Origin of the sequence: Flectobacillus sp. BAB-3569, from assembly GCF_002270355.1 — a bacterium.
Lineage (GTDB): Bacteria > Bacteroidota > Bacteroidia > Cytophagales > Spirosomataceae > Flectobacillus > Flectobacillus roseus.
The window spans coordinates 461,371-505,406 of sequence record NZ_NJFZ01000006.1; the positions used below are offsets into that span (position 1 = coordinate 461,371).

Here is a 44,036-nt window from a genome sequence, read left to right on the forward strand (position 1 = left end):
TTATGATGGTAAAACAGCCAGACTAATGTTGGCAACTTCCAAAGATTTGCGCAAATGGACTAAGCATGGACTCGTTTTCAAAGCTCCCAAACATCATAATACATGGTCAAAGTCGGGTGCAATTGTGGTGGATAAAGTAGGTGACAAAATGATTGCTAAGAAAATTAATGGAAAGTATTGGATGTATTGGGGCGATACCGATTTGTTTATGGCAACGTCAACAGACTTACTTAATTGGACGCCAGTCGAAGATGCAAAAGGGCAATTAGTATCTGTACTGAAACCAAGAAAAGGCTATTTTGATAGCAAATTGGTAGAGCCAGGACCTTATGCTTTGTTTACTACAAGAGGTATTGTTCTACTTTATAATAGCGCCAACAATGGTCAAACTGGGGATAAATCTTTGCCAGATATGACTTATAGCGCAGGTCAGGCTTTATTTGATGCTAGTAATCCTACGGCATTGAAAGACCGCGCTAAAAAATATTTCATGACTCCGAATAAGCCTTATGAAATAACGGGGCAGGTAAATAATGTATGTTTTGTGGAAGGCATGGCCTTTTTTAAAAATCAGTGGTTTTTGTATTATGGCACCGCCGATTCAAAAATTGCAGTTGCTACTAGCAAAGGAATCTCGGATTTCTGAAACAAAGTAAGATACCTTTCTTTAAACTAAGGAGTAAAAAGAAGTTATGGGTTAATAGTAATCTACTGTTTAATCACTAAACCACTTAATTCGGTATGATTTGTATTTAAAAATGAGAAAAAATCCCCAGTACAATATCCCAAATCCCCAATCAGAAAACTCCTTCCTGCTTTATTTGCATACAACTCTCGTTATTCTTCATTAACTTGTAGTGTAATTTAAGCCCAATCACGACTATGATTTCTTCTAAGATTCGTTTGTTCGTTTATCTTTCTGTTTTTTGGATGAGTATTGGTGCAGGCTATTCGCAAGTATGGCATCCTGTAAGTTCTAATGTTACCTTCAAAATCAAAATGCTTGGCGCTGAAGTAATTGGAAAACTGTCAGGGTTTCAGGGTACTATCCATTTTGACCCCGAACATCTGGCTCAATCTGTTATCTATGGCTCGGTAGAAGCTCAAACTATTGATACCGACAATAGTTTGAGAAATAGGCATTTGAAAGAAAAAGAAGGTTTTTTTGAAGTAGCTAAATACCCGACTATTACGATGAAGTCACTCAAAATAGAAGCTAATGGAGAGAGTTTTGTAGGTACTTTTGCTTTGACGATGAAAGGGATTACTAAAAATATCCGACTTCCATTTTCTTTTATCAATGAAGGAGAAAACGCTATCTTTAAAGGCTCAACTACCATTAATCGTAGAGATTGGCAAGTAGGCGGCGGAACGATTGGTATGAGCGACAATGTAGAAGTTTCGATTGTATTGAATGTGAAGAAGTAATTTTGAGGGTCAAAGGCAACAGGCACAAAGGCACAAAGTGTATTTCAGGAAAGAGTTGTATAAACACTTTGTGCCTGTTGCCTTATTGCCTTATCCCTTTTTAAAGATAAATTGATTAATTAGACGACCTATAGGGTCACTGAACTATTAAAAATGTTACCACAAACAAACGTAGAAGTTCTTACGCAGCTTACCGACTTGCTTGGTCAGATGAGTGATGAACAATATAAAAAACCTCTCAAACAACTTCATGATAACTCTATTGGGCAGCATGTGCGTCATATAGTAGAGTTTTATCAGTGCTTGCTCAAAGGCTATATTTCAGGAACGGTCAATTATGATAACCGTGAAAGAAAATCTCAAATCGAGACGGATAGATACTTTACCTTGCAGGTGCTAGGGGCTATTATTGGCAAACTTACTTTCTGGGATGAAGACAAAGTGTTGTCGTTGGCAACTAGCTATGACGGGGAGGAACTTTTGGAGATACCCACCAGTTTTAATCGTGAGTTGGTATATCTTATCGAGCATACCATTCATCATTTGGCGATTATCAAAATTGGTTTAAATGAGGCTTTTCCAATGATCGAAATTCCTGAAAACTTTGGTGTTGCCTATTCAACTATCCGTTTTAAAGAAAAATAAGTTTCAGAGGCTCTATGCTTTTGGTTTGCTTATCACCAATAGCCTATTGCCCAAAGTTGCTATTACAACCATGTGCGTTTTGACATTTGTGCCGAAAGGGGAACAAAATTTTATCTTGACTAACAATCGTGACGAGGCAACTGCCCGTCCTAAAGCTATACCGCCACAAGCATATCAAATCGGAAATACGGACGTCTTTATGCCTAAAGATGCTCTTGCAGGTGGTACGTGGATTGCTACTTCCGACAATTTTACTTTATGTTTATTGAATGGTGCGTTCGAAAATCATAAGCACCAACCTCCTTACCGACAAAGTAGAGGAACCATTATTCCTGCCTTTTTCGAAAAACAAAATCTTAATGCTTTTTTAGAAGATTTCCTTTTTGAAGGTATCGAAAACTTTACGTTGATAGTGATAGAACATCAAAGTAAACTTGTCCTTACCGAAATCAGATGGGATGGAGAAAGATTATTTGTTGCTGAAAAAGATGCACAAATGTCTCATATATGGTCGTCGGCAACGCTATACAATGCGCAAGTTCGCCATGAAAGAGAACAATGGTTTGAGCAATTATTACATCAATATCCCGCAGGGATAAGTGCAGACGTGCTATTAGATTTTCATCAAAATGGGGGTAATGGCGATATTCAAAATGATATGCGCATGAACCGCAATAATACACTGATGACCCAATGTATTATGCAAATCGTCAGACAAGAAAATGGAGTAGAGTACCAATATGTAGATTTTGTGTAAATACTCTTCTCTCAGGTATAAAGAAGTTATCAGTAAACAGTGTATTTGTTATTAGAATGGCTTCATCGTCAAGGGTATATAGTAGTTGGGTTGCAGATGTATTGTTGATTTAATTTTAAGTATTAACGTAAAATAAAATTGTATTAATACACTGTAAGCTTTAGATGTTAAGCCACAAAGCTCGTTTGAATTTGTTGAGACTATTTTAGCCGAAAGCCCATTGCTGAAAGTCGAAAGCCCAAAAGTTGCATTTTATTTTGCTTACCAACTTACCAAGACTGAAACGATATTTTTGGGGAGTGATTATAAGAATAATCACTCATTCACTCATTCTCAATTCACTCAATAGATAACTCCCTCCTCATCACTTCCCGAAGTGTTGTTTGATAACTTTCCATAACACCTTGGTCGGAACGGGTTTGATTCCTAGTTTTTGTTGTTGGATAGAAATATTCGCAATGATGCGCCAATGATAGGCCAAATCCTTGTAAGCCTTCAAAAGTTTATATTCTGGGTCGTAGATATGCCCAGGTTCGGCACTTACGCCGTTAAGTTCCATTACTCGAATATATTGCCCTTTGTACAAATCCTGAATCGAGCGCACACGCATGTCGAATCTGCCGTAATGAAAGCCCTCGATAGGTTTGGCAATTTTATTAAAAACTTCATGTAATTGTTCATTGATTAATTCATTGCCATTCAGGAATTTAGTGCCTCTGCAGTGGTTTCCAATAGGTTCTAATAAAATTCGCTCATGACGCTGTGGAATTTTATAAAAATCCATACCCAAACGCTTTTTCATATTTTCCAACTGAAAACGTGCACGAGTACTTTGTTGCATCAAGGTTTCGATACTTGATGTTCCGTCCCCAATCACCGACAAAAATTCTTTTTTTACCACAGAACTCACATAACCCTGTTCCTCGTTTGGAAGGCGATAATACAACACCCCCAGCTCAATATCATAGTCGATATATTCTTGAATGATAAAGTCGATAGGATGGCTGTCAAAATAGCTTTTGAGCGCTTTTTCATCCGTAATTTTCTCTACTTCTGTACCTCTTTCACCTACATTGGGCTTACAAATAAGCGGGTATTCCAGCGTTTTGATTTGTTCTAACACAAATTCAAAAGAACAACCTTGCGTAATAAAAACCGTTTGAGGAAGATATTGCGCAGGAATTTGCTTTAGAATATCTATTTTGGATTCACCAAAAAAACCACCATAATCAATGCATGGATCGGCATTGGTAAAAAGGTCAAGGATTTTGTTCGAAAAGCCTGATAAAGCCAATAGGGGATAAGTGGTAGATAAAAAGCCCACCATGTCCAATATTCGTAAGTAAAGAGTTTTATAAGCCATAATGGCCATTGTGTTTTTTTAGAAGTCATTTTTTGTATAGTGAACAGTTGCTAGGGCACAAAGTGTTTTTTTATAGTGAACAGTTGTTCAGGCACAAAGGCACAGAGTGTTTTTTTTAGTGAACAGTTGTTTGGGCACAAAGGCACAGAGTGTTTTTTTTTAGTGAACAGTTGTTCAGGCATAGAGGCACAGAGTGTTTTTTGTCTAGTGAATAGTTACAAAGGGTATAGGTGTAATGTGCTGATAATTAGTATTTTATTTTCATGATTCACAACTCACAATTCACAATTCATCATTCACCATTAACAATTCACAGCTCACTCAACAATTTTCCTCCTTGTGCTACAGCCATAATGATAAAAATATATGCCATCCATTTCTGGACGGTTTCTTGTTGAATTTTAGCAAAAATTTGATCTTTGTATTTTAAGGCCAGTTGACTGTAAAAGTAATTAAGCAAAAAAGCGCCGAATGAAGCTCCCATTGCAAAGGCAATTTTATCAGAATATGTCTGAACTTTTAGCCAAGAAAAAGTTTGATAATTAATCAATACAATCATCCAAAACGGCAAAAGTTGTGGATTGAAAATGGATAGCATCAAACCTTTCCAAAAATGAGCTTTTGAGGGACTGGTTCCCATATCTTCAGTATGTGCTTGCTGTTTGCTGATCCATGTAAAATACGCCAATATTAACAGTAAGGGTACTACTCCCCATTGAAGATAGGTCAATAACCACGGATAAAACTGAAAAATCACCAATCCTTCTGCCGCCAACAAACTATAAACAAACTCAGGAATACAGCCACCTACATTCATTTTTAGCGCACCTTTGGGGTTATTGTGCAAACTTAATTGTACCACCGACATATTGAGCGGTCCAGGCTGAAGCGAACCCATAAAGCTAATAATCGTGGTACAGAGAAATATGAGCATCGTTAGTTAATGGTGAATTTTGAATGAGTGAATTATGAATAATTTTTTTCCGTAGGTACGCAATGCCTTGTTTGTCAAACCTTTGATTAATGGTGAATTTTGAATGAGTGAATTGTGAATATTTTTTTATTTGTAGAGACTCAAGGCATTGCGTCTCTATACCTCATTGCCTAATCCCTGTCCCCTCATCACCTACCACTTTGTGCCTTTGTGCCTGTTGCCTTTGTCCCTCAACTCTCCCCTTTTTCCCTAATCCCTATCCCCTCTAAAAAACAAATCTACAGCAAAAGCATAGTTTAAGAAAGTCGGCGAGCGACCAAAATGATTTTTACTGTAAATTGCATTATGTTATTGCAAGAAAACACCCTAGATTTCCAAGAGGAAAACACCGTCTTTGCCGATGTAATCGTGCCTGTAGCGGTGCCAAATTTGTTTACATACCGTGTCCCTCGCGATTTTGCCCTGCATATTCGGGTGGGAGCAAGGGTTATTGTGCAATTTGGAAAATCTAAAGTAGTAACTGCTGTTATTGCTCGTTTACATCATCAGCCACCCCAAAAATATCAAGCCAAATACATTCTCGAATTATTGGACGATGCTCCACTGGTTACACCACAGCAAATTGAGCTATTTCATTGGATAGCAGATTATTACATGTGTCATGTGGGCGAGGTACTCAATGTGGCGTTACCATCTGGACTCAAAATATCAAGCTTGTCGAAAGTACAATTCAATCCAGAATTTGACCGTCCAGAACTCCTCACTGAGCGAGAGGTAGTAATTATAGAAGAACTCAAAAAGCATCAATCGCTTACATACGATGAATTAGCACGTTTTGCAGATGTCAAAAATGTCTACCATCTCATTAAAGCATTGGTACAAAAGCAAGCGATCATTGTTTTTGAAGAAGTTAAGGAAAAATATACGCCCAAAATTATTCGCAAAGTACGTCTTAACCATTTTTATGAGGAGGCAGGCTATTTGACAGCTTTGCTGGGTGAACTTGAAAAAGCGCCCAAACAGTTAGAAGTAATTTTACAATACTTGCGATATGTGCCTGTATTGCGCACACCTGCACTTAATGCGAAGGGTTTGGAGAAAAGTACCCTAACCAAAGCCGAGATTTCCGATAGTTCTTTGAATACCTTATTGAAAAATGGAATTCTCGAACAGTTCGACGTGATTGTAAGCCGATTTGAGGAGGATGTAGACTTTGTGGAAGCTCCAACGCCTGAATTGTCTGAAGCACAAAAGCGAGCATTGACCGAAATCATGCAGTCTTTTGAAGAAAAAGATACCGTTTTGCTACATGGAATTACGGGTAGTGGTAAAACGGAGGTGTATATCAACCTAATCGAGCAAGTATTGGCTGGTGGTTCGCAAGTACTGTATCTGTTGCCTGAAATTGCACTTACCACCCAAATTGTGGTGCGTTTGCGCAAAGTATTTGGGGATAAAATGGGGATATATCACTCTAAGTTTTCGGATAATGAGCGAGTAGAAGTCTGGAAAGGAGTTATTTCTGGTAAATTTCAGTTTGTGATTGGCGTACGCTCTGCGGTGTTTTTACCCTTTGATAACTTAGGTCTCATCATTGTAGATGAAGAACACGAAACTTCTTACAAGCAATTTGACCCCGCCCCACGTTATCATGCTCGTGATGTGGCGGTGGTGATAGCGCATAAGCAAAAAGCCAAAGTGTTGCTAGGTTCGGCTACGCCTGCCATCGAAACTTATTACAATGCCTTGACAGGTCGCTATGGTTTGGTAACGATGAAACAACGTTTTGGCGATGCCCAATTGCCAGATATTCGTCTAATTGATGTGAAATCTGCTCGCAAGAATAAGCAAGCCAAAGGCGATTTTTCGACGATGATGCTCGATGCCATTCGACTAAATTTTGAGCAAAAAGAACAAACCATTTTGTTTCAAAACCGTCGTGGGTACTCACCTTATATTCAGTGTGATGACTGCGATACAATTGTGTCTTGTCCCAACTGCGATGTGAGCTTGACCTATCATTATCGTGAGCAAGAATTACGCTGTCATTATTGTGGTTATCATGAGTCGATGCATCGCACTTGTCAGGCTTGTGGTTCTGTCAAATTGCGAACGAGAGGTTATGGTACTGAAAAAATCGAAGAAGAATTACAACTACTTTTCCCCGAAGCCAAAATCGCCCGTATGGATTTGGATACCACACGTACCAAAACGGCATTTCAAACTTTGATTAATGAAGTAGAAAAAGGAGCAGTAGATATTTTGGTAGGTACGCAGATGGTATCGAAAGGATTGGATTTTGAAAAAGTGAGTTTAGTCTGCATTTTCGATGCCGACAAAATGATTAATTTTCCTGACTTTAGAGCTACCGAAAAAGCTTTTCAGATGCTAACCCAAGTAGCAGGGCGTGCAGGACGCAGGTCGATACGTGGCAATGTATTGATACAAACCAACAATACAAAACAGCCAATTTTACAACAAATCATCGATGGTGATTATGAAGGCATGTATACGCAAGAGATTGCAGAGCGTGAAGCTTTCCGTTATCCGCCTTTTACCAGATTGATTAAGATTATTGTTAAACATACCGACGATGCCGCTGCCGACAAAGCAGCCAAGGATTTAAGCATAAAGCTTATCGAAAAACTTAGCGCAGCACGAGTTTTAGGACCAGAAAGACCGCTTGTAGAACGAGTTCGTAATCAGTTTATTTATGAAATTATGATTAAACTTGAAAAGAACCTGCCACTCAAAGCAGTCAAAAATTATATTTCTGAACAAATCGAAACCATCTCAGTTGGAAAAGAATATAAAGGCTGTAGTATTATTGTTGATGTGGATTGTGGGTAGGCTTTGAGCTTTTGGTTATCAGCTTTCAGGAAAGATACACAATCAATGATGAATCTTTCCTGAACCTTCCAACAAATGAAATCCAAATAAGATATAAAGTTCGTATATCGCTAGGCGGATACCTGCTACTTAAACTTTGCTTCCTATATCATTATGAAAAATATCTTATTGCTTGTGATGGCTATTTCTTTGTTGGGCGGAATGGTCGTATTATCTTACTTTTTTACTCCCTTGGCTTGGGGTGCAGGACTTCTTTGGCTTTGCCTTACCTTACTTTGGCTTTGGAGTTTACGCATCAAAGACTCCAGTATTATTGATTCCTTTTGGGGAATGGGCTTTGTGATGTTGGCATGGCTTTGGTATGGGCTTTTATCTGATACCAATCCGAGAGCTTTGGTGTTATGTGTCTTGGTCTCGATTTGGGGAATACGATTGTCAGCACATATAGCAGTTCGTAATCATGGGAAAGGCGAAGATTATCGCTATCAAGCTTTCCGCGAAGCGCATGGAGATAAATATTGGTGGAGATCATATTTCAGAGTATATCTACTACAAGGAGTATTGCTTTGGTTGATTTCTTTACCGCTATTTTTTACCCAACATACAGCCTTTACAGGTTGGACGTGGGTCGATGCCTTGGGCGGCATCATCTGGTTGGTAGGTTTTGTATTCGAAGCCTTTGGCGACTGGCAATTAGCGCAATTCAAAGCTAACCCTCACAACAAAGGCAAAGTATTTGACAGTGGTTTGTGGCAATACACCCGTCATCCCAACTATTTTGGCGATGCGGTATTATGGTGGGGATATTTCTGTTTTGCCATTGCAGCAGGAGCAAGCTGGACGGTCTTAAGCCCTCTATTAATGACCTTCCTTTTGATGAAAGTCTCAGGCGTAGCTTTACTCGAAGAAAGACTCGTAGAAACCAAACCCCAATACCTCGACTATATGAGCCAAACTCCAGCGTTTTTTCCTAAGTTTTGGAGATAGAGGTGATAAATAAGAAGGGTGGGGGTCGGCTTCCCATTTTTAGTACATTTTGAAAATATAGGTAATCTTTATGATTTGATCATGCTTTTAACCCTTCTTGAGCTGAGTATATCATTACACAACGAAGCTCAAGAAGGGTGTTTTGTTTTTTTATAATCTATAGACTCATGCTACCCCAAGAGACATGTGGACTAACGAAATAATCTTCTCTCTTCTTTAGGGAACTTCCTCTAAAGAATCAAATGCACAGATCTAACACAGGTATACTGTAAGTTCTGCACTGTTAATGGAGTAAAGTAAAGCATATTATTTCTTTAAACTTTAAACCTGTTTTTTTTAGGAAAGCTTAAATATCGTAACGATAAGTATTTGTGAAGATACCGAGGATGTGGGATAAATTGCTATATTTGAATAGGCAGATTTTTCTTTCAAGTACATTTAAAAACTTCACAAACTATGACAAAATCTACTACGCTACACATTCTTACATTTTTGGGATTGGCCTCTGGTCTAACAATTGCTTTTAGCAAACTTCCGCCGATTATATTATATGCTATCGACTTCAGAGAAATGCTGTGTGGTATGGGTCCTTTGCTGGGAGGATTAGTTTGTTATCAGATATATGGTATATCTACTTCCTATTCAGTTGCAGGAACACAGCCTATCAAAATTTGGGCTATGGTAGGATTAGTTTCCTTAACTTTTCTACTAACGAATACTGGTACTTCATCGAGTACTAGCTTACCCTTTATGCTTTCTCAAATGTTGTACTGCTTTGGAGAAGAATACGGTTGGAGACATTATCTACAAACTGTTACTAACCCACTCCATAAATGGCTTCAGCCATTTGTCATCGGATTAATTTGGTTTGTTTGGCATTTTGCTTGGTTACCTGAGCCATTAAAAGCATTGCTAGGTCAAAACTTCAATGCACCATTACCTATCGGCATTATTACAGGCATTGTTTCGCTAGCCTTGTTTTCAATGTTTTTGGGATGGACTATCCAAAAAACAGGTGCAGTTCTAGTACCAACATTAATACATTTTGCTACGAAATCAAATTCTGGTACTCTCTTGGCAACCATAATTGTTGTTGTCCTTGGCATTATTACTTGGGATACTTTTAGCTTGGGAAAGGCGATGCGAAAATAATTCTTATCAAATGCCAATTCTACATTAATCTTTAAGCTACTTTTTGTAACCCTATAAAATGAAAAACGAACCTCATTGTATCAATAAAAACGACTTACTGGAACGAACCAAGCAAGATATTGCCCAATTTGGACTTCAAGTAATATCGGTTACATCTACTGACTATCTGCCATCTTTTTCTTTCAGTATTGGCTTGACCCAAACATACCAACATCCAGAAATTATTTGCTTTGGACTGCCTAGCAGTTTAGGTCATGAAATAATAAATGACATTGCTTCTATGCTTAAAAATGGAACAATATTCGAAGAAGGGGAAATTTATACAGATATCTTTCAAGATAGTAGAGCTACTTTTTTATCGGTTGATGAAAGTAATTTGGAATACTATTTTGGCGCAGGACTAAACTATTATCAGGATAAACCTTTTGAAGCTTTGCAGCTCGTTTGGACTGACCGAAATGATTTATTTCCTTGGGAGGATAATTTTGAAGAGGAGTTTTTGTATCAACAGCCTTTACTCGACAGAAATACAGCATTCAAGTTTAATGAGCCGCCGCATTTGAGCATTTTTACGACTCGTCAGTGGCTTGAAGAACATAAGCCAATTCTAAGGGTTGTGCATGATCATGATGGAGATTGGCAGTTTTTGACAGGAGACCAAATACCCGAAGATATACGAGTCGTATCTCTTTCTGAAATAGTTCGCAGTGACCATACCTTAAATGAGGTCTTCGACCTAGAATACGGCGAAGATGCCGAAAGAGCATCCGTTGGTGAAGCATGGGAAAGAAATTCACTAGAAGAATATGAGGAGGAGTAGAGGATTAGGTTAAAGATAAAGAACGTATTATTACTAAATTTCTAAACCTTGGTAAAAAGAACCTTCTTCAAAAAATAAATTGTTCTACATCACTTCACCCATTTTCAAAACTCATGATTCTGGTTTAGATTTAGGGAAAATTCACACTATCAACAAATTGTGGTGCTTTTCACCCCACTTACTTCCAAACTATCATGAGAAAACTTTTCCTATTGCTGGCGATACTGCTTGGTATTGCTCCTGCTTTTTCACAAGAAATCCCTAAAATTTTACCGCTGAAAGAACGTGCTGTATTACAGGATGAATTGCTTGATGAGCGTTTCAAAAGCGTATTGCCTAATCTGATGCGCAAAAATGGAATCGATATGTGGGTTATTATTGCCCGAGAATACAACGAAGACCCTGTTATCAAAACTATGTTGCCGTCCACTTGGCTCAATGCTCGTCGCCGTACTATTTTGGTTATCTACGACAAAGGCGAGTCGCAAGGACTTGAGGCTTTGGCTGTGGCTCGTTACAATGTCGGTACTATTTTCAAATCGGCTTGGCAACCTGAGAAAGAACCTAATCAGTGGAAACGTCTGGTTCAAATTATTGAAGAAAGAAAACCTAAAAAAATTGCCTTGGATGTATCTGAGCAATACGCTCATGCCGATGGTTTGAGTCATTCGGAGCATGAATCTTTGATGAGCAATATGCCCGCCGAGTACAAAGGTAAAGTTACTTCTGCCGAGCGCCTTTGCGTGGGCTGGCTCGAAACTCGTACACCGCGCGAAATTGCCCTTTATGAAATGCTAGACCGAATTACTCATCAAATCATTGCGGAGGCATTTTCTGAAAAAGTTGTTATCCCTGGAGTAACTACTACCGACGATGTGGTGTGGTATTTGCGTGAGCGTGTAGCAGAACTAAAACTTGATACTTGGTTTCACCCAACGGTAGACATCCAACGCCCCGACCCAGATAAAGTCAACTGGCCGTATGACCGTCGCCCCGACGTAGAAGTGATTATGCCAGGTGATTTATTGCATTGCGATTTTGGGATTACGTACTTGCGTCTCAATACCGACGTACAAGAAATGGCGTATGTCTTGCGCCCCGACGAAAAACAAGTACCCGATTATTTGAACAAAGCCTTTTCTGCGGGTAATAGATTGCAGGATATCATGACGGGTTTTTTTAAGGTAGGAATGACTGGCAATCAGATTTTGGCGCTATCGCTTCGCAAAGCCGAACAAGATGGAGTTGTTGCTCAGATTTACTCGCATCCAGTGGGGTATCACGGACATGCGGCTGGTCCTGCCATCGGTATGTGGGATATGCAAGGGGGTGTGCCCGGTTCGGGCGAGTACTCAATTAATGAAAATACGGCCTACGCTATCGAACTAAATGCCAAGGTGAAAATTCCTGAGTGGGGCAATAAAGAGGTACGTGTGATGTTGGAAGAACAGGGGCTTTTTATTAATGGGAAAGTACACTATATTGATGGTCGCCAAAAAAACATACTCACTATTCCGAGGCGACAAAAAATAGATCATTTAGGTCAATAATGAATTTTAGAAAAGGGTTTGAAGTTGATTTTTCAAATCCTTTTTTTGTAAAAAAATGAATCTTATTAAATGGTGTAATCGGAAGGATATGTATCTTTGAATCAAATTTACCTTGATTAAAGTGAATATTTTGCATTTGTGTATTTTGGTGTCAGTTTTTTGTGCCAAGGTAGATGAAGAAAGTCCTTGTGTTTTCGGAAAAACTCTGTAACTTACTTTCGATTCCGAGCTTATTTTACTCTAAGTATTAGCTGATGTTTTTACGATTAATACTGTTAACTGTCTTTTTAAATCCTTACCTCATTTTTTCACAACAAAAAAAGCTAGATAGCTTACTTTTGGTGTGGAAGAGGGACTCTGTTAGTATAGCTCAAGCTCCTGATTCAAATGATGTCAAATTATTGAATTCGATAGGCTATGAATACATGCAGAGGGCATCGGCTAATACCATAAAACTTTCAAATACGGCCTTTATTCTTGCTGAAAAAATCAAATATGATAAAGGACAAACAACAGCTCTTGCCAATCTTGCTCGATATTATTATGTCAAATGTGATTATGAGCTTTCGTTAAGATATCTTCTAAAATCTTCTGCTATCAGCGACTATATTCAGGATTTGGATGGTAAAGCTGGCATGGCCAATCTGCTGGCGCTTATTTATCTTGCTCAAAAGAAACATCTTCCGGCCAAGAAAGAACTATTTACCGCTATTAGTTTGAATAAAAAGCTTAATAACTCCCAACGGTTAGCATCAAACTACTTCAATCTGGCTCTGGCAAGTAAAGAGCTCAAACAGCCAGATAGTACCTATTACTATATTCAGTTATCCAAAAAACTTGCTGTTAAAAATAATGATGATCATCTTATTGCGATGTGTAACAATCGTTTAGGGGAATTCCATTGTTCTAAAGGTCGTTCAGAAGAGGCTGTTTTTTATTATACTTCAGTCATTAAGAATCCAAAGTACCAGAATGATTGGGAGAATAGCTTTGCCTACACAGGGTTAGCTAAATGTTCCTATTCAAAAAAGAAATTCAACGATGCCGTTTCATATGCCCATAAAGGTTTAGAACTGGCCCAAAAAACCAATACGCTTTGGGATATCCACATGGCGCTAAAGGTACTTCATGAAGCTTATCACGCTGCAGGAAAAGATGCTTTAGCTTACAAATATCAAACTTTGGAAAAGCAGTATAGTGACAGTCTTTCTAATGAAAAAACAGAAATTGAGTTAACAAGCTTATCCCTCAAGCGCAAGCAGGCCGAAAATGATGCTTTGATGCGTAGAAATCAGGTAGTACAGCAAAAGGCTGCAAATAGCCAAATGCTGATGATATTAATTGCTTCGGTTTCGGCATCTTTATTTATTATTTTAGGATTGAATATCTGGAATACGCGTAAAAAACAGCGTTTATATGATGATATTCAGGAAAAATCTGAACAAATTTTAGCCCAAAGCCACTTGATTGAAAAACAAAATGAAGAGCTTTTGGAATCAAACAGAACTAAGAATAAGCTCTTTTCTATCATAGGTCATGATTTGCGCTCGCCTTTTGCTACCATCTTGGGCAGTTTTAAAATGTTTAAAGCTGGGTATTTGGGTGAAGCTGAAAAAGAAATGATTTTAGATAAAATCTATGAACAGGTAAGTGCTACTTCCGAAATGATTGACCACTTGTTAACTTGGGCTAATAGTCAAAAAGAAGGTCTAAAAACCCAAAAGCAAGAGTTCTGTTTGAGCCAAAAAATGGAACAGATTATGGAGGTGTTTACTAATACTGCCGAAAGCAAACAAATCTCGCTTACACATGAGTATGCCGAGCCTGTGTATATATTTGCCGACCCCGACCAAGTTCATATCCTTTTTCAGAATCTTATAGCCAATGCTATCAAATTTACCAAGCCCCAAGGAAAGGTAGAAATATCATATCAAACAAGCTCAACCCATTTGTTGGTAATTGTGAAAGATAATGGCATTGGAATGTCACCAGAAAAACTCTCTCAATTATTCACGATGACTGGCAAAGGGATATCGACCTATGGAACCAACTATGAAAAGGGACTAGGAATAGGGCTGAGTCTAGTCAAACAATTTGCTGACCTTAATGGTGCTAGTATTTCGGTAAAAAGTGAAGAAAATAAAGGTACAGAATTTATCATATCATTTAACATACCCATTTCTATGGAGAAAACTGTTTAATTCAAAGCTTCTTTCAGGTATACTAATTGCTCCTGCAAAAAGCTTCGTTTTTCTTCAAAAAATACCTTCCATTCCATTTTTTCGAAGATTTGTATAGCCGTAAAAAGAATATTTAGGGCTTTTGTATCGTATTCTGGATTACTAAAATAAACAAAAGTCCCATCCAAAAACGTTTGACAAGAAGCTCGGTCTTCCTCTTCCCAATAGGATTGCCAGCGTTCCACTTCGAGTAAGTGTTGAAGAGCCGATTTAAGTTCTTTCTCGATTGGAATAAAATCTTCAAATTGCTGGGTGATTTCTTCAAATGGGGTATTTACATGAGTAAACTGCAAGGCAATATATATTTTTTGAACTAACTCATAATTTTGCTCATGTAGGTGCTTAGTTTCTGTGAGTAATGATAATGCTGTTTCGTATTGTTGTCCATGACCCTGAGCCGTAGCACGTTGAAAACTGAGCACCGAAACCTTTTGTTCATGCTCAAACAAGGTTTTTGTACCCGTCTCTAAGGCTTTTTGTAAATCTTCGAGGAGCTTATTAATCTCCGATTTCGCAACTCTTTTATTGTCATATTCGATAAAATCTGGTAGTTCAGTCGATGCCGTAAGTTGATGAAGCTTGTTAATATCATTGTTCAGAATCGTTATGGCTTCCAACTTGTTGAATATTGCAGCTGAAAATAGGCTTTCTGGTTCAATTTCGGCATTTTTAAAAGATTCTTCTAATGGCGCAGGGTGACGCCAATCAAAATATCCTTTGTATTCGGGCGCATAGCTGTTATGTGTTTTTTCTTTCTGTAGGTTATCCACAAATTGTTCATAACTCACCAACTCTGTAGCTTTATCGTATTGCACCAATGCAAATAATTGTGCTGTTTGATGTTGCAAAATATCCTGTGGGTTTTGTAATAAATGAATCGCTAAATCACGATGCACTTGTTGCTGCTGGATATTGAGTTTGTGAAGATGTTGTACTCTTTCATTCATGCTCGGGTGAGTTGCCCATTGGTCTTCAACCACGAGCTTGGATTGGTTAATTTTATCAAACTTTTCCAAAGTAACTTGCGGTAACTCTTGGAAAATAGGTACCTCATTGGCTTCGGAAATTGATTTCATAACCCAGCTCTGTTGTGGATAAATATTGTTAGTAATCTGCGCTTTACTGATATTTCTTTCATAATAATTTAAAACAGTATAATAGGCAGTATTTGACAAATCAATTCTTAAAAGGGCATTTGCCAGTGCATCAGACCCTGCCACATGGGCAGCGATGGCATCGGCATGAAACTCCATTTCTCTCGAAAGTTTGAGGTAATTAAGATTAATTAGTTTGTAGAAAAACTGAAGGATTTTCTGGATACCGATAATGATATAAATTGCCACACGCACTCCCAATTTAATAAACCAATGGATGTTTGCCCATTGATCAATCAAAGATCCAAACGAATCATTTTGAAATAAAAGGTTGTGAATTACCTGATTGGCATAATACACATAGCTACCGATTTTCATAGACTTTTGAGAAAAGTGCCCAAATTCGTGAGCTAGCACTGCTTTTAGCTCATCTTGGGTCAGGCTATTCATCAGTCCAATACCTATTTGAAGGTTCTTTTTAATCGGCAAAAACATACTCAGAAAGTTTGAGTCATAAAACACAGAAGCATTGACATCGGCAGTGAGATATACTTTTTTAGGAAAACTTGTTCCTACTTTTTGAACAATTTCATCTAGTAGGGCAAATAACTGAGGTTGTTCATTTCTAGTAATTTCTGTATATCTGTCTAGATTAGTAGTGTTTCGGATAAAGATAAATTTTATAAGAAAAATCAAAACTACTACACCAATACTCATCAATCCAATACCTATGAATGCCCCCCAAATGTGAATTCGAGAAACCATAAGAATCATAAAACTCAAACCAGCGACACCTAGAATTGCAGTAAGTCCTAGTGCTAGTATCAATAATAAAATGTAAATGCCAATAAATACAATTATTGAAATAGTTGCTGCAATAGCGGCATCTTTGAAGGTTTTTGATGGAGGAACAACGATTGTACGCATGGTGAAACTATTGAGTTGGGACTAGATTTAGAGAAAAATGATCATGTTAAAGTTTGTAAAATTTAAACGTAATGTTATTTTTATTCTTGAAAAAGTTTAAAAAAAGTATAGCAAATAAGCAAAAATATTTTTGATAAATAGCGCTAAATGCCTCTTAATCAGAATCCCTAAATATTTCTGTGCAAATTGTTGCTGAAGTTTTTTATTTTCCATAAAATTGGAAGAATAAACTAACTTTTCATACAAAATGAATTATTTTTCTGCACTTAAGTTCAAGATATTGCTAATTGCTTTAATCTTCAGTTTTAATGGCCTTATGGCTCAGAAATCTCCGATTAAATTCGGAGATATTCCCACATCAGACCTCGAAGCCAAAGTTTACGCTATCGACTCATCTGCCTCAGCAGTGATTCTTTGTGACTATGCAACCTTGACTTATGCCTACTATTCTTCTGGTCTAAAGACCATGTTTACCCATCATCGTCGTATCAAGATATTAAAAAAATCTGGCTATGATTGGGCTACCTTCGAAACGATGACGAGAGGAGGAAATCAAGAATCTATTTCAGGGATCAAAGGAGCAACTTACCGTTTGGTTGGAGGTAAAGTACAGGTTGATAAATTAGAAAAATCAGCCATTTTTGAGAACAAATCTGACAAAAACTTTACTTCTCACAAGTTTACACTTCCCAACGTTCAGGAAGGAAGCGTGGTGGAGTTTACGTATCAGATACAATCCAATTACGATACCGAGATTCCAACGTGGCGTTTTCAGCACTCTATTCCTACCCTCTGGAGTGAGTATTGGGTAAATGCTCCCAATTTTTACGTGTTTAGATTGCACACGCAAGGGTATGAGCCTTTTGTTATTTCAAAGCAAGACCAATCGAGCATCATGCTTGAAGGGTCTAGTTATGCAAGTACGGAATATCATTTAGCCGTAAAAGATGCTCCTGCTATCAAAGAAGAGCCCTACACAACTACCATAGAAGACTTTACAGCTAAGATACAGTTCGAAATCGCGGCGTATGTACCACCTAATGGCATTAGTAAAAACTTTTCATTGACTTGGGAAAATTTGGATGCAGCATTATTGGGCTATGACTCGTTTGGTAAACTTGCCAAACCTGATGGCGCCGTCAGAGATATTGTACCTTTCCTAAAACGGACAGATTCAGATACTTTAGCGCATTTAAACAAAGTGCTTGATTACGTTCAAAAAGCAGTACTCTGGAATGGGGATGCAAGTATGTATGGCTCGAATACTCGTAAAAAGGTATTGGAAAGTAAGCTAGGAAACTCCGCAGACTTAAATCTTTTGCTAGTAGCTATTTTGAAAGAACTCAAATATGAAGCCCAACCCCTGATTTTGAGTACCCGTAATCATGGTATGGTCAATGAGACACAGGTGTTAGAAAAGCGCTTTAATTATGTGGTAGCTGGCGTTTTGATGCCTAATCAGCAATGGTTGTTATTGGATGCCACCGACCCTATGTGTAAAGCAGGTAGCGTGCCATTTCGTTGTCTTAATCAGCAAGGAAGAATCGTAGCTTCGGGTACTGGAGAATGGGTTGAAATTACCCCGAAAGAAAAATATACTGCCGCTCAAAGCGTATCGGTCACCGTAAAAGCCAATGGCGATGCTGAGATAAAGGGAGATTTACTTTTTCAAGGGTATGCAGCTATGGCTATGCGCAAAGTCTATCAGAAGGAAGGTGAAAAAGCTTTAGGTGAATATCTGAAAAAGGAATACCCCAACCTTCAAATCAAATCCTTTAAAGTGACTGGTCAGAGCAAATATGAAGATGCTTTTACTATTTCTGTTGATGCCGAAGTATCAGAAGCTGTTAATATCCTTGGGGAGCGTATGTATATCAAACCTAGCTTTGGCTTAATCGATACCGAAAACCCTTTTCACAATAAAGACCGCAAGTTTCCTGTCAACTTTGGGTATTTGCAAGACGATCTTTCTACCATTATGATCAATTTTCCTGAAGGGTATGTGGTAGAAGAATTGCCCAAATCAGTAAAAGCTGTTACGCCTGATAAGATGGTAAATTATACTTATCAACTATTTGCTAATGGCAATCAGATTGCATTTATGAATAAGTTATTTGTCAAGAAAACCTATTTCTATGCAGAAGAATATCACGATTTAAGACAAGTATTTGATTTGATAGAACAACGTAACCTCCAACAGATTGTGTTGAAGAAGAAGTAGGTCTGATAATAGATACATCGACCCTACAACTTTGAGAATATCATAGCCATGATTTACCAATTTTTCTATAAGAAAGATTGTTAAATCATGTGTTTTAAGCGCTTCGGTTTTCTGCTTTTCTCAAAATATCTTTTCTGAATTGCTCAATTCAAAATCGATTCTATCCGAGCATATTCTTTCCCAAATAAACCTTAAAACAATGAAAAAAATAACCTTTTTACTACTAATGCTTTCAATGGCTTTTATAGCCAATGCCCAACAAGAACTACCTAAATTCCCCGATGTAAAAGTAGAGGATTTGAAGAAAAAAGAGTATGTCAAGGATTCTTCTGCCGAGGCTTATATCATGATGAATTATGGGAATGGATGGGTGTATAAAAACTCGGAAGGTGGCTATGAGATTGCCTATCAATACTTTACTAGAATTAAAGTATTGAAAAAAAGCGCTTTTGAGCGGGCTACAAAAACACTTTTCCTCTACAAAGATGATACTCAACAGAATATAGAGACCGTCGAAAATGTCAAAGGACGAACTTACAATTTTATCAATGATGGAATAACCATTGAAGAACTCGACCCCAAGGACGTATTTAAAGGAAAATATGACAAATCTTATGATAAGGTAAGTTTTACTTTACCCAAAGTAAAAGAAGGCTCCATCATTGAATATTCTTATGTGGTTCGGTCGCCGTATCCTTTCAAACCTAAGGATTGGTATTTTCAGTATAATATCCCTTGTGAGCGAAGTGAATATACCTTTAGTTCTCCAACCAATTTGGCCTATCGTATTTTGATGCAGGCTTGTGAAGGCAAACTTTCATTTGATAAATGTGCAACCGCCGACGAGTATCGCACTTGCCAATGGTTGATGTTGAATGTTCCCGCCCTCAATCGTGAAAAGTATGTTGCCAACTTGGATGATTATACTCGAAAAATCCACTTTGAGCTGGCTGAATACATTGTGGATGGCATGAGTAAACCTAAAAACCTTTCCATAGATTGGCCTGCTTTTGACAAGCAATTATTAATTGACGAGGATTTGGGGGGAAGAATTGGTAAAATCTCAGCTTTTGATGCCACGGCTCAAAGTCTCAAAACCCAAAAAACAGATACGCTTGAATTGGCAAAGGAGGTTTACAAATATGTACAAAGCAATTTTACTTGGGATGGCAATAAATACCTATTTACTCAAAACACCTTAAAGGAGATATTCAACCGTAAAACAGGCTCGGGTACTGAGCTGAATTTATTACTTATTTCGCTACTGCGTCAGGTCGGAATAGAGGCCAATCCTGTAGTAATTAGTACCCGTGAGCATGGTCGAATATGGAAAGATTATCCTATGATTAGCAGATTCAATTATACTTTAGCGCATGTCAATATCAAAGGGAAGGACGTCTTGTTAGATGTAACTGATAAAAACCTTCGCTGGGGATTATTACCAAGTTTTTGTATGGTGGGCGAAGGTCGTTTATTAATTAGTAATAAATCTCAATGGCTTCCTATTCGTACACCTGAGAAAAGTGGAGAAATGATTAATATGGAATTTACATTCGGAGAAAAAGAATCAGAACTTGAGAGCCAAATTACTTATGCTGGGGTAGGGTACCAAGCCATCGACTACCGCACCGAATACAATACTTTAGGCAAGGAGAAGTTTGCAGAAAAATTTCGTAAAAAACTTTCTACTATCGACAAAGCTTTGGTAGAATTTGAGGGCTTTTCAAGTACAGATACGGATGTTCAGCCTGTAATAGCTGTGACAGGGAAAAATCCAGAGGGATATAGTGTTGTAAATGGTAAAATCTATCTTAAAACAATTCCTTATGATGGTACTACCGAGCATCCTTTTGTTAGTGCCGAAAGAGCTTTTCCTATTGATTTTACCTATCCTACCGAAGAGACTATTACTTGCAAATATACCATTCCAGATAATTATGCGGTGGTCGAACTTCCCAAAGCGATTCGAGTGACACTTCCAGAAGATGGTGGTAGATTTAACTTTTCGGTTGCTCAATATCAAGGCGGTAAAGTCATAATCGTAACCAGCCAAATACAGCTCAAAAAATCGATTTATGGTGTAGACGAATATCAAGCCATCCGTACTGTTTATGACCATATTGTGGCCAAACACAATGAAATGATCGTTCTTCAAAAAAAATAATACTATGATGCTAACTACACGATTACTAAAAGTTTTCTTACTACTATGCTTTGTTTATCCTATTACTGCTCAAACAGTGGTTTGGAATGTACAAGGTATTCCAGAAAAATTAAAGGAAAAAGCTCATGCTGTAATTCGTACAGATGAGAATGTTTTGTTGGTGAAAAATGAAGGTTTTTTAACTCGAAAAAAACATACAGTTATCACCATTCTCGACGAAGAGGGACTTAAATACGGGCATCTTTATATTGACTATAATAAACTTTCGAAAGTTACCGACCTCGAAGGCGTACTTTACGATGCTGCTGGCAATAAGCTTCGTAAGCTCAAAAAAGAGGAAATAAACGATATTGGCAATGTATCCGAAACTAATCTATTTGACGATTATCGCTATAAATCGGTACAATTCAACTATGCGAATTTTCCATTTACGGTAGAGTATTCCTACGAAGTGTCCGATAAGAGAATGGCCTTCTATGAATCATGGTTTCCTGGAGATGATACCGACGATGTGTCAGTACAAGCCAGTAGCTTACAAATAGAGATGCCTGCCAATATGCAATTACGATATAAGGAAATCAATGGCGTGGCATCGGTCGAAAAATCTCAGAATGGCGCTAATACGGTGTATAAATGGAAGGTAAGCAATCTCCCGATTAAGGCTCATGAGCCTTACGCTCCAGCTTGGTCTGAGCGTGGCCCGGGTGTTTGGACGGCTCCTGCTACTTTTGAAATGGATGGTTATAAGGGTGATTTTTCTACTTGGCAAAAAGTTGGAGAGTTTGATAATTTGCTCAACAAAGGAAGAGAAACCCTACCTCCTAGAGTAGTGAATGAAATCCAGACACTTGTCAAAGGAGAAACTACACAAGAAGCAAAAGTCAAAAAGGTATATGAATACCTTCAACAACATACCCGATATATTAGTATCCAGTTGGGTATTGGGGGCTTGCAACCATTTGAGGCTTCTTTAGTGGCCGAAAAAGGATATGGAGACTGTAAGGCACTAAGTTTTTTTACAAAAGCTATGTTGAAAACTATTGGTGTCGAGTCGCATTATGCGTCAATTAAAGCAGGGGAGGCCACAGCGGATATTCTGACAGACTTCCCAGCGCAACAGTTTAACCATGTGATTTTGTGTGTGCCAATGCCCAAGGATACCATTTGGCTAGAGTGTACCTCGCAAACAAATCCTTTTGGATACTTATCCAATTTTACGGCTAATCGACATACGCTTTTGGCAACACCGAGTGGAGGCGTATTGGTCAAAACTCCGGCGTTATCTGCCAAAGACAACCAAGTGAGTCGAAAAGTTAAAATGGAATTGGGAGCTGATGGTTCGGCAAAGGCAAAGATTGACGCCCATTTCAAAGGGATTTTTTATGATGATATGATAGGGCTGATTCATGAAAATAATCAAGAAAAAACCACCATCTCTTTACTAAAAAACTTCTATTTGGGCAATGCTCAATTAAGCAAAATTGCTTTGCAAGAAAATAGAGATAAAATCCCGAGTGTTCAAGTTGCTTTTGATGCCGATTTAAAAAAACTAACCTCTCCAAGTGGGTCGAGGCTATTTGTGACTCCTGATATTTTCTTCAAAGAAGATGGTGTACCATCATCAGGCTCCGAGCCTCGTACCATGGATGTCGAGTTATTTAATAATATATCTTATAACGACGAGATTGAAATTCAGCTCCCTACTTACCAAGCAGTGGAGGCATTGCCAACCGATGTAAGCTTCACATCAAAATTTGGAACCTTCCAAGTAAAGTACCAATTACAGGGCAACAAATTATTATTGACTCGCAAGTTTACACGCAATAATGGAAAATATAAGGCCAATGACTTTGCAGAATTGATTGATTTCTATAAAAAAATCTCAAAAGCAGACCGAGCACAAATGGTTTTGAAGTTGTAAAAACCCTTTAATAATCCCTTAATGACCAACTCCGTAAGTTTTTCAAGAACTTACGGAGTTTTTGTTTTGGTCAAGCAAGTACAAAAAGCGTAAAACTTGTAACTTTGCGCTCTCAAATACAAATACGGAAAAACAACAACTCATAATATCATTGCTCAGGTATCAAAACACTTTCCTAATACTTGAGTAAACAAGATTGCACTAGCAAGGTATTATCTAATTTTATACACAATGAAAATTTCACTTAATTGGCTTAAACAGTTCATCGAAATTAATGAATCTCCCGAAGAGCTAGACCAAATGTTGACAGGTACTGGTTTGGAGGTAGAGGGTATCGAGCGTCACGATTCTATCCCAGGTGGGTTACAAGGCTTTGTTGTTGGCGAAGTACTTACTTGCGAACGATTTATGGTGAAAGAAAAACAGTTGAGCCTTACTACAGTAGATATTGGTCAAGAAACTCCCTCTCAAATTGTTTGTGGTGCCGCCAATGTTGATGCTGGTCAAAAAGTGATTGTAGCAACCGTTGGAACAACTCTTTACGACAAAGAAGGTAAGCCAGTGTTTGCTATTTCGAGCAAGAAAACTTACGGACATTTATCTGAAGGGATGATTTGTGCTGAAGACGAAATCGGTATTGGTTCTTCGCATGATGGTATTTTGGTATTGGATACAGATTTGCCAAATGGTACGCCTGCCACCAAATACTTCAACCTTGAAGCAGATTATATGATTGAAATCGGTTTGACACCAAACCGTGCCGATGCTGCATCTCACTGGGGAGTAGCTCGTGATATTAAAGCTGCTACGGGTCGTGAAATCACTTTGCCATCTATTGAGGCTTTTAAAGTAGATAATAACAATTTTCCGATCGAACTTATCGTAGAAGATGCGCAGGCTTGTCCACGTTTCTGTGGGGTAACTATCGATGGCGTTACCGTAAAACCTTCACCAGAATGGTTACAAAATGCCTTGATTACCATTGGTTTGCGTCCTATCAATAATATCGTTGATATTACCAATTTCATTTGTCATGGCTTGGGTCAACCAATGCACGCTTATGATTGGAGTGCTATCAAAGGTCAAAAAGTAGTGGTGAAAACTCTACCAGCAGGTACTAAGTTTACCACACTTGATGAAGTTGAACGTACTTTAGGCGAAACAGATTTGATGGTTTGTAACGCTGAAGAGCCAATGGGTATCGCAGGCGTATTCGGAGGAGCAACTTCGGGTATCAAAGACGAAACAACTCGTGTATATTTGGAGGTAGCGTATTTTGATCCTGCTTCTGTTCGTAAAACAGCACAACGTCATGGTTTGAAAACGGATGCTTCTTTCCGTTTTGAACGTGGTACAGATCCAAATGCTAAATTATATGCTTTGAAATACGCTGCCTTGTTGATTCAAGAATTAGCAGGCGGTGTCATTGCTTCCGAAGTTTCGGATTTCTATCCAAATCCAATTCAAGATTTTGTAGTACCTGTAACATACAGAAATATTGATAGATTGATTGGTAAGCAATTAGGAAAAGAGCTTATCAAGTCTATTTTGGTATCGTTGGATATTCAAATTACAGAAGAAACCGAAGCTGGTTTTACTGCGATTGTTCCTCCATATCGTGTAGATGTTACGCGTGAGGCTGATATTATTGAAGAAATCTTACGTGTGTATGGTTTCAACAATATTGAACTTTCAGAAAACTTAGGAACTGACTATCTTTCTGATTTCCCAGCGAAAGATCGTGATAAATTGCAATGGAAAATTGCAACAAGTTTGGCTGGAAGTGGTTTTTCTGAAATTATCACTAACTCATTGACAAAGCCTTCTTACGCTGCTTTGATTCAGAGTGATTTACAAGGTGAAAATGTTGAAATTCTAAACAAGTTATCAGAAGATTTGGCGGTAATGCGTCAATCAATGGTTTTCTCTGGCTTGGAAGTATTGGCTCACAATATCAATCGTCGCCAGAAGGATTTGAAATTGTTTGATTTCGGAAAAACTTATCACAAAGTCAACGAGAAATATGTTGAAAAACGCCACTTGGCGATTTACTTAACAGGTAATATTTCGGCAGAAACTTGGCAGGCAAAATCTGAAAAGATTTCATTCCACACTTTGGCGAATGTAGTTACTAAGTTGTTGAAAAGCTTAGGTTTCAAAGATTTCCAAACAAGACCAATCGAAGGTTCTGCTACTTTTGAATATGGTTTGACGTACGTAATCAACAAGAAAGAATGTGTTAGTCTGGGCTTAGTAAAAGCAAAATTGGCGAAGGCTGCCGACGTAAAACAATCGGTATTCTATGCTGATTTGGATTGGGATTACTTGTTCAAACAATACAAAGAAAACGTAGTATTTACCGAATTGTCTAAATTCCCTGAAGTTCGTCGTGACCTTTCATTGGTATTGGACAAAGAAGTTACTTTTGACCAAATCCAGAAATTGGCAAAACAATACGAGAAAAACTTGTTGCGCCAAATCAACGTATTTGATGTATATCAAGGCGAAAACTTGGGTGAAGGCAAAAAGTCTTACTCAGTAAGCTTTATCCTGCAAGACAACGAGCAAACGTTGACAGATAAAGTAATTGACAAAACAATGGAGCGTTTAATGGCTGGATTCGAGAAAGAAATCGGAGCAGTAATTAGAAAGTAAATTAGCTGTAGGCTTTTGGCTTATGGCAATGGGGTTTCGGCTTTCAGCCTAAATCCTACCACTACAAAAAAAGCTGAGAAGACATATCTTCTCAGCTTTTTTTGTAGTTCATTTTATCAGCACATAAAATCATTTAATAGTGTTTCTGATAACAGATATACTAATAACTATTACTGCTGAACTTGAACTATTGTAAGGCAGTACTCTTTTGGATAAGGTCTTCAATCTCCAACAAAAGCTTTTTACCAAATCCTGACCATGAGTTCATAGTACCGCTCTGAAAAAGTTCAACTAACTGATCAAAACTCACTACATTGTGGTCTTGGAGGAAGCGCTTAAGGTTTTTACTGGCACTAAGCGTTTCTAAAAAATTTCCTGCGTTTAGTTTCTGCTCCTCGTACTCTTTAATAATCCTGAGTGCATTTAGATATTCAGAATGAGAAATTGTAGGCATTGCTGTTAATCAATAGTTTTGTGTTACACCTAAAAAGTTGTACCGTGTGCTAGTTCTAGATTCCAATGTGCTAATATACGACATTTTATGTTCCAACTTATGGTACAATTAGTTTATCTTTCGAATATAGCACTTTTCCAGTACTATCCACAAAGCTTGTGGTAATCAAATTATCCTTGATTTTGACCGATGTAAAAGCTGGGGTATTCGTACCAAAAAGTAAATAAGGATGTTCTTTTCGTACAATATCATTGGCATACGCAGCTCCGCCACTCACCAAGAGTTCAGTATCTAGGTCTGGAGCCTTTAGATATTGGCTATTGTGGCTATGACTCGAAATATATAATTGTACTTTGTATTTGTTCAAAAGAGGTTTGATAGTACTAATAATTTCTGCTTGATCGCCTCTGCCTGTTCCTGCCGAATACATAGGATGATGTCCTACTACAATTTTAATTTTTTCCTTACTCATACTCAAAGTACTATCTAACCATTTTAACTGTTTTTGAGTATCCTGTGACAAAATATCTGAATGCATAAAGGCATTATTGCGATGGTCTGTAATCATTGGAGTGGTATCAATAACCACAAATCTGACATTGTTGTTATTGGCCATTTCACGCACAAAAGTGTAATATCTATTAGGCAAAATCCATCGCTTATTGATTTTAGCATAATCAAGCTGTGCCGTAGGATTACCCATGTAATCATGATTGCCAAGGGTTATATACCAGTTTTTCAAAATATTAGAACCGCTATATACTTGTTCATAAGACTGTTTCCAGTGTGCATCGTTGATGTCGGCTACACCATTTTCATAAAAGTTATCACCCGTCGAGAAAATAAAGTCAATGGGTGTCAGCTTAGCCGATTTATCCATTTGTTTAGCTATCGAAGTCTGAGCATATTGTCCCATTCTTCCCCAGTCGCCCACAATATAAAAAGAGGTTTCTTTAGGTAAATCCATGGTTACTTCTTGTTTACAGCTCCAGTAAATTCCAATAGCAAGAATAAAGAGTAATAAGGAGAATTTTCTCATGTTGAATTTTCTTATTGGCGAATTTTAGATTTATACAAAATTCGATTCATTTTCGATAAAAAAGAAACGTATATGCCTGAAAAACAATAAAAACTATTCAACGGAAGGGGAGGGAGGGAACAGGCACAAAGGTACAGAGGCACAAAGGGGTTTTCAGTAGAGACGCAATGTTTGCGTCTGTGTGAGGGAACAGGCACAGATGCACAAAGGGATTTGGTAGAAACGCAATGTTTGCGTCTAGTGGTAGAGAGACTTTTTTCACACTTTGTGCCTTTGTGCCTCTTTGCCTTTTCGCCTATACCATCCCCCTGCTCCTTTGCCCCTAAAAATCAATAAAACATCTCCATAGGATCATCGACAACTCTCAATTGTTCATCAAAACCATCAATCAATAGCATATCTGCAGAAGAAATAGCAAAATTGAAAATATCAAAATTCTCCTTCAAACGTTTAAGATTGGATGATTTCGGAATAGTAGAAACTCCATGCTGGAGCGCCCAGCGTAAAATGATTTGGGCGGGACTTTTTCCGTATTTTTCAGCCAAAGTCACAAGTCTTGGGTCATTCATCTTTTGCCCACGAATCAAAGGCGTATAGGCTTGCAACTGAATACCTTTTACTTGACATTCGGTTAATAAATCTTCCAGAAATAAATAGGGACTAAATTCCACTTGGTTAACAGCAGGTATAATATTGGCATATCCAGAAAGTTCCTCTAAAAATGGAGAAAGGTAATTTGCCACCCCAACCGAGCGCACCAACCCCTCTTGATATAGATGCTCAAGAGCCAACCATGTTTCTTTTCGAGTTGCTTTGATAGGCCAATGCACCAAATACAAATCGATATAATCAATCGAAAGTTTTTTGAGACTTTGCTCAAAAGCCTTTAAGGTATTATCATAACCTTGGTCGTTGTTATGGACCTTGGTTGTCACAAACAATTCGCTTCTCTGGATATTACTTCGACGTATGGCATTACCGATTTCTATCTCATTTTCATACATCGAAGCCGTATCAATTAATCGATAGCCTGTCTCAATCGCCCATTCCACGGCTTGCTCAGCTTCTTGGTTGTACATATCATACACGCCAAGCCCCAACAAAGGCATGGTTTGTCCTGTATTTAAAGTTGTATATAACTGCATGGTTTTAGATTATTTGTGTATTGGAGATTGAGTGATTTTATTAAATATTTCGTCGACAAAAATCACTCAATCACCACTCATTCAATCACTCAGTAGCTATCAAGTCCAAGTAATTTTTTGCCTAAATCTGATAATACTGCTGTTTCGTATCGGTCTCTTTCAAAATTTCTTGGGTCGCCTGGAAATGCATATCCTTCAGGGGCGATACGGTTTTTCCATGAGTTGATTCTCCAATTTTTCAAAGCCTCATTGTCTTCCTCGGCTGGCATCATCGAAATATATTGAGCAATACGCACCTTATCTTCACTCTTATTTGGACGAATGCCATGTGGTTGAGTACTGTTAAAAATAAGCAAATCTCCAGCTTCTAATTTTACCTTTACAAAATGCTCTTCCAGACCCGTGGTGTCTGGCTTAAACCTATCTCTATCTTCTGGTTGAGTCAATTTCCAAGTATCATAAGTACGATATAATTCAGGAATACACTGAAAACCTCCCATATTTTCGTCTGTTTGGTCTGCTAATGCCAAGACTCCCTGTACATTTTGAGGGCGAGTTTCGGGGTCATAGTCCCAGTGGATAAAACCCTTGAAAATATGATTAGGTCGCATCGGAAAATTCAAATTTGCTCTGTCAATGGTTACCCACAATTTTTCGGTACCCCAAACGTCCACAAAAGCATCATATACACGTTGTGCCTGACGGTTTTCCCACAACAACTGATGATTATAAACCTCGACCATACCACTACCCACTAGTTCCTTCATTTGCATTTCGGCTCTCGGTGCCGAATACCAAGTGTCAGGATTCGTAGGATCTTTTTCCTCAAACTCCCAAAGAAACGCTGCTGTCTTTGCGGCTTGCTCACGTGAGACGGCATTTTTGATGACTACATACCCATTATGAATCCAAAATTGCCAATCTTCTTCGCTCAATACACGTAAGGGTTTACCATTGCTACGGTCATTCAAACCGATTTTGCTACTTGTCGCAGTCGAAGGGTTTCCCGGAATATCTTTATGATTTTGATTGGCCATCATTGTAGGGGTCATTGTCGGAGTCATTTGCATGGTCTTGTTAGTTTAGTAATATCTGTTGTTGAAATTGTTATACAAATTTATCCTGTTATTCTACTCAAAATCTTGGCTAATAATTGCCATTTTTTGAACAATTTTGATTTTTTGATAAATAATGATTTGTAAATGGATAAATAAAGTTCAAAATTTGACAAATTCGTAGTAAGCTCACAAGCTAGTTGAGTGTGCTTAAACGGTATTTTGAAGATTTTGTCTTAAAACCCATTAGTAGTGAACTATGAAACTCATTCTAGAAGAATTTGCGCCAGACTCTAATAGCTCATTTCGGATTATGCAAAATCCAAGATTGAGTCAGATTTTTTATTGGCATTTTCACCCCGAAATTGAGCTGGTTTATATCGAAGGTACTGATGGGACTCGGCATGTGGGCGAGCATATCTCGCGCTATAGTTACAATGATTTGGTGTTGATAGGCTCTAATATTCCACATCTCAATTTTGATTATATGGTCAAAACAGAGGACTATGAAAAAGTAGTTTTGCAGTTGAGTCCGTCATTTTTGGGAAATGGACTTACCCAAACGCCCGAACTCAAAGGAATCGCTGAGCTGTTTGAGCGTTCGCAATATGGTATTGCTTTCGGCGAAAATGTGAAATTAACATTGGCCGAAAGAATGAAAAATATTCGTACAATTCCACCCTTTGAGCAATTTTTGGAGGTATTGAGCATTTTTCAGTTATTAGCCAGTACAACTGAATATGTACTATTACACGAAAAACCTGTCGAAAATCAATACAACAAAAAAGACCAAGAGCGTATCAAACGCCTTTATCAGTTTATTGATGAAAATTATCAGCGTAAAATAGAATTGAGCGAAGTAGCCGAAATGACCAATCTGTCAGAGGCGGCTTTTTGTCGCTATTTTAAAAGAATGACACGCCTGACTTTTATCGAATTTTTGAATCATTATCGGGTCAATCAAGCCAAAAATTTATTGCTTTTAGACAAAAATGTTACCGAAACCTGCTTCGACTGTGGTTTTGAAAGTATGTCCTATTTTAACAGAACTTTCAAAAAGCTGACTGGAGTCAATCCTTTGGCATTTAAAAAGCATTATTTTTGAGACTTGTGTAGATTAATCTGTGGTTAACCAATAAAATAGAATGACTCCTTTTATAAGTTTAGAAAATACGGCACTCAGAAAATTTGAAAAAATTGTTGTCCGTAACCTCAATTGGCAAATAGAAGACCAACAGCATTGGGCTATTGTAGGCGAAAATGGTTCGGGTAAAACGACCTTATTGGAAGCCTTGGCTGGAAAAATTCCATTTGTGGGAGGAAAAGTAAAATTCCATTTTATGGAAGAAGGACAATTACTGAAAGACAAAATCGAGTTGGTATCCAGAGATTATTCAGGAAATCGTATCCTCAATTCAGCAGCACAATATTACCAGCAGCGTTTTAATGTATATGATGCAGAAAACTCACCGACGGTTCGAGAGTTTTTGACAGACCAAATGAAACCTATTGGCACAATTGATGAAAAATCGGTTCAATTACCCCCTTCGCCATATACAGAAGAAGAACTCTTGAATGCCGCCAGAGTATTACGTATCGAGCATTTGCTCGAACGTAAATTAATGACTCTTTCGAACGGAGAAACTCGTCGTACCTTACTGACTCGTTCTTTCCTAAAACGTCCTAAAGTGATGTTGTTGGATACACCATTTGTGGGCTTAGATGTCGCTTCCAGAGCCATATTGCATGAGGCAATCAATGCTATTTCGCAACATGGCACACATATCATTTTGGTAACTACGCCCGATGAAATTCCAACCTGCATTACGAATGTTTTTGAACTTAAGAAAAGTACAGAAACCGAAACTACACAGGAGGTCAATTTAGATCATGCTCTCTTGGAAGAACTTTTGGCATCGAGCACAAGCCAAGATAACTTTGAATACGCTGTCAGTATGCGTAATGTCAATGTAAGTTATGGAAACAAAAAGGTATTGAATACGCTCAATTGGGAAGTAAAACGTGGTGAAAAATGGGCTGTATTAGGACCAAATGGTTCTGGTAAATCTACGCTACTAAGTCTTATTAATGCCGATAATCCACAAAGTTATGCCAACGATTTTGATCTTTTTGATCGTAAAAGAGGTTCGGGAGAGTCGATTTGGGATATTAAAGGCAAGATAGGGTTTGTATCGCCTGAATTACATTTATTTTTTACCAAGCGTACAGAAGTATTTAAAGCTGTTGCCTCTGGGTTGTACAATACCAATGGTTTGTATCAAGCATTAAAACCTGGACAACAAGAATTAGCCGAAAAATATCTTCGCTTGTTGGGCATTGAACACTTGTCTCAAAAGCGTTTTTCAGAAATTTCTACGGGCGAACAACGTATGGTTTTGTTGGCAAGAGCTTTGATTAAGAATCCTCCATTATTAGTTTTAGACGAGCCTTGTCAAGGTCTAGACCAACAGCATATCCGTTATTTCAGGGATTTGGTAGATGAAATTTGTGTCAAATTGAATAAAACTTTGCTGTATGTAACGCACTATGAAGGTGAGATACCTGCCTGTGTTTCAAAAGTGTTGAAAATGACAGAGGGTAATGCCGAAATTTTAGATAGATAGTATTTTGACAGTCGGTGAGGAGCAGTCAACTTTGAGCCGACTATCATAAAATTCTTATCTTTTATTTTTTTAGTTAAAATAAATAATTAATTTAGTAACTAGTTACGTAACTGATTACATAAAATGGATATTATAAAAGAATTAGGTCCTTTGGCGATTGCGAGTAGGATGAAACGTCTTGCTGAATTGGTATTTAAACAGGCCATCAATGTGTACCGTGTACATGGGATCGATTTTGAACCCAAATGGTTTCCTCTTTTTTACTTGTTGTCTCAAAAGGAATCCATCGGTGTGATGGAAGCTTCAGAACATTTGAATATTTCACACCCAGCTGTTATTCAATTTGTGAAAGAATTAGAAAAAAAAGGCTGGGTGATGTCCGAAAAATCGCCTGAAGATGCTCGTAAACGTATCTTGAAACTAACAGAAAAAGGATGGGCATTTTTACCGCAGTTGCAAGAAATTTGGGACAATATCAAAACAGTTAATCAACAACTCATAGATAAAGAAGCACATGATTTGATGCGTTCTTTAGAATCTTTTGAGCAATATTTCCTAAAAGACGGTTTTTACAAAGAGTACTATCAAAACTATATTGATGAAAAATCGAAATAAGGCGCCTCTCTATTATTTGGTAATATTTGATGTTGAAATGGAAAGTTAAATTATTGTATAGGAAACTTTACCTAGCTGAAATAGCAATAAGCCCAAGTATTGTTACAAAAACCAAAAAAATAGAATAGATGGTTCTAAAAGTTCGTTCACTTTTTAATTTTCGGAGATCTTTTTCCTCTTGAGTCATTCCATAAAAGAGTTTTTTATTTCTGTCATATCCTGCTGGATAAATGATAATAGGAGCCGATTGTTGTATCGGAGATTCATTAGTGACGTTTTGTACCTGCGTTGTATCAGTAAGTTTTGGACTGTTGTTCGTGGTGTCAGAAAGTACCTTTGGGACGTGGTTAGCATTTGAATCAGAGAAACTTTCTGTGGGAAAATCTGAGGAAAGACCCAAGGTTTTTTCAGATATAAAAGTAGACTTTTTCGCTCCAACTAGTTTACCATCATCTAGGCTGGCTTTTTCGGCTAATAAAGATGCTGTCATATATGAAGAGTTTGTCAGTGAGATTGCACTGGCACTTGGATTAGAGCATGAGAAAAGAATCCCACAATAGATAATTATTAGTTTAGTCATGGTAAATGAAAATTATATTGGATTGGAACGTTGAATGAAGGGCTTTTCTAGTTTATGCGACAATATTCTCTATTTAAAAAGATATATTATTCCTGCAATTGCTAATAATGCAAGCTTTGCTATTGTGACCCATTCATCCCCGCTGTATTGTCTATGATGGTATTGCTTTATATATTTTACACGACCACTTAGTTTGTAACGGGGACTCCTATTTTTATCATATCCTCTGGGATAGGTGATAATAATGGGACGATAGTTATGAGAAGATGTTTCCGTAGAATCAATGGTTTGAGCTTGTAGCTGAATGCTATCTGTGAGGTTCTTTGAATGAAGTGTAGAATCAATTTGTGCTTTTTTGACATTCGTATTATTTGAATCAAGTAGCATTTCGGCTGAAATGCTGATGAAATCACAAATGGTATTTTGAAATAAGTAGCTTGATTTTTCATGTTCTTCTAGCATGAAAGTATTGTAACACAAGTGCGTGTTTTTAGATACTATAGGTTTTACTTCTACCCTAGAAAATGAATATAGAAGAGAAGTGGCGTTGGAATTTTTGCTATTAAAAAAGCATAGTAAGCCCAAGTAAAGCATACTGATTTTAATCATTTTTAAAAGAGAATTATTGTTGTAATAGAGCAAAATTAACGACTTAACAAATGATTAGGGAACCGAAAAATAAGTTTTACTATCGCTATTTTCTACTCATTTTATAAGAAAGTATTTGACTTGTTCATTTTAAATATACAGAAAAGAAAAACCATGTGCTTCAGGATCAAGGAATTGGGAAAATATCCTCATTCTTAAAGCACCCAACTACATAAAATTCAACTTTAATACAATGCAAATTCCTATTTATCAAGTAGACGCTTTTTCTTCTAATGTATTTGGAGGAAACCCCGCGGCAGTTTGTCCACTCGAATCGTGGTTGACAGACGACTTAATGCAAAAAATTGCTTTAGAAAATAACTTAGCCGAAACAGCCTTTTTTGTTCAAGAAACAGATACCCGTTTTCATATTCGTTGGTTTACGCCAACGGTAGAGGTTGATTTATGTGGTCATGCTACCTTGGCAACGGCACATGTATTATTTACGGAGCTAGGTTATGGGCATGAAGTTATCGAGTTTTTTTCAAGAAGTGGAATTTTGACCGTACAAAAACAAGGAGATTTATTGGAGCTGAATTTTCCAGCGGATGAAATCAAGGAAGTGGAACCACTATCAGCTTTGAATGAATGTTTGGAGGTAAATATTCTGCATACTTTCCGTGGAAAATCGGATTATATGGTCGTGCTCGAAAATGAAACATTGGTGTTAGAACTTCGTCCTGATTTCCGTCAAATGGCAACTATTGAAGCCAGAGGAATTATTGCAACTGCCAAAGGAAGTAAGGTAGATTTTGTGTCACGCTTCTTCGGACCACAATCAGGGATTGATGAAGACCCAGTGACGGGTTCAGCACATACTACTTTGACACCTTACTGGGCTGAACAACTCGGCAAAACAGAACTAACAGCTTGGCAAATATCTCCTCGTAAAGGTGAATTATGGTGTAAATTAGAAGGCGATAGAGTCAAAATTGCAGGAAAGGCAGTTCTGTATCTTAAAGGGCAAATCTTTGTGTAGGCTTTAAGCTATCGGCTATAGGCATTCAGCAAAAAAGGTTTCTTTGAATTCATGGGGAATATTTTACCGAAAGCTCATAGCTGAAAGCCGAAAGTTTAATGTTTGAATTTGCCCACTAAGTTAATTTGAACGTACCAATCTGATGATGAGTGCAATCCAATAACTGATATACCAATAACTGACAACTTTTTTATAAAAGCCTACGGCTCAAAGCTATAGCATGATAGATTTATGACAAAGGAATCAATACAAATCGAATCATTCCAACCTCAGTATAAAGAGGATTTTAAGACTTTGAATTTAGAGTGGATTCAAAAGTATTTCAAGGTAGAACCACACGATGTGGAGCAACTGGAAAATCCTGAAAAATATATTTTGGAAAGTGGAGGACAGATTTTTTTGCCCTCCATCAAAATCAAGTAGTTGGAACAGTAGCATTAGTCAAAAATAGCGATACCGATTATGAAATGGCTAAAATGGCGGTAAACCCACAATATCAAGGTATCGGAGTAGGAAAGGTTTTGTGTGCGCATACGATTCAGGCAGCAAAAGATTTAGGGGCAAAAGTTCTATGGTTAGTTTCCTCAACTCAACTTACACCAGCTTTAACGATGTATCGCAAATTAGGCTTCGTCGAAGTTCCGATTGGCGAAACCGAATATTCTCGTGCAGATATTAAAATGGAAATAGTGTTTTAGAAATCTTAGACAGGTATTTCTGTTTGAGAAAAAGCGCCGTAAGTACGAAAGACTTCAATATAATTGGTGTTCTTTCGCACCTACGGCGCTTTTTTAGCTATACACTAAATTTAAAAGGTAACCTATTTTAGGCAAGGACAAAGGACAACTCATCACTCCCCACTCACAACTCTGCACTTATTTTACTCTTTTCCTGCTTCTCGGTTATTTTTACCTGTCTTTTGTGTAATATCGTCGCCCAAATCTTCCCGCGCTTCTTCGGCTAATTGAAGTAGCTCCTCTACGATTTTAGGATATGTTTTCTGAACATCATATCGTTCGCCTGGGTCACGACGTAAATCGTATAAAGCCATTGGAACGGGCGAGTTCTCATTCACTTGCCCTGGATAACCATCATTTCCTGGCTGGAAACCTTCATAAGTACGCCCATTGTGCGCTAGAACCAATTTCCAATGCCCTTTTCGTACAGCTTCCAAAGAGTTTTTGCGATAGTAGTAATAAAAAGACTTTCTTGGTTCTGCCGATAGGTTGCCTTTGAGTAGTTCTGAAATATCTAATCCATCGATTTTATTGCTAGGTAGCTTGGCTTGACAGAATTTTGCAATCGTTGGTAAAAGGTCAATCGTCGAACTCAATTTATTACAAACTAATCCCTCAGGCATAGTTCCCTTCCAGCGCATTACGCAAGGCACACGTTGACCACCTTCATAGCTAGTGCCTTTTCCTTCACGGTATCCTCCCGACGAACCAGCGTGATTCCCGTAGTTGAGCCAAGGACCATTATCGCTGGTAACAATAACAAGCGTATTCTTATCCAAGCCATTTGCTTTCAAGGCTTTCAGTACTTCTCCGATCGACCAGTCTATTTCCATGATTACATCACCGTATAGCCCTTGTTGGCTTTTTCCTTTAAATCTTGGTGAAGCATTAATAGGCACATGAGGCATAGAATGTGGCAGATACAAGAAGAAAGGATTATTCTTATTTCGTTTAATAAAATCAACGGCCTTCTCTGTATATCTCGACGTTAGCATCCCTTGTTGCTCAAGAGTCGTTATATCCTCAATTTTTTCATTATTTTGAATCAGTGGTAACGTTGGGTAAGCCTTTTTCTTGAAATGACCTTCGGGTGCAGGACTCCCATCATAATCAACTGGCCACATATCGTTGGAATAAGGTAGTCCAAAATATTCATCAAAGCCATGCTGCAATGGTAAGAATTGTTTTTGATGACCCAGATGCCACTTCCCATAAATAGCAGTTTTATAGCCTTTTTCTTTCAACACCTCAGCTAAAGTCGTCTCATTAGCATTGATTCCGATGGTAGAGGTAGGCGCTAATGCTCCCGAAAAACCAATTCGATTGGGATAACAACCTGTTAACAATGCGGCCCGTGAAGCACTACAAACGGCTTGAGCTGCCAAAAAATTGGTAAACCTAATACCTTCTGTCGCCATCTTGTCGATATTCGGTGTTTGGTAATTGGTAGCGCCATTGGCACCGATATCACCATAACCGAGGTCATCCATAAATATCAAAACGATATTAGGTGTTTGAGGTTTGGGAGAAACAAACCCGAAGGTCATAAAACCTAGCAGACATAGGTTTAAGAGTTTTTTCTTATCATAGTAGGAAAGGTTGCCGTTTGGGTTAATATGAACAACCATAGGTAATTGTGTAACAGAGTTTATCATAAAAGCCTCAATAATCGTCGAAGCGTATTTACGACAAATTACCAAGATTTTGAGAAAATCATTACCAGATTCTGTAGGTTTATGGAAAATAGAATTTGAACATTTGACAAATGAATAAATGAAGAAACCCTTCTTTTCAAGAAATGGTTGTATTTTTAAAGTACTCAATGAAAAATAGACCAAGAGTATGACTCAAAATACCTCATCAGTTTTATACGCCGTAGTGGTTGGCACTTTTCAACAAATCGAAATAGGAGCTTTTGAAAAAGCCTTTATCAACCAATTACAAAATCAATATCCCGAAGTGGTTCTCGTAATTGCATCAGCGCCTATTCCTTCTAGCAAAAATCATCCTTTAGATGTAGAAACCAGAAAGTTGATGCTGGAAAAAGAATTTCCCAAGACTAAAATTACTACTTTCAAAAAACAAATATCAGCACAAGCAACCTCACAAGCCTTAGAAAGTGCTATTGCTCAGGCTGTTGGGGAAAGTGTTAATTGTCAGCTATTTGTCTTCAAGGAAAGCAACAATCTCACCCAGTACGAGCTCCCTTATCCATTCGAATGGGTTGAGTTGCCCGAATATGCACCACACATCATTGGCGACGCCGACCGTTCGCAAGTAGCCTATCGCGCAGGTGTATTCCAAACCGTTCGAGCGCAATATCCGAAAGTGTTTCCAACCGTTGATGTTGCCATTGTTTCTGGTGATAAAGTTTTACTTGGCAGAAAACCCCAGCAAGCACTTTTTAGATTTATCGGAGGGTTTATCGACCCCGAAGATGATTGTTTCGAAGATGCAGCCATCCGAGAAGCCGAGGAGGAAACAGGTTTGAAATTGTCGCAAGCTCGATACATTGGTACTGCTAAAATAGATGATTGGCGATACAGAGAAGAAGTAGATAAAATCATTACCAGTTTTTTTGTAGCCGAATACGAAGGAGGGACTCCCACGGCACAAGATGATATAGAGGAGTTGAGATGGTTTGATATTGCTTCACTGACAGAGCAAGACTTTGTAGAAGAGCACCGTGTGATTTTTAAATTGTGGGAAAAAAAGGGATTCTAAGGATTGGGGATATCGGATTTTTGATTTCGGATTCTTTAGCACTTGGTTGAATTATTTTAGTTGCCAACAGATTTTACCGAATGCCCAAAGCTGATTGCCCAAAGCCTATAAGAAATATTTTTCTTGATAAGTTCTTTACTACATCAAGAATTCTATCTTTGTTTTTTAATAAAAACTTAACGTAAGCTAAATTCTCAGGACCTAAGAAATCGGGAAATGGCTTGAAAGCCTTTAGTTTACTACTATAAATACAGCTTTTCGAAGCCCAAACCGAGTTGATATGCAAAATAATATCCTCCTACTCACCGACAGCTACAAGCTGAGTCATTACAAACAATATCCTTCTGGAACCAGTCATATCTACAGTTATTTCGAGAGTCGCGGAGGAAAATTCGAACAAGTTACCTTTTTTGGATTGCAGTATTTGCTTAAAGAATATTTGGCAGGAGAGGTCGTTACGCAAGCAAAGATAGATCAAGCTGCCAAGCTTTATGCAGCGCATTTTGGCTCAGAAACGCTATTCAATCGTGAAGGTTGGGAATATATTCTCGAAAAATATCAAGGTAGACTTCCCATAAGAATCAAGGCCGTTGCCGAAGGGGCGGTTATTCCGACACATCACGTACTAATGACCGTCGAAAATACCGATCCAAAATGCTATTGGTTGAGCAATTTTCTAGAAACTCTATTGGTACAACTATGGTATCCTTGTACAGTTGCTACTACCAGCAAGGCGGTTCGTTCATTGATTTTATCTTATTTAGAAAAAACAGGCGATCCAAGTCTTATTGATTTTAAACTTCATGATTTTGGTTTTAGAGGAGTCTCTAGTGTCGAAAGTGCAGGAATAGGAGGGGCAGCGCATTTGGTAAACTTTATGGGTACAGATACCGTAACCGCCTTGACGTTTATCCAAGAGTACTATCAACCCGACAGTATGTTTGGTTTTAGTATTCCTGCTGCCGAACATAGCACGATTACGAGTTGGAAACAAGAGGGAGAACTAGACGCCTATCGTAATATGCTTGACCAATATCCAGAAGGGTTAGTGGCGGTTGTGAGCGATAGCTACGATGTGTATCACGCCTGCGAAAAACTTTGGGGCGAAGCTTTGAAAGAAAAGATTTTAGCGAGAAATGGTACTTTAGTAGTTCGTCCAGATAGTGGTGTTCCTAAGGATGTAGTGTTGAAGGTGACAGAGATTCTTGGTGAAAAAATAGGTTATACCGTCAACGAAAAAGGCTATAAAGTATTAGTGCCACAAATCAGAGTAATCCAAGGTGATGGTGTCAACTATGAAAGTATTGGCGAAATTCTTGAAAATCTTGCTGTAAATCGTTGGAGTGCTGATAATATTACTTTTGGGATGGGAGGAGCACTTTTGCAAAAAGTACATAGAGATACCCAAAAATTTGCCTTCAAATGCAGTTGCGCCACGGTCGATGGACAAGACCGATTGGTATTTAAAGACCCAATTACCGACCACGGTAAAAAGAGTAAGAAAGGGCGTTTGAAACTCATTTTTAAAGACAACGAATATCATACGGTTAACCTCGACGAAGAAGGAGAGGATTTACTGATAACAGTTTTTGAAAATGGGGAAATCTTGAAAGATTATACTTTTGACGAAGTGAAGGGAAATAGTTTATAAGTAATGGCACAAAATGATATTTATTTATGTGTATAGGCACAAGGCAACAGGCACAAGGCAAAGAGTGTTAAATTGTTTTAATAACCACAGCCATGCTTTTTTCCAATGCCCACCGCCCAAAGCCGTTACCTGAAAGCTTAAAGCAAAATAAAATTTAATTTTTGAGCTTACAGCTTTGGGCATTCGGTAAAACATATATATCATTACTATATAACATTTTAACACTCTTTGCCTAGTGCCTGTTGCCTGTTCCCTAAAACACATAAATCAAATCTAATTTTGCAGCAATACTTACTAACTTAGTAATATATCTTGAATATGAAGGTTATAGATAAACTTGCTTGGATAGAGTTACAGAATCAATCTATCCTTTCCACAAAAAGTTATGGGAAGGATAAGTTCTATATTCCAGGCGGAAAAAGAGAATTAGGAGAGACAGATGAGCAGGCTTTACTTCGAGAAATAGAAGAAGAATTGAGCGTAAAACTTCAAGCTGAAACCCTAAAATATATAGGTACTTTTGAAGCACAAGCGCATGGACATCCTGATGGAGTTATTGTAAGAATGACCTGTTATGCAGGAAAATATACAGGCGAGTTGAAAGCGAGTTCAGAAATAGAAGAAATCCAATGGCTTAGATATGCAGACCAAGATAAAATTGCAGAAGTCGATAAGTTGATTTTCGACTATTTAAGAGAAAAGGGTTTGTTAGATTAAACGCTTTTTCAAAAATATAAAAACACCCTTCCTGATGCCTTTGAGCGAATTAGGAAGGGTGTTTTGCATTAGTGAAAATCTATTTCAAAATCGTTTCAATTTTTGCTAATTCTTCTGCTGAAAAGTTGGTGTTTTTTAGACATTCCAGCGAATCTAATAATTGAGCCGGACGACTTGCACCTACTAAAACCGATGTTACTCTGCGGTCTTTCAGAATCCATGAAAGAGCCATTTGCGCTAAACTTTGTCTGCGCTCTTGAGCGAGAGTATTTAATTGCTGTATTTGCTCTAGTTTTTCAGGAGTAATCATTGCCGTTTTCAAGAAACCATGAGGCTTGGCTGCTCTGGAATCTTCTGGTACACCTTGAAGATATTTGTTAGTCAATAAACCCTGCGCCAATGGCGAGAAAGGAATACAACCAATACCTTCTTTTTCCAGAGTATCTAATAATCCGCCTTCTACCCAACGTTCAAACATCGAGTATTTGGGCTGATGAATAACACAAGGAGTACCCAACTGCTTGAGAATAGCGCTTGCTTGAGCTGTTTCTTCAGCTTTATAATTTGAGATACCTACATACAAAGCTTTTCCTTGACGAACAATCAAATCCAAAGCTGCCATAGTTTCTTCTAGAGGCGTATTTGGGTCAGGGCGATGGTGATAAAAAATATCTACGTATTCCAATCCCATACGCTTAAGACTTTGGTCTAGGCTAGCAACAAGGTACTTTTTCGAGCCCCAATCGCCATAAGGACCAGGCCACATCGTATATCCTGCTTTGGTAGAAATAATCAACTCATCACGATAGGGCAAAAAGTCTTTTTTGAGAATTGTTCCAAAATTTTCCTCCGCCGAACCTGGAGGAGGCCCGTAATTATTGGCAAGGTCAAAATGTGTAACGCCTTGGGCAAAAGCCGTATGAAGGATAGCACGGTAGTTTTCGAAGGTATCTACGCCTCCAAAATTATGCCATAAGCCCAACGAAAGCGCTGGAAGTTGTAGTCCACTGCGTCCACAACGACGATACGTCATGTCGTTGTAGCGTGTAGGATTAGCAAGGTAAGTCATTTATGAAAAATAGAGTTTAGCTGTAAATCAATCTATTTTATGCCTCTTGAGGATATTTTAAGCCCACTTGAGCACGAATTTCGTCCATAAGTTCCATCAATTCTAGACTAAACTGTAAAGGAAGTTTATCGTTTTCGATACGCCCTTCTGCCAAACAACGCTGTACATCGATAGCTTCATAGCTATAGCCCCAGCCATTACGTTCGGTTGCTATTTCTTGAGGTTCTTCGCCTTCGATAGTTAGGGTAAAACCAAAAGTTTCATGGAAACGACCATGAATAAAGATTTTGCCTTTTGTACCATAAATCGTACAAGTCGTATCTGTTTTAGCGGCTAGTGTTGAAAATAAAGAGGCCGTTGCACCACTAGGAAAAGCTAGAGCAATAGACATATTCATATCTACGCCTGTAGGTGCCATTACGCCCACGGCTTTTACTTGAGAAGGAATTCCCAAAAGTAGTTTACTAATAAATAAAGGGTAAATACCAATATCCATCAACGAACCACCAGTCAATTCAGGGTTGAAAAGACGACCTTCTGGGTCATAATTTGCCAAAAAGCCAAAGTCTGCTACGATATGTTTGATTTCTCCAATGGTGCCATTTTCGATAATCTCTTTGATTTGATTAATGGCTGGGTGAAAACGAGTCCAGATAGCCTCCATCAAGAATACTTGTTTCTCTTGAGATTTAGCGATCATACTTTTCACCATTTGGCTATTGATAGCAAATGCTTTTTCGCATAATACAGGTACACCAGCTTCGAGGCACATGAGTGTATTTTCACAATGTTGCGCATGAGGTGTTGCTATATAAATCACATCGACAAGACCGCTGTTGGCAAGCTCTTCATAGCTTCCAAACGTGTTGGGGCAGTTGTATGGCTTGGCAAATTCCTGTGCTTTTTCGAGGCTACGGGAGGCTACCGCATTGAGTAAAGCGTTTGGAACACTCATGAGGTCATCAGCAAATTTTTCAGCGATTTTTCCACAGCCAATAATTCCCCAGCGAGTAGGAGAGGTTGAGATTGTATTTTCCACGGGAGTAGGTAATTTGTTAAATTGAGGATAGAATTTTGAAGAGTGATAATGATGGTGAATCACTCAAAATAAGTACCTAAAGATAGGGACAAACAAGTGAACAGACAAGCTACGATGTCCGTCCTATTTAGTGATTGAGCAAATGAGTGATTATTTGGAATAAGAATTTTACAGGTAGAGAGGCAATACTTTACCTCTAAAGTGATTATGTTCTTGAATGCATCATCAAAAACATGAGTCATCCCGAATTTTTCGTGAAGACTTTTAAAAAAGAAACCTCCTTGTTTACTTTGTGAATTACGACAAACACAAACAAACAGGAGGTTTCTATGCATAAAGCATTTCTACAAAATAATGACATAAAATCGAGTAAGTCAAGACTCTCTCATTTACTTCTTCATAAACTTGATCTTTATCTTGCTGACGTCCAGTTATCGTTAGATTCTGTTCTGGATAAGCGTTTAGTTCGTACTTTTTACGATTTAATAGTTGCCATTTTATTGCATCGACACAACTCTATGGGCTTATTGCTTAGTGAGTTAGGTGGCTATATTTGCGGTTTTTCACATGCTCCCGCTGGGACAAAACGCATTAGTAATCTGTTACGTTCCAAAAAATGGACATCTACTATCATTGATAATTTTCTCTTTAGTCAAACTCGAAAAAGGCTAGAATCGTTAGTAAAACAGGGAAAACGTCCGCTAATGCTTTGGGATGATAGTCGGCTAGAAAAGGCTGAATCTTGGTTTTTGGAAGGGCTTTGTAGTGTAGAAAGCTCAAAAGCAAAACGACTAACACGGATAAAAAAAGGATACTATTCTCCTCCTAATAAACGTATTTGTGTTCCTGGTTATCATTGGACAAGTACGTTGCTCTCAGCTTTGGGTGAGTCTGTAAGTGTATGTCAGATGAGTTGGTGGACTACCAGAGGTAAATACAAGGAATATGGTCGAAACATTATGTTTCGGATGCTAGAAAAACTACAAGCACAAGTAGGAAAAGGCATCCTACATGTGCTTGACCGTGGTTACGCTAATGAGTGGACCATCGAGTGGTTTACGAACTTCGAACAAGATTTCCTAGTCCGATGGAAGAAGAATCATTTACTTATACACTCAACTAAAGGTAAAAAGCAAACCCATCTTCTAGCTCGCTCTTTTAAAGCTAGAAGTAAAAAGATTGTGCTCGATTCTCAGAGAAAGATTCTCAAGAGCATTTCTATTGCTTGGACTCAAGTACAACACCCTAGTTT

The 44,036-nt window shown here is 38.1% G+C and carries 36 protein-coding genes (1 of these 36 running past the window's edge); 24 read left to right on the plus strand and 12 right to left on the minus strand.

What is annotated here, in order from left to right:
• From BWI92_RS07755 to BWI92_RS07770, 4 genes are all read left to right on the plus strand, one after another.
• Positions 1–646, plus strand: the 3' portion of a protein-coding gene (locus BWI92_RS07755) for a glycoside hydrolase family 130 protein (RefSeq protein ID WP_095161585.1). It extends 464 nt beyond the left edge of the window; only the last 646 of its 1,110 coding nucleotides appear in the window; its start codon lies beyond the left edge, outside the window; the stop codon is at positions 644–646.
• A 236-nt stretch (positions 647–882) separates the two neighbouring features.
• Positions 883–1,428 carry a YceI family protein gene (locus tag BWI92_RS07760; protein ID WP_095161587.1) on the plus strand — a complete coding sequence of 182 codons (546 nt, stop codon included), beginning with the start codon at positions 883–885 and terminating at the stop codon, positions 1,426–1,428.
• Between the two features lie 153 nt (positions 1,429–1,581).
• Positions 1,582–2,073, plus strand: a complete 492-nt coding sequence (locus tag BWI92_RS07765; protein WP_095161589.1) for a hypothetical protein — start codon at positions 1,582–1,584, stop codon at positions 2,071–2,073.
• A gap of 70 nt (positions 2,074–2,143) precedes the next feature.
• Positions 2,144–2,830: an NRDE family protein gene (locus tag BWI92_RS07770; protein WP_141234713.1), complete on the plus strand. Its 687-nt coding sequence runs from the start codon at positions 2,144–2,146 to the stop codon at positions 2,828–2,830.
• Positions 2,831–3,194: 364 nt separating this feature from the next.
• Here BWI92_RS07770 and BWI92_RS07775 read toward each other — a convergent pair whose 3' ends face one another.
• The gene (locus BWI92_RS07775) at positions 3,195–4,193 is read right to left on the minus strand and encodes a hypothetical protein (RefSeq protein ID WP_229362784.1); all 999 of its coding nucleotides are present in this window, start codon (positions 4,191–4,193) and stop codon (positions 3,195–3,197) included.
• A gap of 310 nt (positions 4,194–4,503) precedes the next feature.
• A complete protein-coding gene (locus BWI92_RS07780; RefSeq protein WP_095161594.1) occupies positions 4,504–5,127 on the minus strand; it encodes a LysE family translocator in 624 nt (207 codons plus the stop codon).
• Between the two features lie 345 nt (positions 5,128–5,472).
• On the opposite strand from BWI92_RS07780, the gene priA reads away from it, so the two are divergent.
• The 6 genes from priA to BWI92_RS07810 all read left to right on the plus strand — a co-directional run bounded on the left by priA (position 5,473) and on the right by BWI92_RS07810 (position 14,687).
• Positions 5,473–7,977 carry a primosomal protein N' gene (gene priA, locus BWI92_RS07785; protein ID WP_095161595.1) on the plus strand — a complete coding sequence of 835 codons (2,505 nt, stop codon included), beginning with the start codon at positions 5,473–5,475 and terminating at the stop codon, positions 7,975–7,977.
• 153 nt (positions 7,978–8,130) lie between these two features.
• A complete protein-coding gene (locus BWI92_RS07790) occupies positions 8,131–8,964 on the plus strand; it encodes a DUF1295 domain-containing protein (RefSeq protein ID WP_217903387.1) in 834 nt (277 codons plus the stop codon).
• A gap of 456 nt (positions 8,965–9,420) precedes the next feature.
• A complete protein-coding gene (locus BWI92_RS07795; protein ID WP_095161598.1) occupies positions 9,421–10,116 on the plus strand; it encodes a type II CAAX prenyl endopeptidase Rce1 family protein in 696 nt (231 codons plus the stop codon).
• Between the two features lie 58 nt (positions 10,117–10,174).
• A complete protein-coding gene (locus tag BWI92_RS07800) occupies positions 10,175–10,936 on the plus strand; it encodes a DUF4262 domain-containing protein (RefSeq protein WP_095161600.1) in 762 nt (253 codons plus the stop codon).
• A gap of 194 nt (positions 10,937–11,130) precedes the next feature.
• Positions 11,131–12,486 (plus strand): M24 family metallopeptidase, encoded by a 1,356-nt coding sequence (locus tag BWI92_RS07805; RefSeq protein ID WP_095161602.1) that lies wholly within the window; start codon positions 11,131–11,133, stop codon positions 12,484–12,486.
• Positions 12,487–12,911: 425 nt separating this feature from the next.
• On the plus strand, positions 12,912–14,687 hold the full coding sequence (locus tag BWI92_RS07810; protein ID WP_176464367.1) for an ATP-binding protein: 1,776 nt from the start codon (positions 12,912–12,914) through the stop codon (positions 14,685–14,687).
• On the opposite strand, the gene BWI92_RS07815 is transcribed toward BWI92_RS07810, so the two are convergent.
• A complete protein-coding gene (locus BWI92_RS07815; RefSeq protein WP_095161606.1) occupies positions 14,684–16,747 on the minus strand; it encodes a M48 family metalloprotease in 2,064 nt (687 codons plus the stop codon). The genes BWI92_RS07810 and BWI92_RS07815 overlap by 4 nt on opposite strands.
• A gap of 316 nt (positions 16,748–17,063) precedes the next feature.
• On the opposite strand from BWI92_RS07815, the gene BWI92_RS07820 reads away from it, so the two are divergent.
• The 4 genes from BWI92_RS07820 to pheT all read left to right on the plus strand — a co-directional run bounded on the left by BWI92_RS07820 (position 17,064) and on the right by pheT (position 25,708).
• Complete coding sequence (locus BWI92_RS07820) at positions 17,064–18,968, plus strand: DUF3857 domain-containing protein (RefSeq protein WP_176464368.1); 1,905 nt, start codon at positions 17,064–17,066, stop codon at positions 18,966–18,968.
• A 199-nt stretch (positions 18,969–19,167) separates the two neighbouring features.
• Complete coding sequence (locus BWI92_RS07825) at positions 19,168–21,132, plus strand: transglutaminase domain-containing protein (protein ID WP_095161609.1); 1,965 nt, start codon at positions 19,168–19,170, stop codon at positions 21,130–21,132.
• Positions 21,133–21,136: 4 nt separating this feature from the next.
• A complete protein-coding gene (locus tag BWI92_RS07830) occupies positions 21,137–23,053 on the plus strand; it encodes a DUF3857 domain-containing protein (RefSeq protein WP_095161611.1) in 1,917 nt (638 codons plus the stop codon).
• 231 nt (positions 23,054–23,284) lie between these two features.
• Entirely contained in the window at positions 23,285–25,708 is a 2,424-nt protein-coding gene (gene pheT / locus BWI92_RS07835; protein WP_095161613.1) for a phenylalanine--tRNA ligase subunit beta, read from the plus strand.
• Positions 25,709–25,895: 187 nt separating this feature from the next.
• Here the strand turns inward: pheT and BWI92_RS07840 are convergent, their stop codons facing one another.
• The 4 genes from BWI92_RS07840 to BWI92_RS07855 all read right to left on the minus strand — a co-directional run bounded on the left by BWI92_RS07840 (position 25,896) and on the right by BWI92_RS07855 (position 29,416).
• On the minus strand, positions 25,896–26,162 hold the full coding sequence (locus BWI92_RS07840; RefSeq protein ID WP_095161615.1) for a hypothetical protein: 267 nt from the start codon (positions 26,160–26,162) through the stop codon (positions 25,896–25,898).
• A gap of 97 nt (positions 26,163–26,259) precedes the next feature.
• A complete protein-coding gene (locus BWI92_RS07845) occupies positions 26,260–27,201 on the minus strand; it encodes a metallophosphoesterase (RefSeq protein ID WP_095161617.1) in 942 nt (313 codons plus the stop codon).
• 329 nt (positions 27,202–27,530) lie between these two features.
• Positions 27,531–28,346 carry an aldo/keto reductase gene (locus tag BWI92_RS07850; RefSeq protein ID WP_095161619.1) on the minus strand — a complete coding sequence of 272 codons (816 nt, stop codon included), beginning with the start codon at positions 28,344–28,346 and terminating at the stop codon, positions 27,531–27,533.
• Between the two features lie 89 nt (positions 28,347–28,435).
• Positions 28,436–29,416 (minus strand): phytanoyl-CoA dioxygenase family protein, encoded by a 981-nt coding sequence (locus BWI92_RS07855; protein ID WP_095161621.1) that lies wholly within the window; start codon positions 29,414–29,416, stop codon positions 28,436–28,438.
• 244 nt (positions 29,417–29,660) lie between these two features.
• Between BWI92_RS07855 and BWI92_RS07860 the strand changes: the two genes are divergently transcribed.
• The 3 genes from BWI92_RS07860 (at position 29,661) to BWI92_RS07870 (ending at position 32,640) form a co-directional block, all read left to right on the plus strand.
• Entirely contained in the window at positions 29,661–30,506 is an 846-nt protein-coding gene (locus BWI92_RS07860; protein WP_095161623.1) for an AraC family transcriptional regulator, read from the plus strand.
• A gap of 40 nt (positions 30,507–30,546) precedes the next feature.
• On the plus strand, positions 30,547–32,025 hold the full coding sequence (locus BWI92_RS07865) for an ATP-binding cassette domain-containing protein (protein WP_095161625.1): 1,479 nt from the start codon (positions 30,547–30,549) through the stop codon (positions 32,023–32,025).
• A 123-nt stretch (positions 32,026–32,148) separates the two neighbouring features.
• On the plus strand, positions 32,149–32,640 hold the full coding sequence (locus BWI92_RS07870; RefSeq protein WP_095161627.1) for a MarR family winged helix-turn-helix transcriptional regulator: 492 nt from the start codon (positions 32,149–32,151) through the stop codon (positions 32,638–32,640).
• Between the two features lie 67 nt (positions 32,641–32,707).
• Here the strand turns inward: BWI92_RS07870 and BWI92_RS07875 are convergent, their stop codons facing one another.
• Both BWI92_RS07875 and BWI92_RS07880 read right to left on the minus strand, forming a co-directional pair.
• A complete protein-coding gene (locus tag BWI92_RS07875; RefSeq protein ID WP_095161629.1) occupies positions 32,708–33,130 on the minus strand; it encodes a hypothetical protein in 423 nt (140 codons plus the stop codon).
• Positions 33,131–33,289: 159 nt separating this feature from the next.
• On the minus strand, positions 33,290–33,682 hold the full coding sequence (locus tag BWI92_RS07880; protein WP_095161631.1) for a hypothetical protein: 393 nt from the start codon (positions 33,680–33,682) through the stop codon (positions 33,290–33,292).
• A gap of 379 nt (positions 33,683–34,061) precedes the next feature.
• Between BWI92_RS07880 and BWI92_RS07885 the strand changes: the two genes are divergently transcribed.
• The 3 genes from BWI92_RS07885 (at position 34,062) to BWI92_RS07890 (ending at position 35,545) form a co-directional block, all read left to right on the plus strand.
• The gene (locus tag BWI92_RS07885) at positions 34,062–34,847 is read left to right on the plus strand and encodes a PhzF family phenazine biosynthesis protein (RefSeq protein WP_095161633.1); all 786 of its coding nucleotides are present in this window, start codon (positions 34,062–34,064) and stop codon (positions 34,845–34,847) included.
• Positions 34,848–35,078: 231 nt separating this feature from the next.
• A complete protein-coding gene (locus tag BWI92_RS28110) occupies positions 35,079–35,270 on the plus strand; it encodes a hypothetical protein (RefSeq protein ID WP_229362790.1) in 192 nt (63 codons plus the stop codon).
• Positions 35,216–35,545: a GNAT family N-acetyltransferase gene (locus tag BWI92_RS07890; RefSeq protein WP_229362811.1), complete on the plus strand. Its 330-nt coding sequence runs from the start codon at positions 35,216–35,218 to the stop codon at positions 35,543–35,545. Before BWI92_RS28110 ends, BWI92_RS07890 begins: the two co-directional genes overlap by 55 nt.
• Positions 35,546–35,727: 182 nt before the next feature.
• Here the strand turns inward: BWI92_RS07890 and BWI92_RS07895 are convergent, their stop codons facing one another.
• Positions 35,728–37,131 (minus strand): sulfatase, encoded by a 1,404-nt coding sequence (locus tag BWI92_RS07895; RefSeq protein ID WP_095161682.1) that lies wholly within the window; start codon positions 37,129–37,131, stop codon positions 35,728–35,730.
• Positions 37,132–37,426: 295 nt separating this feature from the next.
• Here BWI92_RS07895 and BWI92_RS07900 point away from each other — a divergent pair, with 295 nt between their 5' ends.
• The 3 genes from BWI92_RS07900 (at position 37,427) to BWI92_RS07915 (ending at position 40,676) form a co-directional block, all read left to right on the plus strand.
• A complete protein-coding gene (locus BWI92_RS07900) occupies positions 37,427–38,308 on the plus strand; it encodes an NUDIX hydrolase (protein ID WP_095161634.1) in 882 nt (293 codons plus the stop codon).
• Positions 38,309–38,588: 280 nt separating this feature from the next.
• The gene (locus BWI92_RS07905; RefSeq protein ID WP_095161636.1) at positions 38,589–39,959 is read left to right on the plus strand and encodes a nicotinate phosphoribosyltransferase; all 1,371 of its coding nucleotides are present in this window, start codon (positions 38,589–38,591) and stop codon (positions 39,957–39,959) included.
• 318 nt (positions 39,960–40,277) lie between these two features.
• Positions 40,278–40,676, plus strand: a complete 399-nt coding sequence (locus BWI92_RS07915; RefSeq protein ID WP_095161639.1) for an NUDIX domain-containing protein — start codon at positions 40,278–40,280, stop codon at positions 40,674–40,676.
• 79 nt (positions 40,677–40,755) lie between these two features.
• Here BWI92_RS07915 and mgrA read toward each other — a convergent pair whose 3' ends face one another.
• Both mgrA and BWI92_RS07925 read right to left on the minus strand, forming a co-directional pair.
• Positions 40,756–41,745, minus strand: coding sequence for an L-glyceraldehyde 3-phosphate reductase (gene mgrA, locus BWI92_RS07920; RefSeq protein WP_095161641.1), 990 nt, complete (start codon positions 41,743–41,745; stop codon positions 40,756–40,758).
• 37 nt (positions 41,746–41,782) lie between these two features.
• A complete protein-coding gene (locus BWI92_RS07925) occupies positions 41,783–42,784 on the minus strand; it encodes a Gfo/Idh/MocA family protein (RefSeq protein ID WP_229362792.1) in 1,002 nt (333 codons plus the stop codon).
• 329 nt (positions 42,785–43,113) lie between these two features.
• On the opposite strand from BWI92_RS07925, the gene BWI92_RS07930 reads away from it, so the two are divergent.
• On the plus strand, positions 43,114–44,036 hold a 923-nt coding region (locus BWI92_RS07930; RefSeq protein WP_176464369.1), incomplete at its 3' end, for a hypothetical protein.

Bases quoted from the DNA above. Each gene is read 5' to 3' on its own strand.
- BWI92_RS07760 (WP_095161587.1), top strand. From the start codon at position 883: ATGATTTCTTCTAAGATTCGTTTGTTCGTTTATCTTTCTGTTTTTTGG.
- BWI92_RS07765 (WP_095161589.1), top strand. From the start codon at position 1,582: ATGTTACCACAAACAAACGTAGAAGTTCTTACGCAGCTTACCGACTTG.
- BWI92_RS07770 (WP_141234713.1), top strand. From the start codon at position 2,144: ATGTGCGTTTTGACATTTGTGCCGAAAGGGGAACAAAATTTTATCTTG.
- BWI92_RS07775 (WP_229362784.1), bottom strand. From the start codon at position 4,193: ATGGCTTATAAAACTCTTTACTTACGAATATTGGACATGGTGGGCTTT.
- BWI92_RS07780 (WP_095161594.1), bottom strand. From the start codon at position 5,127: ATGCTCATATTTCTCTGTACCACGATTATTAGCTTTATGGGTTCGCTT.
- priA (WP_095161595.1), top strand. From the start codon at position 5,473: ATGTTATTGCAAGAAAACACCCTAGATTTCCAAGAGGAAAACACCGTC.
- BWI92_RS07790 (WP_217903387.1), top strand. From the start codon at position 8,131: ATGAAAAATATCTTATTGCTTGTGATGGCTATTTCTTTGTTGGGCGGA.
- BWI92_RS07795 (WP_095161598.1), top strand. From the start codon at position 9,421: ATGACAAAATCTACTACGCTACACATTCTTACATTTTTGGGATTGGCC.
- BWI92_RS07800 (WP_095161600.1), top strand. From the start codon at position 10,175: ATGAAAAACGAACCTCATTGTATCAATAAAAACGACTTACTGGAACGA.
- BWI92_RS07805 (WP_095161602.1), top strand. From the start codon at position 11,131: ATGAGAAAACTTTTCCTATTGCTGGCGATACTGCTTGGTATTGCTCCT.
- BWI92_RS07810 (WP_176464367.1), top strand. From the start codon at position 12,912: ATGCAGAGGGCATCGGCTAATACCATAAAACTTTCAAATACGGCCTTT.
- BWI92_RS07815 (WP_095161606.1), bottom strand. From the start codon at position 16,747: ATGCGTACAATCGTTGTTCCTCCATCAAAAACCTTCAAAGATGCCGCT.
- BWI92_RS07820 (WP_176464368.1), top strand. From the start codon at position 17,064: ATGGCTCAGAAATCTCCGATTAAATTCGGAGATATTCCCACATCAGAC.
- BWI92_RS07825 (WP_095161609.1), top strand. From the start codon at position 19,168: ATGAAAAAAATAACCTTTTTACTACTAATGCTTTCAATGGCTTTTATA.
- BWI92_RS07830 (WP_095161611.1), top strand. From the start codon at position 21,137: ATGATGCTAACTACACGATTACTAAAAGTTTTCTTACTACTATGCTTT.
- pheT (WP_095161613.1), top strand. From the start codon at position 23,285: ATGAAAATTTCACTTAATTGGCTTAAACAGTTCATCGAAATTAATGAA.
- BWI92_RS07840 (WP_095161615.1), bottom strand. From the start codon at position 26,162: ATGCCTACAATTTCTCATTCTGAATATCTAAATGCACTCAGGATTATT.
- BWI92_RS07845 (WP_095161617.1), bottom strand. From the start codon at position 27,201: ATGAGAAAATTCTCCTTATTACTCTTTATTCTTGCTATTGGAATTTAC.
- BWI92_RS07850 (WP_095161619.1), bottom strand. From the start codon at position 28,346: ATGCAGTTATATACAACTTTAAATACAGGACAAACCATGCCTTTGTTG.
- BWI92_RS07855 (WP_095161621.1), bottom strand. From the start codon at position 29,416: ATGCAAATGACTCCGACAATGACCCCTACAATGATGGCCAATCAAAAT.
- BWI92_RS07860 (WP_095161623.1), top strand. From the start codon at position 29,661: ATGAAACTCATTCTAGAAGAATTTGCGCCAGACTCTAATAGCTCATTT.
- BWI92_RS07865 (WP_095161625.1), top strand. From the start codon at position 30,547: ATGACTCCTTTTATAAGTTTAGAAAATACGGCACTCAGAAAATTTGAA.
- BWI92_RS07870 (WP_095161627.1), top strand. From the start codon at position 32,149: ATGGATATTATAAAAGAATTAGGTCCTTTGGCGATTGCGAGTAGGATG.
- BWI92_RS07875 (WP_095161629.1), bottom strand. From the start codon at position 33,130: ATGACAGCATCTTTATTAGCCGAAAAAGCCAGCCTAGATGATGGTAAA.
- BWI92_RS07880 (WP_095161631.1), bottom strand. From the start codon at position 33,682: ATGCTAGAAGAACATGAAAAATCAAGCTACTTATTTCAAAATACCATT.
- BWI92_RS07885 (WP_095161633.1), top strand. From the start codon at position 34,062: ATGCAAATTCCTATTTATCAAGTAGACGCTTTTTCTTCTAATGTATTT.
- BWI92_RS28110 (WP_229362790.1), top strand. From the start codon at position 35,079: ATGACAAAGGAATCAATACAAATCGAATCATTCCAACCTCAGTATAAA.
- BWI92_RS07895 (WP_095161682.1), bottom strand. From the start codon at position 37,131: ATGACCTTCGGGTTTGTTTCTCCCAAACCTCAAACACCTAATATCGTT.
- BWI92_RS07900 (WP_095161634.1), top strand. From the start codon at position 37,427: ATGACTCAAAATACCTCATCAGTTTTATACGCCGTAGTGGTTGGCACT.
- BWI92_RS07905 (WP_095161636.1), top strand. From the start codon at position 38,589: ATGCAAAATAATATCCTCCTACTCACCGACAGCTACAAGCTGAGTCAT.
- BWI92_RS07915 (WP_095161639.1), top strand. From the start codon at position 40,278: ATGAAGGTTATAGATAAACTTGCTTGGATAGAGTTACAGAATCAATCT.
- mgrA (WP_095161641.1), bottom strand. From the start codon at position 41,745: ATGACTTACCTTGCTAATCCTACACGCTACAACGACATGACGTATCGT.